Genomic DNA, 57,074 nt, shown 5'->3' with positions numbered 1-57,074 from the left:
GATCACGGTGGCGGTACGGGTAGCTTCCATGGCGCGCACTGTGCCGGGTCGCGGCCGGCGGCTTCTTGATCAGGATCAGTCCGGCGACGGGTCGTGCCCGGCGCAGCCAGCCCGGGCCACTCCAGCCTTGTCACGCGATCCGCGCCGCAGGCATAGTCGATCGGTGGCAGGGGGTGTCGGGAGCGAGCATGCGGGTCCGCCTTGAAGATGTAGCGCGTGCGACGGGCGTGTCGCCCAAGACCGTGTCCCGTGTGCTCAACGAGGAGCCGTCGGTCAAGGAATCCACCCGTCAGCGCGTGCTGGCCGCGATGGAGCAGATGAACTACCGGCCGAGCCCGGCGGCACGCGGCCTGGCCGGCAGCCGCTCGTTCTTGGTCGCAATGCTTTACGACAACAACGACAACCCGGCCTCCACCTACCTGGCCGAGATCCAGGACGGTGTGCTGGAGGCCTGCAACGCCAACCGCTACAGCATGATGGTCTGCCCGTTGCGCACGCGCGTGCAGGACTTCATCCGACGCGTCGACGCGCTGGTCGCCGACCACCACATCGACGGGGTGATCGTGACGCCACCGCTGACCGACAACGCGGCATTGCTGCGCCGGCTGAATGAACACGGTGTGCCGCACGCGAGCATCTCGCCGCTGCGCCGTGACGAGACCATCGGCGTCCGCATGGACGAACAGCAGGCGGCCAAGGCCATGGTCGGCGAGCTGGTGAGGCTCGGCCATCGTCGCATCGCGCACATCCTGGGCATTGCCGACCATGGCGCCAGCCGCTGGCGCCTGGCCGGCTACAAGGACGCGCTGGCCGAGGCCGGGCTGCCGTTCAACCCGGATTACGTGGTGCAAGGGCAGTTCACCTTCGGCTCCGGCGTGCTCGCCGCGCGCGAACTGTTCTCCCGGCCGATCCTGCCCACGGCCATCTTCGCCGCCAACGACGACATGGCTGCCGGCGTGATGTGGGCCGCCAACGAGCGGGGCCTGAAGGTGCCGCGCGACCTGTCCGTCTGCGGCTTCGACGACACGCCGCTGGCCACCCAGTTGTGGCCGCCGCTGACCACCGTGCGCCAGCCCAGCCGCGAGATGGGCAAGCTCGCCACCGAGCAGCTGATGGAAGTGCTGCGCGGCCGCGGCGAGGGCCTGCTGCTGCAGGTTCCTTTTACGCTGCAGATGCGCGAATCGACCGGCGCACCGCCGTCCGACGCGACCTGAGCGGCACCGACCTGTTCGGAATCGCCGGCGTGTTCGCGCGCCGCCGGCAGGTGCCCCGAGCCCCGTTCTGACGCCTTTTCGGCGCTCCGGGCCTGACTTCCGGCTGTGGAAGCGCGTGTTCCAGAAATGCTGCACTGCAATTTGACAGCGCTGTCATTTCTGCCAGTCTGCGCCCCCTGAGCGGCTCCGCGAGGGATGCCGCGCGCTTCGCAGCGAGGGGAGAAAGGCGTGCCCGCAACCGTCCGTCACCGGCGTTCCGTCCCGGCCATGCTGGCCCTCACCCTGTCCTGCCTGCCGCTCGCCGCGGCGATCGCCGGCCCGTCCGCCACCGCCGTGCACCCGGATCGCTGGCCCAGCGCGCACTGGCCGTTCCCGGCCGATCCGGCGCTCGAGTACAAGGTCGCCGGGCTGATGGCGAAGATGACGGTGGAGGAAAAGGTCGGCCAGCTGATCCAGGCCGACATCCTCAGCGCGACCCCCGAGGACGTGCGCAAGTACCACCTTGGCGCGATCCTGGCCGGCGGCAACTCCAAGCCCGGCGGTGCGCTGACCGCCGACGCGAAGCAGTGGCTGGCGCTGTCCGACGCGTTCTACCGCGCGGCGATGGACCGCCACGACGGTCGCCCTGCGATCCCGCTGCTGTTCGGCATCGACGCCGTGCACGGGCACAACAACACCGTCGGCGCCACGCTGTTTCCGCAGAACTCCGCGCTGGGCAACGCCCGCGATCCGGAACTGGTCCGGCAGATCGGCGCCGCCACCGCGGCCGAGGTGCGGGCCACCGGCATCAACTGGACCTTTGCGCCGACCATCGCGGTGCCGCAGGACGTGCGCTGGGGCCGCAGCTACGAGGGCTACTCGCAGGATCCGAAGCTGGTCGCCGAGTATTCGCGGGCGATGGTCGAGGGCCTGCAGGGCCAGGTCGGCACGCCGCAGTTCCTCGACGACGCCCACGTGATCGCCACCGCCAAGCACTTCCTCGGCGACGGCGGCACGAAGGACGGCAAGGACCAGGGCGACGCCGAGATCAGCGAGCAGCAGTTGATCGACGTGCACGCCGCCGGCTATCCCCCGGCGATCGACGCGGGCGTGCAGACGGTGATGGCCTCGTTCTCCAGCTGGAACGGCGTGAAGATGCACGGCAACAAGGCCCTGCTCACCGACGTGTTGAAGCAGCGCATGGACTTCCAGGGCCTGCTGGTCGGCGACTGGAACGCGCATGGCCAGATCCCTGGCTGCAGCAACACCGACTGCCCGATCGCCTACAACGCCGGCATGGACATGCTGATGGCGCCGGACAGCTGGAAGGGCCTCTACGAACACACGCTGGCCGAGGTGAAGTCCGGCACGATCCCGATGGCGCGGCTGGACGATGCGGTGGCGCGGATCCTGCGGGTGAAGTTCCGCGCCGGCCTGTTCACCGCCGGCCTGCCGTCGGCGCAGCCGCTGGCGCGCCATCCCGACCAGGTGGTCGGCAGCCCGGCGCACCGGGCGCTGGCCCGCCGCGCCGTGCGCGAATCGCTGGTGTTGCTGAAGAACAACGGCGGCCTGCTGCCGCTGGATCCGCGCAAGCGCATCCTGGTCGCGGGCGAGGGCGCCGACAACATCTCGCGCCAGTGCGGCGGCTGGACGCTGACCTGGCAGGGCACCGGCCTGAACAACAAGGACTTCCCCGGCGCGCAGTCGATCGGTGCCGGCATCGCCGACCAGGTGAAGGCGGCCGGCGGTCACGCCGAGATCGCCCCCGACGGCAGCTACACGCATAAGCCCGACGTGGCCGTGGTGGTGTTCGGCGAGGATCCCTATGCCGAATTCCAGGGCGACCTGCCGAACCTGCTCTACCGGCCCGGCGACGACCACGACCTGGAGCTGATCAGGCACCTGAAGGCCCAGGGCATCCCGGTGGTGGCGGTGTTCCTGAGCGGCCGGCCACTGTGGGTGAACCGCGAGATCAACGCCGCCGATGCCTTCGTCGCCGCGTGGCTGCCGGGCAGCGAGGGTGAGGGCGTGGCCGACGTGCTGCTGCGCACCCGCGACGGCCGCATCGCCCACGACTTCCACGGCCGCCTCGCCTACGCCTGGCCGCGCACCGCGCTGCCCGGGCAGGCCCCGCCGCAGTTCCCGCTCGGCTACGGCCTGCGCTACACCGATCACGCCACGCTGGGGCCGCTGCCGGAAGTGTCGGGCATCCACGGCGAGCAGGTGCCGGTGGGCAACTACCTGGAGCGCGGCAAGCCGGTGCACGGCTATGCGGCGAGCCTGGTCGGTGCCGATGGCGACCCGGTGCCCGCCAACGTTTCCGCCGCCAGCGCCGGCGACGGCAGCCTGCGGATGAGCGCGATCGACTTCCATGCGCAGGAGGACTCGCGCCGGCTGGCCTGGACCAGTGCGCGCGCCCGATTCACCGTGCAGGCCCGGTCACCGCTCGACCTCGACCGCCAGACCAATGGCGACGTGCTGCTGGTGGCCACGTTGCGCGTGGACGCGTTGCCCGGCGCCGACGCCTGGGTTGGACTCGGCTGTGGGCACGGTTGCCAGGGCCGCGTGCCGCTGGGCGCGGCGCTGGCCGCACTGCCGCAGGGGCGGTGGACGCGCGTGGGGGTGCCGCTGAAGTGCTTCCGTGCCGCGGGCGCGGACATGCACCACATCGACCGACCATTCGAGCTGGGAGCGGGCGCGGGAACGGCGCTCACCGTGTTCCGCGTGGCGCTGGGGACGGACGCCGATCAGGTGGTCCGATGTCCCCGCTAGGGACGGCATCGGCCCGATGTAGCGGCCGGGCTCGGGTTGCTTCGCAGCATGGCGAAGCTTCCCGGTAAGAAGGAAGAGGCATTTATTTATTGGATTCAGTGGCTTGTCGGGCAATCGGGATGTGCTGCCGCGCGTCAAGCTTCTGCACAAGAGCTCTTTTATCATCAGGTATGACAGCGCTGTCATTTCGGGGATAGAGGATCGCGCCGCGCCGAAGGCTGCGGCATCGAACCATCAGACCATCTGGAGGGGAAGTACATGAAGCTGCGCTACTCGGCGTTGTATGTCGCCATGACCCTGGTGCTCGCACCGGGAACCGTGCTGGCCGCCCCGCAGGACGCTTCGTCCGGCAAGGCGCCGGTGGAAAAGAAGATCAAGCAGCTGGATACCGTCGAGGTGAGCGCGACCAAGCGCGAGACGCCGCTGCAGAAAACCCCGGTGGCGGTCAGCGCGATCTCGGCCGACACGCTCGACAAAGAGCGGGTGATGACCGTGCAGGACCTGACCAAGCTGGTGCCGGGCCTGCAGGGTACCTCCGAGGGCGACCACGGCGTGGTCACCCTGACCCTGCGCGGCATCGGCAACGACAGCGCCAAGACCGAATATGCCGACCCCGAGGTCGCCACCTTCGTCGACGGCGTCTACACCCCGCGTGCCGAGGCGGCGGCCAGCCTGCTGCTGGACATGGACAGCGTGGAAGTGCTGCGCGGCCCGCAGGGTACGCTGTGGGGTCGCAACTCCACCGCCGGCGCGATCAGCTTCACCACGGCCAAGCCGGACATCGGCGGCGGCTTCTACGGCAACGGCAGCATCGAGGCCGGCAACTACAACCAGAGCGGCGTGCGTGCGGCGGTGAACCTGCCCATCAGCAGCACCTTCGCCATGCGCGTGGCCGCGGTGCACGAACAGCACGACGGCTACGTCGACTACCAGAACCCGATCGGGCAGATCCCGTCGGTCGACCAGCAGCGCGTGAACTACCTGGCCAGCGGCGGCGATCCGGCGGCGTTCCAGCCGATCAACCCGAACGACTTCGTGCACGGCGGCAAGAAGTACAACGCGCAGGACCAGTCGGCCGCCCGCGTGAGTGCGCGCTGGAAGCCGTCGGACAGCTTCCTGTGGGACATCTCGTACGAGTACTTCACCGACCGCGGCACGCCCAGCATGAACCTCATGCAGCAGCCGCGCCCCGGGCAGAAGTTCTGGTCGACCCTGGCCGACGTGGCGCCCTACCTGGACCGCACCTCCAAGGCGGTGCGCAGCCGCATGGACTGGAACATCACCGACGGCATGGAGCTGACCTACGTGGCCGGCTACAGCCGCTACTCCGGCAAGAGCGACTTCGACCAGGACGGCGGCGTCAACGTGCCGACCAGCTTCACCACCAACGGCGTGTACCAGGAAGACCGCACCAACTACTCCAACTACAAGAGCTACAGCCACGAGCTGGACCTGAAGTCGACCGGCGAGCAGACCATCGACTGGATCCTCGGCGCGTACTACGCCCACGAGAACAACAACATCCGCTTCGACATCCCGATCATGAACGGCACCCAGCAGGGCACCGTCAGCTGGCAGGGCTCGTTCATCCAGCCGGAGGAGCTGGTGGACTCCACCGCGGCCTTCGGCCAGGCAACCTGGCACATGAGCGATACTTGGCGCCTCACCGGCGGCGCGCGCTGGTCGCACGACAAGCGGCAGAACCGCGGCGGCATCAACTGGGGCTGGGGATACAACGCGGCGTATCCGCAGCTGCCGCTGTCGTCCTGGCAGAGTCCCGCCGACGCCGGCTTCAACATCAGCCAGCACAACGACGGCACCTACAGCAAGAGCAAGCCGACCTGGCTGGTGCGGGTCGATCACGACCTCGGCGCGACCGGGCTGGTCTACGCCAGCGTGTCCACCGGCTACAAGTCCGGAGGCCTCCAGGATGGCGGCGCGCAGTACAAGCCGGAGACGCTGACCAACTACGAGATCGGCACCAAGTTCTCCTTCCTCGACGGCCACCTGACCTGGAACAGCGCGGCCTACTACGAGGTGTTCAAGAACTACCAGCTGTCCGCGCCGGTGACCTATCCCGACGGCACGCACGGCCTGGGCTTCGCCAACGTCGGCGGCAAGACCAAGGTGGCCGGCTTCGAGTCCGAGCTGGCCTATTCGCAGGCCGACGATCGCGCCACCGTGGTGCTGTCGATCATCCCGGAGAAGAAGCTGGGCACCGAGCGCTACGCGGCCAGCAACGACTACTACGTGCCGACCGCCTGCCCGCCGGAGTCCACCATCAGCAACAACTGCATGGACATCACCGGCAACGACCTGCCGCATGCGCCGGACGTCTCGCTCACCGCGATCTACGAGCACGACTTCGTGCTCGGCAACGGTGGACGCTTGACCCCGCGCATCAGTTCGCAGTACCAGAGCGCGCAGTGGCTGAGCTGGTTCAACTTCGGCAACGGCGACAAGCAGAAGGCCTATGTGCGCACCGATCTGGCGCTGCGCTACACCGAGCCGGGCGACAAGTGGTACGTCAACGCCTACGTGCAGAACGTCACCGACGGCAAGGTCAAGAGCAGCGCCGCCGGCAGCACCCTGCTTGCCAACGGCACGGTGGCCTTCACCTCGCAGTACCTGCCGCCGCGGACCTACGGCGTGCAGCTCGGCTTCTGGTTCTGAGTTGTCGATGGCGGCGCGTCGTGAGCAGCGCGCCGCTCCCTTTTGCCGTTCCCCTGCCGGCATCACAGGTGCCGATGCCGGCTCCCTCCCCTTGAATGGCGCAACGGCCGGAGTTCCCCGCGGGACTCCGGCCTTTCTTTGCGATCGGGCAGGTCTCGGAGGACGATGGCACCGCAGCGGGTGAGGAGCCGGCGATGGCGCGGATCAACAAGGTGCTGGTGGTCGGCGGTGGCACGGCCGGATGGCTGGTGGCGTGCTACCTGGCGCGGGCGATGCGGTCGAGCGATCCGTCCGGCATCCAGGTGCATCTTGTCGAAGCGGAGAACATCGGCCTGCTCGGCGTGGGCGAGGCGACATTCCCCTCGATCCGCGGCACGCTGGCGGCGATCGGCCTGGACGAGCGCCACTTCCTCGACGGTGCGCACGCCACCTACAAGCAGGGCATCCACTATCGCCACTGGGTGCGCCCTCCGGGTACTCCGGGTCGCGACGCATTCTTCCATCCCTTCAACCAACCCAGCCAGCGCCCGGGCGGGCCGGAGCTGCTGCCGTACTGGCTGCTGGGCGAGGCGCCAGCGGAGCTGCCGTTCGCCGAGGCAGTGACCCTGCAGAGCCGGGTGGTCGAGGGCGGACGGGCACCGAAGCGGCCGCAGGATCCGGACTATCAGGGGCCGCTCAACCACGCCTTCCACTTCGACGCGGCCTGTTTCGCCCGGGTCCTCGCCGAGCACGGCACGCAGACACTCGGCGTGCACCGTCACGTCGCCACCGTGGAGCGCGCCGAACTCGACGAGCGCGGCGCGATCGCACGGCTGATCACCACCGAGCTCGGCCCGATGACCGCCGACCTCTATGTCGATTGCACCGGCCTGCGCAGCCATCTCGCCGGCGGCACCATGCAGTCGCCGTTCCTGAGTCGCGCCGACGTGCTGTTCGCCGATCGTGCGATGGCGATGCAGGTGCCGTACGACCGACCGGACGCGCCGATCCCCTCGTACACCATCGCCACCGCACACGAGGCCGGCTGGACCTGGGACATCGGCCTGCAGCAGCGCCGCGGCGTGGGCTACGTGTATTCCTCCCGCCACACCGACGATGCGCGCGCCGAGCAGGTGCTGCGCGGTTACCTCGGCAACGCAGCGGAAGGATTGACGCCGCTGCGTATCCGTTTCGAGACCGGCTATCGCCCCGAGCACTGGCGGCACAACTGCGTGGCAGTGGGGTTGGCCGGCGGCTTCGTCGAGCCGCTGGAGTCGACCGGTATCGCCCTGGTGGAACTGGGTGCCTACCTGTTGACCCACGCGCTGCCGGCCGATCTCGACGACCTGCCGCGGATCGCCCGCCACTACAACACGATGATGGTGGCCCGCTACGAGCGGATCATCGATTTCATCAAGCTGCACTACTGCCTCAGCCAGCGGCGCGATACGCCGTTCTGGCGCGACAACACCGCGCCCGGGAGCATCCCGCAGACGCTGCAGGACAAGCTCGCGCTGTGGCGGTATCGCCCGCCGCACCGGCTCGATTTCGTCGGCGACCTGGAGATGTTCCTGGTGGCGAGCTGGCAGTACGTGCTGTACGGCATGGAGTTCCGCACCGACCTCACCCCGATGCGCCGGAGCTACACCCAGGTGGCGGAGGCGCGGCAGGAGTTCGCCACGATCCAGCAGGTGGCGGCGCGCGCGCAGGACGACCTGCCCGATCACCGCGCCTTCGTCGAACGGATGGTGCGCGAGCACCGCGAGCGCGCCGGGCGGGCGCACGCGGCGGCCTGACCGGGCGTCCGCCGATTTCGCTTGCGCGGCGGGAAAACCGGCGTATAGTTACGCGTAACGTTACGCGTAACTATCGGTTCCAGGGGATTCCATCATGACCAACCGCAAGGCGCCCAGCGCCGGCGCCGCACGCCAGAAGGCGTTCCGCGAGCGCATGAGCGGGCTGGGCATGACCATCCCCCGCATCTACATGACCGAGGACGAGCAGGCGATGGTGCGCGAATTCCTGCGCCACGCCCGCGGCGAACACACCGAGCAGTTGCTGGCGGGGATGGACTTCGCCAGCGTGCACGAGAAGTGGAGCGCGCCGCGGTTGTGTGAGGCCCTCGCCGCGCATGCCGGCACACACGGCGAGCTGCGCGAGGTGCGTCTGGAAGGTCTGCCGCCGGCCATCGGGCTGTCGCTGGCGCGCTACGGCAAGTTGCCGGCGCGGCTGACGGTCGGCGACGAGGAGATTTTCGCGACGACGGTGCTGTGCACGAAGGGCGCGGTGAAAAGCGCCGCGCGCTTCAACGAAGCCTGTCTTCGCCTGGGTCCGACCCTGCCCCTGTCCAACGTGGGCCTGGTCGGTGACGACTACATCCTGTTCGGTCAGCTCTCGGCGCACGCGCCGCTGGCCAACATCGTCGAGGAGCTCGACGTGTTGGGCCGCAACGCGGTACGCGCGCACGAGGAGCTGGCTGCACTGATCCGCTGAATGGGTGATGCGATGCACGCCTGTCCCACCACGAACCGCCGCCATCACGGGCCGGCTCGCCATCTGACCCGGACACCGCGCGGCAGCGGATAAGCCGCCCCGTCCGTCGCACCACCCCACGCGCCGACACCGCGACGGAACCTCCGTCGTCGCGCCGACCTGCATGCGTTTTCGCCCACGCCTCGCAGCGTGACGGGAGCGGCTTGCCCGGTCGCCGTCGTCGGCGAGCTACACGGGAGAGGTCGCCACGCTTTACCGCGTTCATTCCGCCCGCGCACGCAGCGGGTCCACTGCAAAAAGGAATTGCCACCATGATCTGGCTCATCACCGCGGCTGCGGCCGTCGTCATCCTGGCGTTGCTGGTGTTCGCCTCCAACGTCATCGTCTACATCCCCAACGACCGCGTCGGCATCGTCGAGCGGCTGTGGGGCGCACCCTCGCTCACCGAAGGGCTGATCGCCCTGAAGGGCGAGGTGGGCTTCCAGCCGCAGGTGCTGCGCGGCGGCCTGCACTACTTCTTTCCGTTCCAGTACCGCGTGCACAAGGAGGAACTGGTCACCATCCCGCAGGGCGAGATCGGCTACGTATTCGCCCGCGACGGCAAGGATCTGGCCGACGGCCAGGCGCTGGGCCGCAGCGTGGACGGCGGCATCGTCGACGTCGCGGCGTTCCTGCGCGGCGGCGGACAGAAGGGCCCGCAGCGCACCATCCTGCGCGAGGGCACTTACGCGCTGAACCTGGCGCAGTTCGCCATCATCACCTTCAATCGCGTGCACGGCCTGCTGCTGTCGCGCGAGGAGGCCGACACCATCGCCAAGATGGGTGCGGTGCTGAACGAGCGTCGCGGCTTCTCGCCGGTGGTGATCGTCAGCGGCCAGGCCCGTGGCGGCACCGAGGACACCACCAACGACATGCTCGGCGTGGTCACCGTGCACGACGGCCCGGTGCTGCCGCCGGATGAGATCGTGGCGCCACGCGTCGGCCAGGACCCGACCAACGTGGCCACGTTCCACAACAACTTCCAGAACATCGACGCGTTCCTGCGCGCCGGCGGCAACCGCGGCCGCCAGCACCAGGTGCTGGTGGAGGGCACCTATTACATCAACCGGCTGTTCGCCACGGTGGACTTCATTCCCAAGACCGTGGTGCCGGTGGGCTCGGTCGGCGTGGTCGTGTCCTACATCGGCAAGACCGGTGCGGACCGCTCGGGCGACGGCTACTCGCACGGCGAGCTGGTCGACAACGACTGCCGCGGCGTGTGGAAGGAGCCGCTGCTGCCCGGCAAGTACGCCTTCAACACGTACGCCGGAAAGATCCAGCTGGTGCCGACCACCAACTTCATCCTCAAGTGGACCCCGGAGGTGACCAACCTGCACAAGTTCGACGAGAACCTGACCGAGGTCTCGCTGATCACCAAGGACGCGTTCGAGCCGCTGCTGCCGCTGTCGGTGGTGGTGCACATCGACTACCGCAAGGCACCGCTGGTGGTGCAGCGCTTCGGCGACATCAAGCGGCTGGTCGACCAGACGCTGGACCCGATGGTCAGCGCGTACTTCAAGAACATCGGCCAGACCAAGACGTTGATCCAGCTGATCCAGGACCGCGCGGCGATCCAGATGCTGGCCGGCGAGCAGATGAAGGAGCGTTTCGCCGCCTACAACCTGGAGCTGCAGGAAGTGCTGATCGGCACCCCGCACGGCAGCGCCGGCAACGCCTCGGGCGCGCGCATCGACACCATCCTCAACCAGTTGCGCGATCGCCAGGTGGCGATCGAGCAGGTCGCCACCTACGAGCTGCAGGAGCAGTCGGCGATGAAGGAGCGTTCGCTGCGCGAGGCCCGGGCCACCACCGATATCCAGGCGGAACTGACCAACTCGTCGATCCAGATCGCGATCAAGAAGAACGTCGGCGAGGCCGCCGTGGTGGAGGCCAACAAGCGCGCCGAGGTGATCGGCATCAACGCCGACGCCGAGCGCCGCCGGCTCACCGCCGAAGGCGACGGCAGGGCCTCGGCGATCGCCGCGGTCGGCAAGGCGGAAGCCTCGGCGATCCAGGCCAAGTCGCAGGCGCTCACCGGCGAAGGTGCGCGGCTGCAGCTGATCAACACGCTGGGCGCGCAGTTCGCCGAAGCGATCCGCGATGGCCAGATCGCCATCGTGCCGAAGATCGCGCTGGGCGGCGACGCCGGCGGCCAGGGCATCGGCTCGCTGATCCAGCTGGCCAGCTCGCTGCTGGCCGAACGGGCCGACGCGGGCCTGGCGGAGGACGCCCCGCGCGTCGCCGCCGACGGCAGCAACGCACCGACCGCGTAAGCGGTTCGCCACCCCCGCCTTCGGGACGAGGGCGGGGGTGGCGCCGGAGTTGACCGGCAAGGAAGCGCGGCAAGGAAGCGCGGCAAGGAAGCGCGGCAAGGAAGCGCGGCAAGGAAGCGCGGCAAGGAAGCGCGGCAAGGAAGCGCGGCAAGGAAGCGCGGCAAGGAAGCGCGGCAAGGAAGCGCGGCAAGGAAGCGCGGCAAGGAAGCGCGGCAAGGAAGCGCGGCAAGGAAGCCAAGAGCCCCGCCGGAAAGGCGGGGCTTTTTTCTTCAGTCGGGCGGCGACCCGTGGCGCTGCGCCGCGGCCCCCGCCGCGTTCACGACCAGATCGATGGTCAGCGCGAGCAGCAATGCCCCGGAGCCGACCAGGAACAGCTGTCCGTAGCGTCCACCGTCGTGAGCGAACAGGTAGGACATGCCGTAGGCGCCGGCGGCCTGCAGCAGGGCGAAGCCGGTGGTCGCCCGACTCCAGGCCGCCTTCTGCGCGGCATGGTCGTGCGGCAGCGCTTCGTGGATGCGGCCCAGCGCCAGCGGCACGATGCCGGGGGTGAAGGCCCCGACCACCACGCTGGAAATCACCAGCCACGCGGTGCCCGGAAGCAGTGCCGGCAAGGCCACCGCGATCGCTTCGATCAGATAGGCCAGGCGCAGCGCGCGGCCGAAGCCGATCCGGTCGGCGAGATGGCCGGTGAGCACCGGTCCGGCCAGCGCTCCGAGCCCGAACAGCACCCAATACGCCGAGCCGGTCTGCACGCCCAGTCCAAGGCCGCGCGCAACGAAGTCGACCAGAAAGATCATGTGCGGCACCAGCCCGGCGGCGTTCAAGGCATACCCCGCGTAGAGTGCGCGCAGCGACCATGCCTGACCCGGGACCCGCCGCTGCGACGCGGCCGGGTCGATATGGGGGGCGCGGTCGCCGGGCCAGCCGCGCCAGGCCAGTGCAGTGAGTGCCAGCGAGATCGCAGCCAGCCCCAGCCACGTCGCCACCAGTCCGTGGTGAAGCCACAGGGGCACCAGCGTGCCGGACGCGGCGATGCCGGCCCCCACGCCCATGAAGATCACTCCGCTGGCCAGCCCGCGCCGCGAAGGTGGCACGTGTGGCAACACCGCGGTTGCCGCCAGCACCATCAGGCCGCCGCCAGCGAGTCCGGAGGCGAATCGCCAGACGAAGAACCACCCGAACGACAGCGGCCACGCGCTGGCCAGCATCGCGACGGAGGCCAGCAGCATCATCGCGCGGACCACGACGCGTGCCGCCACAAGATTCGCCGCCGGTCGCGCCAGCACGGCACCCGCCAGGTAGCCGGCCAGGTTCGCGGCGCCGAGGTAGGCCGCGCTGGACGCGGCGAACCAGTGCGCTGCCACGATTGCCGGCAGCAGTGGCGTATAGGCGAAGCGGGCGATGCCGATGCCGACCAGGCTGGCGCAGAAACCCGCCAGCGTGGCCTGCCACGCCGTGACCGGGCTCGGCGCGGACGATGCGGCCAGCGCATCGCCACCTGCCGGAGCGGGCCGGTTCACGGCTTGCCTGCCGCCCGCCGGCGGCGGAACTCGAGCGCAGGCAGGCCGCCCCAACCCCAGTTCTCCGTCGGTACTTCGTCGATCACCACGAAGGTGGATTCCAGCGGCTTGTCGAGCACGTCCAGCATCAGCTGGCTGGCGCCGGCAATCAGGGCGGCCTTCTCTTCCTCGGTCATCGCGCTGCGACCCGGGGCGGTACCCTCGCGGGTGACCTGGATGTTGATGTACGGCATGACGGTGTCTCCTTTTGTGCGAAGGGAAAGGCGGGCCGGCGGCCCGCCTTCATCCGGCTCAGTGGCCGGCGCTCTGGCCACCGTCGACGTGCAGGATCTCGCCGGTGACGAAGCCGGCCGATTCCAGGTACAGCACGGCGTTCACCACGTCGGCGATCTCGCCCATCCGGCCGACCGGGTGCAGCGCGGCGAGGACGCCGTGCGTCTCGGGTCCGTGCATCGGTGTCTTGACCACGCCCGGCGATACGGCATTCACGCGCACGCCCCGCTTGGCGTATTCGATCGCCAGGGACTTGGTGGCAGCGTTGAGGCCGCCCTTGGTCAGCGAGGCGAGCACCGCCGGCACGCCGTCGATGGCGTGGTCGGTGAGGCTGGTGGTGATGCTCACCACGTGACCGCTGCCCTGCTTCTCCATCTCGGCGATGGCCAGCTGGGTGATGTGGAAGAAGCCGTCCAGGTTGACCGACAGGTTGGCCGCGTAGTCCTCCGCGGTGAACTCGGTGAACGGCTTGGCGCTGAAGATGCCGGCGTTGTTGACCAGCGAGTCGATGCGACCGAATTTCTGCAGCGCCTCGGCGACGATGCGTTCGGCCACGGCGCGATCGGCGATGTCGCCGGCCACGGTCAGCACGCCCGGATCGCTGGACGGCTTGATCGAGCGGGAGTTGGCGACCACGCGGTAGTTGCGGTCACGGAAGGCCTGGACCAGGCCGGCGCCGATGCCCTGCGAGGCACCGGTGACGATGGCGACTTTCTGCTGAGTGTTCATGGTGTGCGTCTCTCTTGAATGTGGAGGTCGGCTGGATGCCGATCGGGCCCTCGCCCGACGCCCCACAATCTAGACACGCACGGCCGGTTATCGAATACCCGTCAACCGGCAGACATTCTTCCGCGACGCGGTGGAATCGGCCGCGCCGGCGCCATCTCCAGATCCTTCGCGAGGCTGGCAAAGCGGGTGCGCAGGAGCGGCAGCGCGAAGTCGACGAAGGCGCGCACCTTGGGCACCGACAGCCGTCCATACGGCGCCACGAGATGCACCGGAATGCGCGGCGGTTCAGCGTCGGCGAGCACCACCTGCAGCTGCCCTTGCCGGATCTCGGTTGCCACGTGGTAGGAGAGCAGCCGCGTCACGCCGTGACCATCCACCGCCGACGCGATCGCCGCGCGCACGTTGTTCACCACCAGCCGCGGCGTGAAGGCGACGGCACGTGGCACCGAAGAACCTTCCAGCGGCGGAAAGCTCCACGACTCCGGCCCCATGTGCCGCATTGCGATGACCTGATGCTTGGCCAGGTCGGCCGGCTCGCCGATGCGAGGGTGCGCCGCCAGGTAGCGTGGCGCGGCGACGACGACGCGGCGAACCTCACCGACCGGCTGCGCCACCAGGGTGGAATCGGGCAGGCGGGTGATGCGCAGCGCCAGGTCCATGCCCTCGTCGATCAGGTTCACCGCGCGCTCCAGCAGGTGCAGCCGCACGCTGACCGTGGGAAAGGCGTCCATGTAGGCATCCACGATGGGACGCAGGATCTCCACGCCGGCGAACATGGTGGCGGTGATGGTGAGGGTGCCGTGGGGCACCGAGCGCTCCCCGGCTGCGCTGCGGTCGGCTTCCTCCAGCTCCATCAGCACCTTGCGGCAGGCCACCGCGTAACGCTCGCCGGCTTCGCTCAACTTCAGCGAACGGGTGGTCCGGTGCAGCAGCGGCACGCCCACGTGGGCCTCGAGAAAGGCCACGGCGCGACTCACCGCCGCGGGGGAACGGCCGGTGCGCCGGCTGGCACCGGCGAGACTGCCTTCATCCAGCGCGGCGACGAAGACCTTCATGGCATCGATGCGGTCCATGTGACGTGCTCCGCGGTCGGGTACGGAGCAAGTGTCCTACAACGACCTCGGCGACGCAGGCACGGCAGACCTGGCCGCTGCGCCGCGGCATGTGTCGGCGCGGCTGGGGATCAGAGTCCGACCAGCGGCTGCAGCTTGCGCGCGAACCAGCCCGGGAACCGCAGCGGTGCGTCCAGGGCGGCCACGCAGATGCACGGCACGCCGGGCGACGTCACCGGCTGGTGCTCGATGTCGCTATCCAGGTCGGCCATGTCGCCGGGACCGAAATGGCCGATCGCGTCGTCGTAGGCACCCTTGAGGATCTGGGTCAGCTCGCTGCCGCCGTGGCTGTGCACCGGCATGCTCTTGCCCGGGGCGATCTTCAGCATGATCAGGTTGTCGCCGGACGGCCGCGAGGATTTGATCATGTGCACACCCGGTGCGGTCCAGCGCCAGCGCAGGGCACGCCAGGAGGTGCCGAAATACGGATGCAGCGCCCGCGGCAGCAGGTCGGTACCGGCCACCCGCGAGGCCGCGTGATCATCGTCGCCGCCGAGCGTGCTGGCCGGGCGCGCCTGCGGCGTCGCATCGAGACGGGCGAGCATCGCCTCGCGCAGCTGCGCGAGCCGCCCCGGCTCGTCCGTGGGTTGGCGCTGGCTGAGCAGGACGCCGCCGATGCGCTCGGCCCCCGCCAGCTGCGCGCGGCAGTGCCCGCAGGCTTCCAGGTGCGTCGCCGCCACGGCGCGCATGCCGTCGGTGAGCGCGCCGGCGGCGTAACTGACCAGGGTGGCCTCGTCCAGGTGGTGGCGTGGAGTCATGCGGCACCTCCGCAGACTTCCACCTGCAGCTTCAGGAACGCCCGGCGCAGTCCGGACTTCACCGTGCCGAGGGGCATGCCGAGCTCCGCCGCGATCTCGCTGTGCGACTTGGCTTCGAAGTAGGACATCCGGATCAGCCGGGCCTGGGTCGCCGGCAGGCGCTCGATGCGGCGGGCCAGGTCCACGTGGTCGGCGTAGCTTTCCGCCCGGGAATACGGCTCGTCGGGCGGGTCCTCGGCCGGTTCGGCACCCTCGGGCAGCGCCACCCAGTAGCGCTCCTGCCTCAGGCGATCGATGTGCAGGTTGCGTGCGATACGGAACAGCCAGGTGGCCAGGCTGCCGCGGCCGGAATCGAACATGCCGGCACGCTGCCACAGCCGAAGCAGGGCCTCCTGCGCCAGCTCCTCGGCGACCGCCTCGGGCGACCCCTGCCCACGCAGATAGAGCCGCACCCGGGGGAAGAAGTGGTCGTAGATGCGCATGAAACTGTCGCGGTCGCCGCAACGGGAAACCGCCGCCATTTCGGCAGCCCAGTCCTCGGCGGTTTTCGGTTGCGGGTCGTTGGTCGACATGGCTCTCGCCGTTTCGAAGGGCGACAGGCTCCAGCGGTGGGTGTCGGGGGTCATGGTCGAACGGCAGTTTGGCTAGTCCGATCGTTTTACGGACACTGCCCGTTTTCGGATGCGACCGCCAGGGTAGGGCGATCCTGCCGGGCGGGTCCGCTGCAGCGCCGGTATCGTACCGGCCGACCCAATCCGGCCGTCAACGGAGGCCATGACCGGTGTCGCGCGGAATGTTGCGGCGCGGCAAGCGACCCGCCCGCCGGGCCATCGACATCGGAGCGTCGTGCTTTCGCGACTGCAGCAAGTGGGCGGCTTGCCTTATGTAGTATTATATGATTTCGTTCCTGCCGCCCCGCGCCGAGCGCGCCGACCCGCAAGCAGGTTCGACATGACACTTACCCTTCGTGCAACGGCTCTCTGGCTGGCCGCGCTGGCGCTGCCGACCGCCGCCGCGGCAGGCGACGCCAGCCGCGCCGCGTTCGGCAAGCTGCCGGACGGCAGCGCGGTCGAGGCGGTGACACTGCGCAACGATCACGGCGTCACCGCCCGGGTGATCACCCTGGGCGCCAGCCTGCAGTCGCTGACCCTGCCCGACCGGCACGGCAAGATGGCCGACGTGGTGCTCGGCTACCCCGAGGCATCCACCTACATCACCCAGCCGCAGTACTTCGGCGCCACCGTCGGCCGCTTCGCCAATCGCATCGCGAAAGGCCGGTTCACGCTGGACGGCAAGCACTACCAGCTGCCGATCAACGACGGCCCGAACTCGCTGCATGGCGGCACCAGGGGCTTCGACAAGGTGCTGTGGACGATCACCCGGGTGAGCAAGGGGCCGGCGCCGAGCGTCACGCTGCGCTACGTCAGCCCCAACGGCGACCAAGGTTACCCCGGCACGCTCACGGTGGATGCCACCTACACGCTCGACGACAGCAACCAGCTGACCATCGACTACCGCGCCACCACCGATGCGCCGACCATCGCCAACATCAGCAACCACACCTACTGGAACCTCGGCGGCGAAGGCTCGGGGAGTGTGCTGGACGATGTGCTGACGATCCCGGCCGACCACTTCACTCCGGTCGATGCCACGCTGATCCCGACCGGCGAGTTCCGCGCCGTGGCCGGCACCGACTACGACTTCCGCCAGGGCAAGCCGATCGGGCGGGACATCCGCGACGGCAAGGAGCCGCAACTTCTGCAGGGTCGCGGCTACGACATGAACTGGGTCATCAGCCGACACAAGGCCGACAAGGCACGGGTGGTGGCGCGCGTGGCCGACCCGCACAGCGGCCGCGTGCTGAGCCTGTATTCCGCGCAGCCGGGCCTGCAGTTCTACTCGGGCAACTTCCTCGACGGCACCAGCGTCGGCAAGTCCGGCCGCATCTATCGGCAGGGTGACGCCTTCGTGCTGGAGCCGCAGATCTTCCCGGATACCCCGAACCAGCCGGCCTTCGGTTCCGCCCGGCTCGATCCGGGCCAGACCTACGACAACCGCATCGTCTACCGCTTTTCGGTGGAAGGCGCCGCACACTGATCCGACGCCCGTGCGGTCGTCGCACGGGCCGTCCACACGTGGCCGGCCACGCTCGAGCTGCCGTCGGCCCCTCCGGGAGGTTCCATGAAACACACCGTGATCGGCTTGGCGTTCGCCGTGGCCGCGACGTTCGCCCTTGCCCCGGTGCACGCCGCCGACGGCGCCCGTTGGTCGAAGCAGCAGGCGGCGGCCTGGTATGCGAAGCAGGCCTGGCCGGTCGGCAGCAACTACCTGCCGGCCAATGCCATCAACGAGCTGGAGATGTGGCAGGCGGCCACCTTCGACCCGGCCCGCATCGACACCGAGCTGGGCTGGGCGCAGCAGATGGGCATGACCACCATGCGCGTGTTCCTGCACGACCTGCTGTGGAAGCAGGATGCGGCCGGCTTCAGGCAGCGCATCGACACCTTCCTGACGATCGCCGCGAAGCACCACATCAAGCCGATCTTCGTGCTGTTCGACTCGTGCTGGGATCCCGAGCCGAAGCTCGGCCCGCAGCACCCGCCGATCCCCGGCGTGCACAACTCCGGTTGGGTGCAGTCGCCGGGCGTGGCGATGGACGACCCGCGCCAGTACCCGCGCTTCGAAGCCTACGTGAAGGACATCGTCGGCCACTTCGCCAAGGACGACCGCGTCCTGGCCTGGGACGTGTGGAACGAGCCGGACAACCCGGGTGGCGGCAACTACGACGCCAAGGAGCCGAAGGACAAGTTCCAGCACGTGTCAGAACTGCTGCCGCAGGTGTTCGCCTGGGCACGCAGCGAACACCCGACCCAGCCGCTGACCAGCGGTGTGTGGCATGACGACGACTGGAGCCCCGGCGCCAGGCTCAACGCGATCGAAAAGACCCAGCTGGAGCAGTCGGACATCATCAGCTTCCACAACTACGGCTGGCCCGAGGAATTCGAGGCGCGCGTAAAGCAGCTCAAGGCCTGGGGCCGGCCGATGATCTGCACCGAATACATGGCGCGCGGGGCCGGCTCGACCATCGACACGATCCTGCCGATCGGCAAGAAGGACGACATCGGCATGGTCAACTGGGGGTTCGTCGACGGCAAGTCGCAGACCAGGTTCCCGTGGGACTCCTGGAAGCGTCCGTACACCTTCGAGCCGCCCACCATCTGGTTCCACGATCTGCTGCACCCGGACGGCAAGCCGTACCGGGCGCGCGAGATCCAGATCATCCATGCGCTCAGCGTGGCGCCGCGTGGCGTGGTGCCCGCCGGCTACTGAGCGAAAACTGTTGACACCCCCATTGAGCGCCCCGCCGGGCGCTCTTTTTTTGCCCGGGAAACACGACGCCGCAGCGCAGCATGACAAGCGGGACGTCCTGCGGCATTGTTGGTCTTATAGTAATACAAATAGCCAAATGTCCGATTATTATCTGCAGGGCATCGGACTGGATCACAGGGTTCAGAGAGACCACGCGAAGCCACACGCCGGCGGCTATTTCCCGGAGCGGTGGCCAGCCTTCCACGTCATCGCGCGCCAACGTCCAGGGAGTTCTTCAATGAAGCGTCAGATCCTCATCTCGTGCACCGTCACGTTGCTCGCCAGCGCCATCGGTGCCTGTCTCCATCCGGCCCATGCTGCCGAAGCGACCGGTGCAGCCCTGCAGACACCTGCGGCCACTCAGCAGCATGAGCAGCAGGAGGGCGTTACGACGGCCACGACCCCGGCCAAGGTCGAACACGGCGCCAAAAGGAAGCGGCAAGCCCCGGCCGAAGTGACCAACCTGACCGGTGTAACGGTCACGTCGCCGTTGCGGGCCTCGCTGGAGAGTGCACAGGAGATCAAGCGCGACTCCAAAATGGTGGTCGACTCGGTGGTCGCAGAAGACATCGGCAAGCTGCCGGACAACAGCGTGGCCGACGCGCTGCAGCGCGTGACCGGCGTGCAGGTGGCGCAGGGCTTCCAGGGCGAGACCAGCACCGTGGTAATCCGCGGCCTGCCGAATGCGGTCACCACCTACAATGGCCGCGAAATCATCAACTCTGGTGGCCGCCAGTTCGCCTTCCAGGACCTGCCGGCATCCGCGGTGAGCGGGCTGGATGTCTACAAGTCGACCGATGCGACCATGGTCACCGGCGGCATCGCCGGCACCGTCGACATCCGCACCTTCCGTCCGTTCGATTTCGACGGCCTGCGAATGGCCGGAACCGCGACCGAGACGCACCAGAAGTACGGTGGCAAGACCGACCCGACCGCCAGCTTCCTGATCAGCAACCGCTGGAGCACCGACGCCGGTGAATTCGGTGCGCTACTCAACGCGGGTATCACGACCATGCACTACGACTACAACGTGTCGTACGTGGATGACAATCTGACCCGGGTCGCCACCGATGGCGCCGGCAATGCGATAAGGGATGCCAACGGAAACCTGGTGGTGGCGCCCAACCAGTACGGCGCGAACTACAACGTCGGCTATCGCAAGCGGCCGGAAGCCAATTACGCGCTGCAGTGGCGTCCGAACGACAGCACCGAGATGTATTTGGAAGGCGTCTACACCTACAACTCGGATCACTACAACCAGACCTACTACTTCACTGGCCCGCAGAATGTGGTGGCGCCGTCCTCGTTTACCACCGGAGGCTCATGCTTCCCGGTCGGGCTGACCACCTCGCCGTACTATGGCCAGACCATCTGCCCGCTCACCAGCGCCAGCTATACCGGCAATTACTACGCTGCCACCAGTACCCAGGCGCGCAAGGAATGGGGCCACAACATGCAGAACGCCTGGGGCGTCAAGTGGCACGGCGATCGGCTGACCCTTTCCAGCGACCTGAGTCGTACTTCATCGAGCTGGGAAGTGGACAACTTTGTCATCGACACCTACCTCGATGCCTACAACCAGCCGCTAACCACCGATTACAGCGCGCCCAACTCCTGGGGTCTTGCCGGCAATCCGCAGAACAACCCGGCCAACTACTTCCTCAACGGCCTCTACCAGCAGTGGAACAACAACAAGGCCACCCAGACCGAGTGGCAAGGCAAGGGCAACTACGACATCAACGGCAATTTCCTCGAGTCGATCGATTTCGGTCTCCGCTACGCCAAGACCGATACCCAGGCCAGCGGCGCGTTCTATGACCAGGCGCCCCCCGGCGGGGCCTATCTGGCTGGCGGTGTACCCAATCCGCAGAACAACGTGCTGGCACTGTTCGGTTCTTCCTACTTCTGCCCGATCCCGACCGACAAGGCAGTTGCCGGCGGCGCACTCAGCGGCTGCTACAACTACCTCACCGCGAACGAGAACGCGCTGCGCAACTACTACGGCATGGCCGACGGCAAGCTGCCGGCGCAGCAGGGCCAATATTTCAACATCGGTGAAAAGAGCTACTCGGCCTATGCGCAGCTGAACTACGGCGGCGAGATGTTCGGTATGTCCTACGATGGCGTGGTCGGCAGCCGGCTGGAGAAGATCCAGCGCAATCTGAATGCCTACACCTTCGACAGCGCCGACAGCGTCTACTCCCCGATCGGCCTGAATACCAGCGACCGCAACTTCCTGCCCAACGCCACCTTCAACCTGCACTTCACCGACGACCTGCAGATGCGTCTGTCGGCCGGCAAAACCATCCAGTACCCCAGCTTTTCCAGCTTGAATCCGTCGCTCACCCTGAGCCCGGCTACCGCCAATACCATTGCGACTGGCGGCGGTGGCAACGCCTATCTGAAGCCGACCAAGTCGAACAGCTATGACGCCACGCTGGAGTGGTATTTCAGCAACGTCGGCTCGCTCACCGGCGGCGTGTTCTACCACGACATCACCGGCTACATCGAGAATTACTCGTTCGAGCAGAACATCAACGGCACCACCTACCTGATCTCCGGCCCGCAGAACTCCGGCAACGGCCATCTGGAGGGTGCCGAACTGGCGTACACACAGTTCTTCAGTGGCCTGCCTGGCGCCTGGAGCGGCTTGGGTGTGCAGGCGAACTACACCTACATCAATAGCGCACTGAAGACCCCGGCACCTGATGGCAATGGCTTCATCACGACCTCGTTCCAGAACGTGTCGAAGAACAACTACAACCTGGTGTTGATGTACGAGAAGTACGGCTTCTCCGCCCGCCTGGCCTACAACTACCGCAGCGCATACCCGGAGTTCTTCCTGGCAGCGTCGAGCGTGCTCGGCCATAACGCGCAGATGTACGATCACCCGTCGAACCAGCTCGACCTCTCGCTCAGCTATGACGTCAACAAGCACGTCAGCGTGGTGCTCAACGCCACCAACCTGACCGGCGCCAACTTTCACTCCTACGCGGGTGATATCAAGGCGCTGCCGCAGGACTTGCGCTATCAGGACCGCTCGGTCGGCCTGGGCGTGCGCCTGAAGCTGTAACGACGGACCACCCGCCGGACCGCCCCCTCGGGGCGGCCGGCAGGCCACGAACGGACAAGACGATGCCGCACAACCTGGCCGCTCGCGCAGCCCTGCTGGCCGCACTGGCGACTCCCGCGGTCGCCGCCGGCGGCACTGCGCCTACCTTCGGCAACCCGCTGTTCGCTGGCGGCGATCCCTGGGTCACCCGCGTCGATGGGGTGTACTACTACTCGGCGTCCAACTGCGGCGTGGCCGACCTGTGCATCAAGCGATCGCGCAGCCTGTCCGGTCTGGCCGATGCACCGTGGATCGGCGTGTGGAGCCACGCCAGCGACAGCGACCCGAACGCCCATGAGGTATGGGCGCCGGAACTGCATCACCTCGACGGACGCTGGTACATCTATTACGCCGCCGACGATGGCTCGAACGAACACCACCGCCTGTACGTACTGGTGGCGAACTCGCCCGAAGGTCCCTATCGGCCTGCCGCCACCGGCAGACCGTTCGGCGAGTTGCTAGAAAGCACCGGCCACTGGGCAATCGACCCAGACGTGTTCACCGCGGCGGATGGCAAGCGCTACCTGACCTGGTCGTGCACCGATCACGACGACTCCACCTTTCCGCAGCGGATCTGCCTGGCGGCGCTGCGCGACCCCGCACACGTCAGCAGTCGGACGGTGGCGCTGTCCGCGCCGACCGAGCCGTGGGAAACCCGCGGCAAGCCGATCCAGGAGGGGCCGGTCGGCTACACCCGCGACGGCCACAGCTACATCACCTATTCCGCTAGCGCCAGCTGGATTCCGGACGACTATGCGGTGGGCTTGCTGAGCCTTCAGCCCGGCCGCTCGCCATTGAGTGCGGCGTCCTGGACCAAGTCCGGGCCGATTTTCGATCGCCACGGCACGGTGTACGGCCCAGGTTCGGTGGTGTTCGTACCGTCACCGGACGGAACGCAGTGGTGGAACTTCTACCACGCGATCGAGCGGCTGGATTGCGACCCGGCCTACCACTGCCGCGACATACGCATGCAACCGATGCATTTCCAGGCCGATGGCGCACCCGTGCTTGGCGTGCCGGTGGATGCCGAAACGACCTTGCCGCGGCCATCGGGCGACGATCCGCACAGGCATGAACACTGATTCGCCGCCGGCAAGCAGCACCGGAACCTGGGCGGCGGGATGCGAGACGACATGACCGAGACAAATTCAAGCAGTCGCCGCCGCGCCACGCTGGCCATCCTGTTCGGTATCGCCCTGTCCAGTGGCATGGCGCATGCGCATGACGCCGGCAGTTGGCATACGGTCTGGGCAGCCGCCATGGTGCGTTCGCCGGTACCGGCCAGCGACGTGCGCCCAACAGCGATGACGGCGCCGCGGCTGCAAAGGCAGACGCTGCGGCAGATGGTGCTGTTGAGCGCCGGCGGCTCGCGCACCCGCATCCGCATTTCCAATACGTTCGGTACGCATCCACTGCACATCGACGCGGCCAGCGTGGGGCGGTCCGCAGCCGCCGACGTGACCGGACGCCTGGATCCTGCCAGCCTGCACGCCTTGCGCTTCAGCGGTCATGTCGACCTGGTGATACCGGCCGGTGCCGTGCGTTACAGCGATCCGCTCGATTTCCCGGTGCGCAGCGGGGAAAGCCTGGGCATCAGCATATACGTCGGCGGCACGGCAGTGCCCAGTACATGGCATGTCGATGCGTTGCGCACCAACCTGATTTCCGCCCCGGGCGACTACACCGGGAAGGCCGCCATGCCGGTGGCCACCACCACCGGCGCCACACTGTGGCTTTCAGGCGTGGAGGTGCAGGCGAAAGCACCCTTGCCGGTACTGGTGGCCCTGGGCGACTCCATCACCAACGGCTTCCGCTCCACTCTTGGCGCATCGCAGGGCTACCCCGAACAACTGGCGCGTCGCCTTCGCGCCCGGGGCGAGGCCTGCCATGTCGCGGTGGTAAATGCCGGTATCGACGGCAACGAAATATCTGACCGAGACGGCGGCTACGGCCCTGGCGAAGGCATGGCCACGCGCTTCGACCGCGATGTACTCGGCCAGCAAGGCGTGCGCTTCGTGCTGTTGCTTGGCGGTGTCAACGACATCGGCGAAACCACCATGGCCCTGCGTTCGCAGGGCAAGACGCTCGACGGCCAAGCCGTCGCAACCAATGTCATCGCCGCCGAGCAGCAGATCATCGGCAGGGCGCATGCCGCCGGCTTGCGTATCTTCGGGGCGACGATCCTGCCCTTCGAGGGAACCCGGGGCGCGTACTCGTCGGCGGGTGAGCGGGCGCGGAAGCAGGTGAACGATTGGATCCTCCACCGCGCGGACTTCGACGGTGTCGTTGATTTCGATGCGGCGCTGCGCGACCCCTCGCATCCCGCCCGTATGCGCCCCGATCTCGACAGCGGCGATCACATCCATCCGAACGACAAGGGCTATGCCTCGATGGCGGCAGCGGTACCTGCCATATGGCTCGGCTGCCCGCCCTGACCAGGGCGCTGGCGTGACCGGGCCGCGGACGCCGCCGCAGTCATCGCAGTCACGCTCGCCAGGCCAGCGATCCACGGCTGAGCGGCGCCACGGACAGCAACCCCCTCGATTCGGCCGCCCCGCGCGATAGCACGCCCCGGCCCGGGCTCTGTACAGGCTTCCTTCGCTGCTGCCCTGCCCTGGCTTGAACTACGGCGTCGCCGCCTTTGTTGCCGGTGCCGGCAGCGGCACTCCCTCTTTCGCCGGCACGCCGAAATCGGGCGTGCCGTCCTTGCGCCAGCGGAACGGCTGGATGTGCGGCGCGCGCTTCGCGGTGCACTTCATGCCGGGGCCGCTGTTGGCGTGATAGATGATCCAGTCCTGCCCGTCCGGTGCCTGGAAGAAGCCATTGTGGCCGGTGGCGTAGACGCCGTGCTTCACCGATTTGGCGAACACCGGCCGGGGCGACTTGTGCCAGGCCGCGGGGTCCATCGGGTCGGCGCCGGCCGCGGCGCTGAGCAGGCCCAGTGCATAGTCGTCCGACCAGCAGGCACTGCCCGAATAGGTGAGGAACAGCTTGCCGCTCGGTCCCTGGAGGAACTCCGGCCCCTCGAGGATCTTGCGGCCGCCCTGCATCTCCCACGTGTGGGTCGGGTGCGCGATGTCGACCTGCGGACCGGTCAGCGTCCACGGGTTGGCCATGCGCGAGATCACCAGGTCGCTGTGGTCGCCGACGTAGGGCGAGTAGACGAAATACAGCTGGTCCTTGAGCGCGAACACCGTGCCGTCGATGCCGGGACGCTCGGTGGCCAGCGCGCCCTTCGACACCCAGGTACCGGTGGTCGGGTCGGCAGCACCGTTCTCCAGCACATAGATGCGGCGATGCGCATCGTCATCGTGGCCGCGTACCGAGGCCGTGTAGTAGAGGTACCACTTGCCGGCGAGCCAGTGCAGCTCCGGTGCCCACAGTGCGAACGAGCCGGGGCCGTCGTGCGGCGGGGTCCACACCGTGATCGGCGGGGCCTCGGCCAGCCGGGCGAGGTCGCGGGTCTTGCGCAGGGCGATGCGGTCACCCTCGGTGTTCATGTAGTAGTACACGCCATCGCGCTGCACCACCCACGGGTCGGGCCCGGACGGGAGCAACGGGTTGGTGTAGGTCTCGCCGGCTGGCGGGGTTGTTGCCGCCCCCGCCGCCGGGGCCGCCAGCAGCGGCAGGGTGACGGCGAGCAGGCTCGCCAGCAGGCGTCGCACCGCCGTCACCCGCGCCATCAGCGGCCGATCTCGCGCAGTCGCTTGCCGGCCATCAGGTTGCGCTCGATTTCTTCCAGCGTGGCGCCCTTGGTTTCCGGCACCAGCCAGAACGTGAAGACGATAAACACTGCATTGAAGGCGGCATACAGCCAGAAGGTGCGCGCCTCGCCGATGCCGTTGAGCAGCGGCAGGAACGACCAGCCGACGATGGCGTTGGCCACCCAGTTGGTGAGGGTGGAGCAGCCGATGCCGAAGTCGCGCCCCTTCAGCGGCTGGATCTCCGAGCACAGCGTCCAGATCAGCGGGCCGGCCGACATCGCGAAGCCGACGATGAAGATCAGCAGCATGGCGACGGTGAAGAACTGCTCGGCATGGGTGTGGATGCCCAGGTGCATCATCGTGCCGACCACGCCCAGGCCGATCGTCATCACCACGAAACCGGCGTAGAGGATCGGCTTGCGGCCGAGCCTGTCGACGAAGGCGATGGCGATGAAGGTGGCCAGCACGTTGACCAGGCCGACGATGGCGGTGAACCACAGCTGCGACTCGGTGTTGTAGCCCATGCCCTCGAAGATGCGCGGGGCGTAGTACATCACCACGTTCATGCCGGTCAGCTGCTGCATCACCTGCAGCAGCACGCCCAGGCCCACCGAGCGGCGGAAATTGGCGTTCTGGAAGAACATGTGCACGCCGCGCTGCGGCACCTTGAGCTGTTCCTCGATGTCGCTCAGCTCCTTGTTGATCTCCACCGGGTTGCCGCGCAGCTTGAGCAACACCTGCTCGGCCTCGGCACGACGGCCGCGCATCATCAGCCAGCGCGGGCTGTACGGCAGGAAGAACACGCCGAGCAGGAACAGCGCGCCGGGGACCGCGATGATGCCGAGCATCCAGCGCCAGTTGCCCGAGTAGCTGAACGCCGTATCGGACAGGAAGGCGACCAGGATGCCGATGGTGATCATCAGCTGGTACAGCGAGATCATCGCGCCGCGGATCTGCTCCGGCGCGATCTCGGCCAGGTACAGCGGCGCGGTGAAGCTGGCCAGGCCGATCGCCACGCCGAGGATGAAGCGGCCGACGATCAGCACCTCCGGATTCCAGGCCATGCCGCAGAGGATCGAGCCGGCCACGAACAGCACCGCACCGAGGATCAGCGAGCGCTTGCGGCCGAGGTGGCCGGACAGCCAGCCGGCGACCATCGCGCCGACCGCAGCGCCGATCATCATGAAGCTGACGATCAGGCCGATGGTGGAATCGCTGACGGCGAATTCCTTCTGGATGAATTGCTGGGCGCCGGAGATCACACCGATATCCAGACCGAACATCAGGCCCGCAAGGGCGGCAAGGATACAGACGAAGATGGCAGTGGCCTTGGAATGACCGACGGCAGGTTGGGCAACGGAATTCATGGCGGGCTTCCTGCGGGAAGGGATGACACGTTGAGATTCAACCGGAGGCGGCAAGTGCCCCGGGGCGACCGGCAAAACGGGGTTCGCGCAGTCCCTGCGCGCCGACGCGCGAACGAAACAGGGCGCCGGCCCGGGGCTCGGCGATCAGCGTGGCGTCGGAGAGACCTTCGCGGGCACTGGTGACGTACAGCGTGTCCAGTTGCGCACCGCCGAAAGCCGCCCGGGTAGGTTGGCTTGCCGGAAGCGGCAGCACACGGAGCACTGCACCATCCGGCGTGTAGCAGACCACCCGGCCGCGTCCCCACTGCGCGCTCCACAGGTTGCCCTCGGCGTCCACGCAGGAGCCGTCGGGCTCGCCGGTGTCACCGTCGACGCGGGCGAACAGGCGCGGCGGACCCAATGTGTCGCCGTAGTCGCAGCAGTGGATCTGCCGGGTCAGCGAGTCGCAGAAGTACATGGTCCCGCCGTCGGGACTGAAGGCGATGGAGTTGCTGATCGCCACGCCGGGCAGGTCCAGCTTCTCCAGCGCCAGCGCCGCATCCAGTCGCCAGAAGCCACCGACCGCTTGCTTGGCGCCGGACGTCGGCTCATGCAGCGTGCCGAACACGAAGCGGCCCTGGCGGTCGCAGCCGCCGTCGTTGCTGCGCGTGGCCATGCCGGGCTCGACGGCGTGCAGCGGCTCGAGATGGCCGTCGTCCAGGCGGAAGAACGCCAGCCGCGAAGCGAGCGCCAGCAGCAGCCAGCCGTCGTCCTCGCACAATGCGAACGAGGCCAGCCGCTCGGGCATCGCCCAGGTCTGCAGGGTGTCGCTGTCGGGATGCCAGCGGTACAGCGTGGCCTGCGGGATGTCGGTCCAGAACAGCGACTGCGCGCGGTCGCACCAGACGATGCCCTCGCCCAGCGTGTTGCCGACATCCATCACCGGCTGCATCGCGGGCAGCAGCCGTACCCCGCTCATACCCATCCGCCGTCCACGATGAAATCCTGGCCGGTGCACATGCGGCTGTCGTCGGCGGCGAGGAACAGCGCCATGCGCGCCAGGTCGTCGGCCATCAGGTAGCCCGGCATGCACTGCACGCGGCGGATCTCGGCCTCGCCCTCGGCATCCAGCCACAGCGCGCGCTGCTTCTCGGTGATCACCCAGCCGGGGATCAGCCCGTTGATGCGGATGTGCTGCCGGCCCAGCTCGCGCGCCATGCCGTTGACGAAGCCGCGCACGGCCGCCTTGGCCATCGCGTACAGCGGGTAGCCGCCGTTCTTCTTCATCCAGCCGGTGGAGCCCAGGCAGATGATCGAGCCGCCGCCCAGCGCCTGCATGTCCGGCAGCACCGCCTGCGTGGCGAACACCTGGTGGCGCAGGTTCACCGCCACGTTGCGCTCGAAGCCGGCCACGTCGATCTCGGCCAGTGCGTGACGCACGTCGTTGGCGGCGTTGTTGACCAGCACCGTGATCGGCCCGATGTGCGTGCGTGCCGTGGCGACCGCAGCCTGCAGCGCGCCCACGTCGGTGAGGTCGCAGTGCAGGTAGACCGGTGCGTGCGGCACGTCGGCCAGGCCGGCCAGCACCTGTCGCGCGCCGGCGTCGTCGACATCGAGGAAGGCCACGCGCGCGCCCTGGCGGGCGAAATGTTCGACGAAGCCGGCGCCGATGCCACTGGCGCCGCCGGTGATCAGCACGCTGCGATCGACCAGGCTGGGATACGAAGCAAAGGAGGACATCAGGGGCTTCCGGAGGCGGAGGAGGGCGCGGCGTCGCGGCGCATCACCATTCGGCGACGCTGCCGTCGGCATGGCGCCACAGCGGATTGCGCCAGCGGTGGCCGACCTCGGCCCGCTCGGCCACGTAGGTCTCGTTCACCTCGATGCCCAGGCCGGGGCCGTCGGGAATGGTCACGTAGCCGTCCTCGTAGGCGAACACGCCGCGGTCGGTGACGTAGTCGAGCAGGTCGTTCGCTGCGTTGTAGTGGATGCCCAGGCTCTGCTCCTGGATGAAGGCGTTGTGGCACACGCCGTCCAGCTGCAGGTTCGCCGCCAGCGCGATCGGGCCCAGCGGGCAATGCAGTGCCAGCGCCACGTCGTAGGCTTCGGCCATCGCCGCGATCTTGCGCGTCTCGGTGATGCCGCCCGCGTGCGAGGGGTCGGGCTGGATGATGTCCACGCCGCCCATCTGCAGCACGCGCTTGAAGTCGTAGCGCGAGTACAGCCGCTCGCCCAGCGCGATCGGCGCCGGCGACAGCGAGGCCAGTTCCGGCAGGGCCTCGAGGTGGTCGGACAGCACCGGTTCCTCGATGAACATCAGTTTGTACGGCGCCAGCTCGCGCATCAGCACCTTGGCCATCGGCTTGTGCACGCGACCGTGGAAGTCCAGGCCCAGGCCGACCTCCGGACCCACCGCGTCGCGCACCGCCTGCACGTTCTCCAGCAGGCGGGTGACCTTGTCGTAGGTGTCGACGAAGTGCAGCTCTTCGGTGGCGTTCATCTTCACCGCGGTGAAGCCGCGCTCCACCGCCGCCCTGGCCGCGCGGGCGGTGTCGCCCGGGCGGTCGCCGCCGATCCACGAGTAGACGCGGATGCGGTCGCGCACGCGGCCGCCGAGCAGCTCGTGCACCGGCACGCCCAGCGCCTTGCCCTTGATGTCCCACAGCGCCTGGTCGATGCCCGCGATCGCGCTCATCAGGATCGGACCGCCGCGGTAGAAGCCGCCGCGGTACATCACGTTCCACAGGTCCTCGACCCGGCGCGGGTCCTGCCCGACCAGGTAATCCGACAGCTCGTCCACGGCCGCCGCCACGGTGTGCGCGCGCCCTTCGACGACCGGTTCGCCCCAGCCCACGACGCCGGCATCGGTCTCGATGCGCACGAAGCACCAGCGCGGTGGCACCAGGTACGTGGTGAGTCGGGTGATCTTCATGCGGCGCTTTCCTGGGGCGGTGTGGCAAGGGCGGCCCACGCGTCGGCAAACCGGCGGGCCCGTCGTTCGATTTCGGTAGCGTCGAGGCCCGGGGCGAACAGCGCCGAGCCGATGCCGAAGCCCTGCGCACCGGCGGCGACCCACGGCGCCATGGTGTCGGGCGCGATGCCTCCGACCGGCAGCACCGGCAGGTCCGGCGGCAGCACGGCGCGCCAGGCCTTGAGCACCTTCGGCGAGGCCTGCTCGGCGGGGAATAGCTTCAGTCCGTCGGCACCGGCGGCGATCGCGGCGAAGGCTTCGGTCGGCGTCGCCACGCCGGGCACGCAGACCAGTCCGCGGGCCTTGGCGGCGCGGATCACCACGGTGTCGGCATGCGGCATCACGATCAGCCGGCCACCGGCCGCGGCGACCTCGTCGACCTGCGCCGGCGTCATCACGGTGCCGGCGCCCACCAGGTAGCCGTCGCCCAGCGCATCGACCAGCCGGCGGATGCTGTCGTACGGCCGCGGCGAATTCAGCGGCACCTCGAGCACGCGGAACCCGGCGCTGGCCAGCGCCTGGCCAATGGCCACGGATTCCTCCGGCAGCAGGCCGCGCAGGATCGCCACCAGCGGCAGCGGGGTGAGCCAGGGGGTCAGCATGAGCGGGCCTCCTTCGGCACCACGACGAGAGGATCGGCCACCCGTCCGGCGGCGACAGCAAGCTGCCAGAGCCCTGCGGCGACGATGTCGGCCAACGGCTCGGCAAAGCAAAGATCGAAATGCACGGCGGCGGCGCGGTAGCGCGCACAGAGCGCTGCATCGCCGATCAGCTGGATCGGCGCGTCAGTACCGAAGCGGCCGCTGGCGAGCTGCGCGCGCAGCTCCTCGCCGAGCAGCAGGCCGGAGAGGTAATCCGGCACCGCGGACGGCGCCAGCGCGCCGTCGAGCATCAGCGCGCGGGCGGAGAACAGCCGCGACAGACCGCCGGCCGCACCGCTGTCGCGGGCGGCGATCACGCCACGCGCGAACGCCTCCGGATCCGCCGCGCCTTCGCCGATGCCGGCGCCGAGGATCGAGTGCCGGCGCAGCAGCGCGAACAGCTCGCCGGTCATCGCGGTGCTGAAATCGACCACGGCGCCGTCGCGCACGCTGGCCCACTTGCTGTGCGTCCCGGGCAGCACGAACGTCGCATGCGCCGCCAGCGACGGATCGCGGGCCAGCGCGCCGAACAGCTGGGTCTCCTCGCCGCGCATCACGTCCGGACCGCGCGGGTTGCGCAGGCCGGGCACCAGGTACAGCGCCCCACCGTCGCCGGCAGCAAACGGATGCAGCGCACGCCCCAGCGCGGCGGCGTCGGCCGGCAGGTCCAGGTACGGCACCTCGCACCAGCCGTTGCGGCTGCCGACCATGCCGCAGGCCAACCGCGGCAGTGCGGGCCAGCCGGCGGTGACGTCGGCCAGTGCGGCGTCGAAGCCGCCCTCCGGCAACTGGCGGATGCCCCACGGACGCGCTCGCACCTCGGCCACCGCGCCATCGGCATCGAGCCGGTAGGCGCGCAGGCTGCTGGTGCCCCAGTCGAGTCCGATCAGGCCCGCCATGCGCTCAGGCCTTCGCCTTGCGGTGGCGGCGGATGTTGCTGCGCGAGTCGGCCACCATCTTCTGCATCGCCTGACGGGCCACTTCGGGCTGCCGCCGGCGGATCGCCTCGTACACCTTCTGATGGTGCGGCAGCGAATACTTGAAATTGCTGGCGGTGCTCGCCGACAGCGCGAAGTAGGTGCCCAGCGCGGTCTCGATCACCGAGAACAGCGAGATCATCAGCTCGTTGTTGGTGGCGTGCAGCACCGCCTCGTGGAAGGCGAGGTCGGCCGAGGTCCATTCATCGAGGTTCCTGGCCGCGGCCATCGCCTCGTAGGCGGTTTCCACCGCGACCAGTTGTTCCGCCGTGCGCCGGCGCGCGGCGGCGGCGGCCGCCGCCGGCTCGATGATCTCGCGCATCTCCACCAGCTTCTCGACGAAGTCCTCGGTGGGCATCGACTCGCAGCGCCAGGCCAGCACGTCGGCGTCGAGCTGGTTCCAGTGGATCGTCTCGCGTACCCGGGTGCCGGTCTTCTGCCGCGATTCGATCAGACCCTTGGCCGAGAGCACCTTCATCGCCTCGCGCAGTGCCGTGCGGCTCATGCTCATGCGCTCGGCCAGCAGCTCCTCGCGCGGCAGGCTCTGGCCCGGTTTGATCTCGCCGCTGACGATCAGCCTGCCCAGCTCATGGATCACCTGGCCATGCAGATTGCGCGTGGCGATCGGCTTCACCATTGGCTGCCTCCTTGTCGGTTGTCGTGGGCCCTGGCGTAGCGGCGGGTGTCTGGACGGGTGACGATGGTCGCTCGGCACGATGTGCCGGAGGTCATCGTCTATTTGTAGTACTTTTACCTCATATCTTCGCGAATGGGTAGCGCCGGATCGAGCTTCGTCGCCCCGGATCACGATGGTCCGACGGGCTTGTGCGGCGCAAAAAAGCCAGACCACCGCCTCACCTCCGTCGAAGAGCCGAGGTCGACGCCATGTGTCGCGGGTGCACACGTTCCGACGGCAGCCGGCTTGTCGGTGCTGATGAAACCCATCGCGTGCAGCGCCCCCCTTCGCGCACCGCTGGCGGATGCCGGTGAGCCCGACGCCGCGGCCCATGACAGGGCCGCCATCCCCCTGGTGTCCGCCGCATTCTGTCATGGCCCACGGCACGCGCCCGTCCCTCGGCGCGGGCAGACCAATAATCGCAAGCGGGGCTGATCAATTTCGTAATGAAGCGCCTCTAGGGTGCCGGGACGTTTCCGCGTAGGTTGGTCGGGCGCGTCTCCGGAGGGTCCTTCGCCGCAAGGTCCGACGCCGGCCTGACGCTTGGCGGATCGGGGCGAACCCCCGGATTCCGGTGGACGTCGAAGCCGGGATCTTCCACGGCCTGCGTCCCGCGGACGCACCACTCCAGGAACGGGAACCCACCGCATGAGACGCTGGCTGAGAAGTGCACTGCTGTTGTCGACCCTGATCGCCGCTGTCGCTGCGGCCGGTGCGCAGGAAGTCGCCCCCACCCCGCCCATGGGCTGGAACAGCTGGGACGCCTACGGTTTCACCATCGACGAAGCGGGGTTCAAGGCCAATGTCTCGGAACTGGCCAAACTGCACGCCTACGGCTGGACCTATGCCGTGATCGACGAAGGCTGGTACATGGGCGATCCGCTCGGCGACAGCCTGCGCCATCGCGACTACGCCCTGGACGCGCACGGCCTGCTGGTGCCTTCGGCGAAGCGCTTCCCCTCCTCGGTCGACGGCCAGGGCTTCAAGGCGCTCGCCGACTGGGTGCATGCGCACGGCCTGAAGTTCGGCATCCATATCGTGCGCGGCATCCCCCGGCAGGCGGTGGACGCGAACCTGCCGATCGCCGGATCCCGCTTCCACGCACAGGACGCCGCCGATACGGCCGACACCTGCCCGTGGGACGACGGCGACTACGGTGTGCGCGACAACGCGGCAGGCCAGGCCTATTACGATTCGATGCTGGCGCTGTACGCCCATTGGGGTGTGGATTTCCTCAAGGTCGACTGCATCGCCGATCACCCCTACCGCATCAGCGAAATCCGCCAGATCGCGGCGGCGATCACGAAGACCGGGCGCCCCATCGTGCTCAGCCTGTCGCCCGGCCCCACCCAGCTTTCCCATGCCGCGGAGATCCGCCAGTACGGCCAGATGTGGCGCATCTCCAACGACGTGTGGGACGGCTGGACGTTCGTGCATGAGCATCCCGGCGATGATTTCCCCATGGGCGTGCGCAATATCTTCGATCGCCTGCCGCCATGGGCCGGTCAGGCCCGCGATGGCCGCTGGCCCGATGCCGACATGCTGCCGTTCGGCGAGCTCGCGCCGCATCCGGGGTGGGGCGAACCCCGTCATTCCCGCCTGACGCTGGACGAGGAGCGCACGCAACTGACCCTGCTCGCCATCGCGCGCTCGCCGCTGATCCTCGGCGCCAATCTGACCCGGCTGGACGATGCCACGCGCGCGTTGATCACCAACAAGGACGTCATCGCGGTCGATCAGCACAGCCACGACAATCATCCGCTCGAACACCTGCCGGCCGGCTTCGGACAGGTACGCGTGTGGGCGGCATCCGGCAAGGCCGGCGAACGCTACCTGGCCGTGTTCAACCTTGATGACAAGCCGCTGAGCCTGCAAGCGACTTGGCGTCAGTTGGGCCTGACTTCGGGCAAGCATGCGGCCCGCGAACTCTGGAGCGGCGATCGTCTGCCGACCTCCGACCACCTGCCGATCCGGCTGCCGGCGCACGGGTGCGCGCTGTACTCGGTCGAATAGGGTTGGCCAGGGATGTGGTGGCCCACCAACATTCGAATAGGTGGATAAGGAGCCTTATTTGAACGCGTTTCCTTTGGGGTTTTCGGCACTGTTGCCCCCAAAGTTGCCCCCTGCACTAGTACATTGGCGACGCCCTTTCGCCACATCTATCGCTACAGTCGGCCGAGTGCGGCAGCGCCGTGGAAGAGGGGGGCTGCTGGGCGTAGTCGAAGCTGATTAGCTCCGAAGCCGGCACTAGGGCTTTGTTCGCCGAATTGCTGCTGGCAGACCAGTCAAACCTTTATCCAACCCTTTAGGTTGGACGACGTTGTCCTGCCGGCTACATCTTTCGCGGTCTCGGACACTATCTGTTCTAGGCGTTCGATCTGTTGGTGCGTCAATTTTTCGACGGCAACGTTCATCGACTGTCTGACGGCCTTAGTTGATGAGACTTCGAATGGTGTGCTTCGAAGCTGTTCCGCTTGGTCATGTGCAAACATGTGGCACTCCTAGCTGTTCAGTCCGGCAGGGTAGTAGTGCTTACGGGCTACCCACTTGAAGCCGTTGTGCTTGGTGATCGCGGCCAGATCAATCGGCTTGGCGACGGTCGATGGGCCGGGCGAGAAGCGCACGTACCCACACGTAACCTCAATCAAGTAGTGGACCATGTCCACCGCGTCCTGTATCGGCATCGCTCCGTTGATCAGGGGCTCCATGCTGGCGAGCAAGGTTTGTGCCACTGACCGATCCACGCCAGCCTGCGTGAGTCGCTCTTCGATCTGTCTGGAGTAACCGAATAGGACGCGTTGAATCGGCTCTCGCTCACCCTCCCAGAGGCAATCCCAAGGGGCCTCTGGGGGCACCATCTTTTCAGCCTGCACCCCCTGAGGGGTGAGCAGCATCTTCCAGACCTCGGCGCTATCCGAGCCACTTGAGTATCCGCCGATTATGAAGCCGAGAGGGGCCGCATCCTCTCGGCCGCCTAGCTCGGGTTCATATAGTTCGTCAAAGTAGAACTTCCTGAAGCGATCCACCACCTGTTCGACAGTGAACCCGGTCGGATCTATCCGCCAGTTCGGATCGTCAGACTTCAGCCTGTCTCGAAGATCGTTCGCCAAGCTCGAGACCGAACGATTCTTTAGCATCGCGGCTCCGAACGTTAGCGCACCGACTGGCAGCCCTTTTACATGCATCAGCTTTTCGGTGTTCAGATACGTGTTGTGATACGTATTCGAGACGGAGAGAGTGGTTGCGCTATCAGCACCCATCACCAAGCCGTCCCCCACCTTCAAGGCGACCACTATCGTCACACCCCCTCCCCCAAGCTCCGCAAGTTGCGGATCGCTCCCTGACGTTGTCGGCAGAGGATAGGCTCCCTTGAGACGTCTTAGCAACGCGGGGGCGTGGAGGTTATGCGCCTCAATTTGAGCCCCGCGCATCGGTTCCGCCTGGACGTTCCGTGCCGGCTGGCTTACGCCTGGCAGCTTGGTCGGTTTGGGCCTGACGTGCGGGGCAGGGGCAGGTTAGGACGTGCCATGCTCCCTGAGTGCCGGGCCGCCTCGACGCGTCGTGTAGGGGGATGCCACGCGCCCCGTACAGCAGGCATGAAAAAGCCCGCCGGAGAGGGCTTGGATCGAGCATGTCGGGCTTTGCGCTAGTGAATGAATTTCGCCGCGGTGAACGCGAGAGACGCTAGGATCAGGGCCGTGGCGACAAACCACTTGATCAATGTCGACTCCATCGTCCGCATCTCAAGCTTGGTACACGCTGAGTCGAGCTTCGTCTCGATCGCGACCAAGCGCTCCCGCACTTGGACGATGGTCTCTTCAAGTTTTGCGACGCGCGCTTCCATGTTTCCATCATGGGGCGGGCCGCCATCTCCCGCAAGGGGTTGCTGGATATAGGATTGCGCCTGTTGTGCCCCGATACGGCGGTTAGCCAGCGTCACCTGATGCTCCCTGTTCGCGCGTCTCCGTTAGCCAGTCGAGCACCGACTGGGCTGCAACAAACCAAAGTGTGCCGCAATTTCTGCAAGTAAGCGTCAAGATGGGCGTGAAAAGGTCAACCTCGGCACGTTCCTCTGTCTTTGCAGTTGGAAGGCCTGAAACTGGTGCTTCGGTTGACGACAGGAGCGACCAAGAAACGTTGCCGCATCTCAAGCATGCGGCGTTTTTGAGCCCTTTTGCCCTGTGGAATGCGCCAAGTTGTTCGCTGGTGATGACAGGTATTTCTACCGAATCGACCATGCTTCCGTCCTTCAATGCGTTGCTCAGCTAGCCCAGTCAGTGACCGAGCAAACGCCGCCCGAGGTCTCAACAAATCGCATTGGATCCAACTTCCAGAGTCGTTCCTCTACGCGTCGATTTCGTCCCAACTGTAAGGAGCATAGTCGCAAACCGCGGCGGATGGGCCAAGTGCGGCGCGGCAGGAGCCTAAAGATGGTGACAGCGGAACGCTCCGCCAAAAACCTCCGATAGATGGCTCTGCTAGGCCATTCTTGCGAACTGACTACCCCCGAGTGTGCACGGCGTCCCATACGTGCGCGGGCCTAACCGCGCGCGCGTACTGGTATCGAAACCCCTAGGGCATAGCACATCGTTCTACTTTATTCCGGAAGCGTGGCCGCTCCGGCCAGAACTAGGCGGTCGATGACGCTGCTGAAGTCACCACCGGCGTACGGGAATGTTCGGGCGGAAATCGCTTCGATCGCTTGCCGGGAGGGGTAGTAGTCGATTCTTGGCATCGATCTACGCCGCGCGCGCTGCTGCTCCAGCTTGCGAGCCTTGCGCCACGCTCGCCAGTCCGCATGGTCACTTGCTGTCGTCACTAGCTGTCCAGGTTGCCAAGTCATCGGCGTGCTTCCTGTTCGCTGCACCATGCCGCGGCCTGCTGCTCTTGCCATCGATAGACCCAGCGTTTGCACGGCACAACGATCAGTTGGCAGTTGCCGAGGTTGAATCGTTCGATTCGGCCGCTGCGGTTGTTCCAGCCGGGCCTGCGCTGGGCAGCAAGCAAGGATGCTGCGATGAGGGTGGGCAAATCGTCGTTGTGACACATGGCAAATCACTCCGGAATGCAGGCAAGCAATCGGGTACCCCTTGGTATATCTCTTAGAAGGTCCCCTCTGAGCGGGTCAGACTCCCCCGCCTATCGGGTCGATGGCTGCTCATCCGGTCGCCGCTTTTCGCGGTTCTTCCCCGCTCAGCGGGTCAGACTTCCCCGCTGACAGGGGTGGGCAAAGTGCTGCTGGTGGCGTTTGCTTGAGGCGTGGTTGCTTCCACTTGCCCGAAGCTACCCGGGTCGGTGAAACATCCAGCCGCGATTTGGTCTCGTGGATCGCTATCCAGGTGAAGGCGTAGAGGTTAGGACCATGCAAGCCACCTTGCCGGGTTAGCTCAAGCATTCCGGCGTCAATCAGCTCCCTGATCGCATTGCTCAGCGTTCCCTTTGACTTCCAGCCTCGCTCCTTCATCCACGACCACGGAGCGGCCAAGTCGCCGTTGTTGAAGCCATTGAAGCGCGCGCCTATGTCCATCAGCAGCGCCTGCGCCTTTTTGCTCAACCCAAGGTAGTTCGGGCAGTTCAGTACAGCGGTTGGAATCCTGAAGAACGTGCCCGTTTCCTTCCGCCCCTTCAACCGATTGCGACGCCGGCCACTCATGCTTGCACCTCCTGGCGCTCTGAGGTGTGCGCTGTGCGTGGGCTTCCGCCAGCGGGGAATACCTCGGCTAGGGGTTGGGGGGTGCGCCCGCGTAGAGCGTCGCCTCCTGCGATCTTGGAGCCGGTAGCGGCCGCCCTCCATAGCTTGTTCCGGATGTCGCTGCTGCTTGCTTGGATCTCCGGCAAGGCCTCGGCCACGGTCGCGGCCAGTTGCCGGCCTACAGCGCGCACTAGAAGCGCATTCCCTCCCGGTTTGACTGCCTCACGGAGCAGCAGACAGACCCGTTCGCCCTTGAGGTGCTGGGCGCGTCGCCAGTTCGGTTCAAGCGGGCAAATGGGAGCGCTGCAACCGTCGAACTTGGGGCAGCGCATGGCTCCCTTTTCCGTGTCGGGAAATTCGGCCGGAGTCATGCTGCGTCCCTCTCGATCAGGGCGCGGATGTCTTCAACCCGCCATGCCGTGATGCGTGGGCCGAGTTTTACGGGCTTTGGGTAGTTGCCAGACCTGACGCCCGCCCAAAAAGTCGATTTGCTGACAGGAATGATTGCTGGGATGGCTGGTGCATTGCCAGTTGCAGGCTTGCCGATAACCTGCCAGATGCGCAGGTATCCGGTTTCGGGGAGTGAGTGCATCGTGGTGTTTCCCTGTGCATTGAAGGGCAGGGAAATTAGATGCCGGCCATCTATCATGCGTCAGAGGTCATAAACAGTCGACCGCTGCCATTCATACGGGGGTAGAAAACCGGCCCGGTCAGTCAATTACTACACTTCGCCTCCGCTGCTTCTTGGTCTCGCCGCGCATGAACTGCGCAACGTCTGCTTTAAACACGTTGTGCCACGGCAGAGCCAACGCGCAAGCACGAATGAATCTAGATTGCGCAGAGAACTTAGGCTCCCCTAGTCCGCAGTTCTCCCAGATATCCGCCAAGGCGTGAGCCAAGGCAAGCTCTGCACCGGCCTTGAGCGGCCGCCCCTTTCGGGAAGAGCGAACCTCTGAACTTGTTTTTGGATTCAACAGCCTCGCAATGCCCGCCTGTCGGGCTCGCTCCCAATCAAGCCTGCCAATGGCGCCTCGGGTGCCACCAAAAAGCCGCAAGTAAGCGAGGGCGTCTGAACCCTCCCACCGGTCCAAGACGTCAAACAAACCCGCCACAGCTTGGCTCAGCTCCTCAGACAGTTGGCGAACCTGGCTCGAAGTGGGCGCCGGAGTCCTTTTCAGTTGCTCGGTTAGGCACTCGGGGCTGACTGACACACCGAACGCGCGTACGAATGGCGTATCTCCGAGGACTGCCGTCATTGCGCTTGCTCTTTCCGATGCCAATGCAGCCTTGAATCGATCCGTCGCTTCTTCCAATGAATGGACAGGCACAGTCTCGGAGATGCTTACGCGATAGCGATTTTCGTGATCGAGCAGCGTTAGTTGAGCTTCAAACAAGTCGGGGCAACCACCACGCGCGATCTCGACAATGCGACAGAAGACAGTGAGCTCTTTTTCGCCTTGGCGCTCACCAAGAGGCTCATAGGTCCAGGAGCCTGCCGGCTCTAAGATAGGACCCTCATCGGAATATTTCTGGGCGTAATAGCGTGTCGTGCCTGAGGTTCCACGATTTTTCAACAACCAATGTTCGCGCAGCGCGGTCCACTCTTCGCTTTCCTCGTGCGAGACGCATCCCCTTAAACGGGTCGGAAAATACGGTGCCACGCGCACACCTCTGCGCCCTTCAAAAGGTGCCGCACCAGCCGGGGAAGGTGCCCGGCTTTCGGATGGCCGTCCTAGGCGCGGCGCAATCGAACGCTAATCTTCATCGAAAATCTGTGCGGAACCGTCGTTTTGCAAGTGCCTAGATTCCATCCAGTCAATTACGTGCATCGACCAGTTCCGGTTGCTGTTGTCGATGAACGCGCAAAGCATTTCTCCGATGATGTACAGCCCTGCAAGAAGCCATAGCCAATCTGCATGTGTGGAGAACAAGTAGACACATGCAGCCAGACCGCAGAACACAGCACGCCAAATTGCAACGCGCCAGGTATCCCGGTTGTAGTCGCGCTGAAGAGCCGCATAGACCTCTGCCTGCCCCCCATGTGCAAACAGGTTGACGTGCTTAAGATTTGCCACTGTCCCACCTCCGGGTGTCTGTCAGATTGTCCTGCGCTTGATCGACACGACGTTCCCGCCCGCCTTTAGGGAATCAAGATAGTTCGCCCATGCTTGCATCATCTTTGTGCGCTCAGCGAGGTGGGCAGTGCGGTTGTAGGCCCGCCCGTTGGGGTCGCGCACAGCGTGGGCGAGCTGATGCTCGATGTAGTCGGGGCGGAAGTGCAGCACTTCGTCCAGCACGGTGCGGGCCATCGCCCGGAAGCCGTGGCCGCTCATCGTCTCCCGATCAAAGCCCATGTAGCGCAGCGCGGCATTTACGGTGTTTTCGGACATGGGCCGCTGTGGGCTTCGCACGCCGGGGAACACGTACTGCCCTCGACCAGTCAGAAGCCGCAGCTCGCGCAGGATCTCGACCGCTTGGGTAGAGAGCGGGACTATGTGTGGAGTCTGGGTTTTGGTTGCCGTGTAGCGCCACTCAGCGGCGTCTAGGTCGATATCCGCCCATTGGGCAGTCCGAAGCTCCCCGGGGCGCACGAACGTCAGCGGGGCGAGCTTTAAGGCGGCTACCGTCACGGCTGAGCCGGTATAGGCGTCGATGGCCCGGAGCAGCTTCCCGATCTTGGCGGGGTCGGTGATGCTGGCGAAGTGCTTCGTCTTGGTCTGCTCAAGCGCGCCCACGAGATCAGCAGCCGGGTTCCTTTCCGCGCGATCCGTAGCGATGGCATACCGGAATACCTGACCGATGAAGCCGCGCGCGCGGTGGGCGGTCTCGGCTACACCGCGTTGCTCCAGCTTGCGCAGGGCTGACAGGATGACCGAGGCGGTCACATCGGCAATCGGGAGGTCCCGCAGGCTCGCGAGGTCCTTGTTAATCCAGCGGCGGGCACGCAGGGCGCTCTTTTCGCCCAGCCCCTCCTTTTCGCGCTTGGCGACGAACTCAAGGGCGATTGCGCCGAAGGTGTTAGCGGTGCGGTCTGCAAGGGAGGCCTTTTCCGCCTTGCGTTGCACGCTGGGGTCTACGCCAGCCGCCAGCAGCTTGCGGGCTTCGTCCCGCTTCGCGCGCGCGTCAGACAGGCCGGTGTCCGGGTAGGTGCCCAAGCTCAGGCGCTTTTCCTTGCCCCCATAGCGGTATTTGAGCCGCCACCACTTGCCCCCGGTCGGGGCCACTTCCAGATACAGGCCTCCGCCATCGAACAGACGCTGTGTCTTGTCGGTCGGCTTGGCCTTGCGAATGGCAACGTCTGCGAGGGGCATGGGGGCAACACCCTGGGGCCGGTAGGCCGTTGCCCCCGATCTTGCCCCCACTTGCCCCCGGATTTCAATGGGCGTCGTAGGACGCTATCGGACGGCGAAAGTCCGTAAAACATAGTTCTGTAGACACTTTCCGGACACCATAGGATGACGCTGCACTAGGATGTGGTGGGCCCACCAGGACTCGAACCTGGAACCAAGGGATTATGAGTCCCCTGCTCTAACCATTGAGCTATAGGCCCGCGGGTTGCGAAGTGTAGCGGCTCAGGCGGCCGGGGTGCTTGCGGCGGCGGCTCGCCGCTGGCGGCGCTGGTGGTGCAGCGCGTCCGTGCTCAGGATCGCGAGCGCGGCCCAGATGAGGATGAAGCCGGTCCAGCGCGACGGCGACATCGCCTCGTGGTTCACGCCCACGGCGATGGCGAACTGCAGCGACGGCGCCAGGTACTGCAGCATGCCGAGCAGGCTCAGCGGCAGGCGCCGCGCCGCGGCGGCGAAGAAGGTCAGCGGAGCGGCAGTGACGATGCCGGTGGAGGCGAGCAGCAGCGCGCTGTGCCAGCCGTTGGCCAGGAAGTGCGATTCGCCATGCGCATGCAGCCAGCGCAGCGCGAGCAGGGCGAACGGCGCCAGCAGCAGGGTTTCGACAGCCAGGCTGGTGACCGCGCCGGTGCGGCGGCCGGCGAAGCTTTTCATCAGGCCGTACAGGCCGAAGCTTCCCGCCAGCGCGAGCGCCAGCCACGGCGGGTGGCCGTAGCCGACGGCGATGACGGTGACCGCGCCGGTGGCGATCGCCATCGCGATCCACTGGGCCGGCCGCAGCCGTTCGCGCAGCACGAACACGCCGAGTAGCACGGTGAGCAGCGGGTTGATGAAATAGCCGAGCGAGGCCTGCAGCACCTCGCGCTGGTTGGCGGCGTACACGTAGACCAGCCAGTTCACCGCGATCAGCGCTGCTGCGGCACCGAGGAAGGCCATCTGCCGGCCGTGGCGCAGGGTTTCGCGCAACTCGCCGAGCGAGCGCCGGGCGGCGAGGATGCCCAGGCAGATCACCGCCGTCCACAGCGCCCGGTGCGCCACCACCTCCAGCGCGGAGGCGAATTCCAGCGCGATCAGGTACAGCGGCAGCACGCCCCAGATGCCGTAGCAGGCGATGCCGAACAGCAGGCCGCTGCGCATGGACGAATGGGCGTTGGAGGGGTTCGGGGCGTTCACGGTATTCCGGGAGCGGTGGGGAGCGTCGGAAAAAGAAACGCCCGCGACGAGCGGGCGTTTCCAGTGGTGCGTGGTGCGACCGGTCAGTCGAGGTCGAGGAACGAGCGCAGCTGCTCCGAACGGCTCGGATGACGCAGCTTGCGCAGGGCCTTGGCCTCGATCTGGCGGATGCGCTCGCGGGTGACGTCGAACTGCTTGCCGACCTCTTCCAGCGTGTGGTCGGTGTTCATGTCGATGCCGAAGCGCATGCGCAGCACCTTGGCCTCCCGCGGGGTGAGGCCGGCGAGTACGTCGCGCACGGTCTCCATCAGGCCGGTCTCGGTGGCCGAGTCGATCGGCGAGGACGCGTTGGAGTCCTCGATGAAGTCGCCCAGGTGGGAGTCCTCGTCGTCGCCGATCGGGGTCTCCATGGAGATCGGCTCCTTGGCGATCTTCAGCACCTTGCGGATCTTGTCCTCGGGCATGTCCATCTCCTTGGCCAGTTCCTCCGGCGTGGCCTCGCGGCCGAACTGCTGGAGCATCTGGCGGGAGATGCGGTTGAGCTTGTTGATCGTCTCGATCATGTGCACCGGGATGCGGATGGTGCGCGCCTGGTCGGCGATCGAGCGGGTGATCGCCTGGCGGATCCACCAGGTGGCGTAGGTCGAGAACTTGTAGCCGCGGCGGTATTCGAACTTGTCGACCGCCTTCATCAGGCCGATGTTGCCTTCCTGGATCAGGTCGAGGAACTGCAGGCCGCGGTTGGTGTACTTCTTGGCGATCGAGATCACCAGGCGCAGGTTCGCCTCGACCATTTCCTTCTTGGCGCGGCGCGCCTTGGCCTCGCCCACGCTCATCGCGCGGTTGATGTCCTTGATGTCGGTCAGCGGCAGGAACAGCTTGCGCTCGATCGCGGCGAGCTTCTCCTGCTCGGCGTCGATGGCTTCCTTGTGCGTCTTGACGTTCGGCGACCACTTCTGGCGCTTGCGGCTGAGCTCGGCCGCCCACTCGAGGTTGCCCTCGTTGCTGGGGAAGGTCTTGAGGAACTCGGCCTTGGGCATCTTCACCTGCTTGATGAAGATGTCCATCAGCACGCGCTCGTGGTGGCGGATGTCGCCCACCACTTCGCGCAGCTTGCGCACGAAGCTGTCGATCAGCGCGGACGGCAGCTTGAGCTTGAGGAACTCCTCGGCCATCTGGTCGCGCAGCTTGACGATTTTCTTGTCGGTGATGCTGGTGGCCTTGGGGGCCGCCTTCTGGAACTTGGCGTAGTAGTCGCGCAGCAGCTCCATGCGGCGCTTGACCTCCTCCGGATCCGGACCGCTGGCGACGGCGTCGTCGTCGTCCGACGAGGTGTCGCTGTCGTCGTCGTCCTCGTCGCCTTCGCTGTCGTCGTCGGTGGCGTTGGCCGCAGCCTCTTCGGCTTCCAGGCGCGCGGCGTCGGCGGCGGCTTCCAGATCGAGGAAGCCGGCGAGGATCTCGGACAGGCGGCGCTTGCCGTCCAGGTGCTGGTCGTACTCCTCCAGCAGCAGCTCGATGGTCAGCGGGAAGCTGGCCAGCGCGGTCTGCACCTGACCCAGACCTTCCTCGATGCGCTTGGCGATGGCGATCTCGCCCTCGCGGGTCAGCAGCTCGACCGTGCCCATCTCGCGCATGTACATGCGCACCGGGTCGGTGGTGCGGCCGACCTCGGCGTCCACGGCGGACAGCAGGGCCACGGCTTCTTCGGCGGCGGCCTCGTCGTCGTTGCCGCTGCCGGGCGCGTTGTCGGCCAGCGGATCGGCGTCCGGCGCGGCGTCGTGCACTTCGATGCCGACGCCCTTGAGCACCGCCATGATGTCTTCGATCTGCTCCGGGTCGACGATGTCGTCGGGCAGGTGGTCGTTGATCTCGGCATAGGTCAGGTAGCCCTGCTCCAGACCCTTGGAGATGAGCGCCTTGATTTCGGACTGTTGCTCGGGAGCTTTGCTATTCATACCTACCGCCGCGGATGCAGGAACCGGTCAGTATAGCGATGTGGCGCTTTTTTGACCAGTTTTCAAGGAAGAAAAAGAGGTGCCGTGGGCAGCAAGAATCGCGCCAGACAAGGCGATTGCGCGGGCCCACGGGGGTTCGGAGCCATCAGGTCTCCAGCCAGAAAGTGACCGGACCGTCGTTCACCAGGTGAACCTGCATATGGGCACCGAAGCGGCCGGTTTCCACCCCCGGATGCGCGGCACGGGCCAGCTCGACCAGGCGATCGAACCAGCGGCGGCCATGTTCGGGGGGCGCGGCGGTGGTGAAACTCGGGCGCATGCCCTTGCGGGTGTCGGCCGCCAGGGTGAACTGACTGACCAGCAGCAGGCCGCCACGGGTATCGGCGAGGGAGCGGTTCATGCGGCCGGCATCGTCGGCGAACACGCGGTAGCCGAGCAGGCGTTCGAGCATGCGCCGGGTCTGTGGCTCGCCGTCGGCGGGCTGGACGGCCACGAGGGCCAGCAGGCCCTGGCCGATGGCTCCGACGGTCTCGCCGTCGACACTCACATGCGCGCCGGCGACGCGCTGAATCAGGGCGATCATGCGTGGTTCCGGGAAAGGTCGGCGCAGCTTAGCGCGACCGTTCCGGTTCCGGCAGCGATGGCGGGACCTTCCACTACACTGGCCGGATGCGTGCGGACATCTACCTGCTCTACCTCCTGCTGCGCCTGCTGGCGCTGTTGCCGCTGCGGGCGCTGCATGGCGCCGGGGCCCTGATCGGGCGGCTGATGCTGTGGCGCGGGGCGCGTGCGGCGGACGTCACCGCGGTGAACCTCGCGGTGACCCGGCCGGGCCTGTCGGCCGAGGCCCGCCGCACGTTGCTGCGTGGCGCGATGGTCGAGGCCGGCAAGTCGGTCACCGAGATCATCAAGGTCTGGGGCAGTGGCGCGACGCGCGCGCTGGGGCTGGTGCGCGAGGTCCGCGGCGGCGAGCTGTTCGATGCCGCGCTGGCGGCGGGCAAGGGGGTGATCATCGCCGCGCCGCACCTGGGTTGCTGGGAGTTGCTGAACTACTGGCTGTGCAGCCGCACGCCGATGGCGATCCTGTACCGGCCGCCGCGGATCGCCGCGGTGGAGCAGCTCTTGCGCAAGGTGCGGGGCGCGCTCGCCCCGGAGCAGGTACGCGCGGAGGGTGCGGGGGTGCGCACGCTGTACAAGCGGCTCGCCGCCGGTGGTGCGGTCGGCATCCTTCCGGACCAGAAGCCGCGCGCCGGCGAGGGCCAGGTGGCACCGTTCTTCGGCCGCGACGCGTTGACCATGGTGCTGTTGCCACGCCTGGCAGCCCGCACCGGCGCGACCGTGCTGTTCGCCTTCGCCGAGCGCCTGCCGCGCGGAAAAGGCTTCCGCATCCATCTGCTGCCGGCGCCGGCCGGCCTGGACGATGCCGACCTGGGCGTGGCCTGCGCTGCGCTCAATCGCGGGGTGGAGGATTGCGTGGAGCGGGCGTTCACCCAGTACCAGTGGCAGTACAAGCGCTACTCGGCCGATGGGCTGATCAGCCCCTACGACGGCCCGGGTCGGATCGCGGTGGACTGAGCGGCTCAGTCGGCGGAGCGCTCGAGCCGGCGCAGGAACACGGTCATCTCCTTCCTTGCCTGCTCGTCGCCGCGTGCCTCGGCGGCGGCGATGCCACGTCGCCACGCTTGCGCGGCGGCATCGGTGTCGCCGGAATCCACGCAGGCCTTGCCCAGCAGCTTCCATGCGGCCGAATAGGCCGGGTCGAAGGCCGTGGCCCGTTCCAGTTCCGCGCGGGCCTCGGCGGCGTCGTTTGCGTCAAGCAGGGCGGCGCCGAGCGAAAAGCGCAGCAATGCCCCGTCGCGCGGGCCGCCGCACTGCGCGCGCAGGGCCTGGATGCGGGACGGGCTCACGGGCGCGCCGTGCCCGGATAGACGAGGGTGGGCGTGGCCGGTTCGGGCGGGAGCTGCCCGGCCTGCACGTCCGCCAGCGCCGGCGCCGACCAGATCACGATCCACGACGAGCGGAACGGCTGCACCAGCAGGGCGTAGCGGCGGTCCTCGTCGGTCAGCTTGCCGGGATGGGTCACGATCACCCCGTCCGGGTGGGCCTGGGCGAATGCGGCGACCTGCGCCGGCACGTGCATCTCGACGATCGGGCCGGTCAGCCGGGCGGCGAAGTGGAACTGCGCGTCGTATGAACCGAAGTAGCCGATCGCGCGGTGCTGAGCCTGCATCGAGGCCAGCAGCTGGTTCGACGGCGTCAGGTCGTATTTGTGCCAGGCGGTGAGCGTGAACAGCGTGTTGAGGGCCAGCGTGCCGACCAGGCCCGCCACGGCCAGTCGGCGCATTTCGCCGCGGCCGCGCAACAGCAGCAGTGCCCCCAGCAACAGGAACAGCGCGGAGAAGTAGCGGCTGTAGCCGACCGCCTCGTCGAGCCACTCCCCGTGCAGGTGGTCACCGGCGACCAGGCCGGGCAGCACGAACATGAATATCGCCAGCAGTGCACCACCCACGGCGAGCGGCCACGTGCCGAGCCAGGCGGTGGTGGCCAGTCGCGGATGGCGCTCGCGCAGCAGGGCCACGGCCCCGGCCAGCAGCAGGCAGGCGCCGCCCAGCTCGGGCAGCGGGTAGTACAGCTGCTTGCCGCTGACCAGCGAGAAAGTGATGAAGGCCGGCACCAGCCAGCTCAGCGCGAAGCGCACGCCGACCGGCAGCGGTCGGCGCAGCATCGCCAGCGCGGCGACCGCGCGCGGCCAGGCGCTGAGCGGGAACATCAGCACCGGCACGGCCAGCAGGTACCACCACACCGGCCGTGCATGGTTCTGCAGGTCTGCGGCCGGGGCCACGCCGTTGACCACCCGCCCCGCGGTCTGGGTGAAGAACAGCCGTTGACGGTAGGCCTCGCCACCGCTGAAGCCGGCCGGGATCGCCCAGGCCAGCAGCATCGCCAGGCCCAGCAGCACGCCCAGCGCGCCGAAGCCGTACCAGCGCGCGCGGTGCTGGCGGGCCCAGTCGCTCCAGAATGGACCGAGCAGCCACGGAAAGATCACGTGCAGCAGCATCACCGGCCCCTTGGTGAGCAGGCCGAAGCCGATGCACAGGCCGAACAGCCACCAGCGCGGCTCGGCGCGGCGGTCGGTCGGCAGCAGGCACAGCAGGGTGGCCAGTGCCCAGGTCGCCAGCAGCACGTCGTACATGATCTGCAGGCCGAACAGGAACGCGTAGCTCAGCGACAGCAGCATCCACGGCGTGGCGGAGGCCACCCACGGCCGGTCGGGGAACAGGCGCCGGGCGATCATCGATACCAGCACCAGCTCGGCACCGCCGAAGCCGACCTCGAGCACGCGCGGCCACACGTCGTTGACGCCGAACACGGCCCAGCCGGCGTGGATCATCCAGAACAGCAGGGGAGCCTTCTCGCTGTAGGGCGCCCCATTCATGTACGGCACCAGCCAGTGATGTCCGTGCCACATCTCCCAAGCCACCGCGAGCGTGCGGGTGGAGAACAGCGGCATCGGCCCGTGCGAGAAGATCGCCAGCAACGCGGCCGCGGTCCACAGTGGCAACCAGGGCCACAAGGCGCGCAGGTGTTCGGATCGACGGTAGGCGTTGGACGTCACGGTGTGGCTCGTCGGGGGATTCGGCCCCGCATTCTAGCTGCCGCGCGGCTGGCTGCCGGCTTAGCGGACGCGGGGCGGTCCCCAGTAGCCGATACGCCGGCGCAGCTTGAACTTGCGCCACAGGTTCATCGGCTTCGGCTTGCGGTTGCGGCCGCCCCCGGCGATGAAGGCGTCGATGGCATCCAGCACCCGCTCGCTGGAGCGCCCGTCACGGTAGGGATGGATGGCATCGGCATAGTCGCGGATCGCCTGCATCAGCTCCGGCGGCCGGGCCAGCGCGCGTTCGATCGCCGGCTCGAAATCCTCCGCCCGGTCGATGTCGATCAGCTGCGGACCGGGACGGCGGTTCCTGAAGGTGACCACGGGCTTGCCGGTGAGCAGGAATTCGTTGAGGGCGGAGGAGGTATCCGAGCACATCATGTCCACCTGGCCGAACAGGTCGAGGATGTTGTCGTCTTCGGCAAAGCGCAGGTGCTCGTTCTCCAGTGCCTTGTACTTGACGCGGGTTTCCGGGTTCATCTTCGGATGGAAGGTGACGATCCAGCGCCAGCGGCCGTCGCGCGACAGCCGCTTGACCTCTTCATACAGCGTCTCGGCGGCGCTCCAGGAGGGCGAGAAGGTCGAGTGGTAGAGGATCACCGGCGGCGTGCGCACCGGCGGCAGCGGGCCGGCGATCTCGCGCATGAACGGGTCGAGCTTGGGCCAGCCCGTCTCGGTCACGGCGAAGTGGCCGAGCTGGTCGGCCAGCGCCTGGAACTGCGCGGTGTCGCGCGGGCCGGTGGTGCAGTACAGGTCGAAGAAGCCGCGGATGTAGATGTGGCGCGGCTTGCCGGCATCGAAACCGTGGAACACCTCGACCTTCACGCCCGGGAAAAAGTGCGGCAGGTGGTTGCCTGGGGTGAGCACGGCGATCGGCTTCCAGCGACGCACCTCTTCCACGTTCAGCAGGCGCTCGCCATCGACCAGATCCTCCGCGCCGGGGCCGTCGAAGAACCACGCCGTCTCGTCGCCGCGGGCGCGGATCGCCGCCTGCAGCGGGCGCAGGATCGCCAGCGCGTAACGTTCGGAGCCGTAGAGGAGGTAGTGCTTGGGCATGGCGGGTCCGGCCGATGAATCAGGACGCGTAGCTTAAGGCGTGGCATCCTGCTTGCCGATCCGGGGGGCTCAGCGGTCGATACCGTGGCGCCTGAGCACCGCCTCGGCCTCGGCCACCGAAGCCGGGTTCTGGCGCATCTCGTAGTAGCGCATGCGCTTGTACAGCGCATAGCTGGCCGCGGTCTGCGCGATCAGGAAACCGCGCCAGCCGTCGAGCATGGCCAGCCGGAACACGTAGTCCTTGAGGAAGGCCAGCAGGTAGACAAACGGCGCCTGCCACATCCGCACCGGCTTGCCCTTCTCCAGCCAGTCGCGGCACTTCAGCTCGGCGTAGCGCAGCACCTTGAGCTGCTTGTGCGGCAGGGTCGGGTTGTTGGCGTGGTCGAACGGCGCGGTGAAGGTCGGCGCGCGACCCTCGAAGCGCAGCGACTCGTGCACCCGGGCGTCGGTCCAGCGGGCGCGGTCGCGGTGATAGATCCGGGCCAGCTTCTCGCCCACGCTCGGCCGGTACCAGCGCATCGGCCGGCCCATGTAGATGGTGCGCCGGCGCAGCCAGGCGGCCGGAGCGTCGCTGGCCATCAGGGCGGGGAGCTCGCGCTCCAGCTCCGCCACCAGTTCCGGCGAGAGCGACTCGTCGGCATCCAGCGCGAGGATCCAGTCGTGTGTGCACTGGGTGGTAGCGAAATTGCGCTGCGGTCCGAAACCCAGCCACTCCTGCTGCACCACGCGGGCGCCGTGGGCTCTTGCGATCGCGACCGTATCATCGTCGCTGCCGGAATCCACCACCAGCTTTTCCGCGGCGAACGGGATCGAGTCCAGGCAGCGGGCGATGGTATGCGCCTCGTTGTGGGTGATGACGACCAGGGTCAGGGGGAGGGTGCGCATGGCGGGATTCTACAGGGCGCCGGCCGGTTGCCCTCACTGAACCAGATATGTCCACCGGGTGCCTGTGGTCAACTCCGTGACTTTGGACACATGACAGAATTCCGTGATCGACAGGGGTGCTTCGGCCAGGACAGGCCTCCAAATCAAGGCGTTTCAATGAATCGAATTCTCGTCACTGGCGGCGCCGGTTTCCTCGGCTCGCATCTTTGCGACCGTCTGCTCGCCGCCGGGCACGACGTGCTCTGCGTCGACAACTTTTTTACCGGGACCAAGAAGAACGTCGCCCACCTGCTGGGGCGGCCGGATTTCGAGCTGATGCGCCATGACGTCACCTTTCCGCTCTACGTGGAGGTCGACCGCATCTTCAATCTCGCCTGTCCGGCCTCCCCGGTGCACTACCAGCACGATCCGGTACAGACCACCAAGACCTCGGTGCATGGCGCGATCAACATGCTGGGCCTGGCCAAGCGGCTGAGGGCGCGCATCCTGCAGGCTTCGACCAGCGAGGTGTACGGCGACCCGGAGATGCATCCGCAGCGCGAGGAGTACTGGGGACGGGTCAATCCGATCGGTTTCCGCAGCTGTTACGACGAGGGCAAGCGCTGCGCCGAGACGCTGTTCTTCGACTATCACCGCCAGCACGACCTGGACATCAAGGTGGTGCGCATCTTCAACACTTACGGCCCCCGCATGCATCCCAATGACGGGCGCGTGGTGAGCAATTTCATCGTGCAGGCGCTCAGGGGCGAGGACATCACCCTCTACGGTGACGGCAGGCAGACGCGCAGCTTCTGCTATGTCGATGACCTGGTCGAGGCGATGCTGCGGATGATGGACTCCCGGCGCGGGTTCACCGGGCCGGTGAACATCGGCAATCCGGTCGAGTTCACCATGATCGAGCTGGCCGAGCTGGTGCTGCGCCTGGTCGGCGGTGCGTCCCGTATCGTCCATCGCCCGCTGCCGGCGGACGATCCGCGGCAGCGCCAGCCGGACATCGCGCTGGCGCGCGAAGAGCTGGGGTGGCAGCCAAGGGTGGCGCTGGAGGATGGCCTGAAGGAGACGATCGCGTACTTCCGCCAGCTGTTTGCCGAGGGGCATGCCGCATGACTGCACCGGTGCGCTTCTCGGTCATCGTCACGAACTACAACTACGGCGCCTTCGTCTGCGAAGCAGTCGACAGCGTGCTGGCGCAGACACGCGCGCCGCACCAGTTGATCGTGGTGGACGATGGCTCCACCGACGGCTCCCCGGCCATGCTGGTCGAGCGCTATGGCGGGGATCCACGCGTGATCCTGCTGATGGGTGAAAACGGGGGGCAACTGGTGGCGTTCCAGCGCGGCCTCGCCCAGGCGAGCGGCGACGTGGTCTGCTTCCTCGACGCCGACGACTGTTGGCGCCCGGAGCACCTGGCGCGGCTGGGTGAGCTGTTCGATACGCGCAGGGACATCGACTTCGTGTTCACCGATATCGAGCTGTTCGACCAGCAGGTGGCCCGGATGCGCTACGCCGACCGCGCGGTGGACCTCGGCTTCACCGCGGTCAGCACCTACATGCTGACGCACTGGTACGGCGCGCCGACCTCGGCGATCGCGCTCCGGATCGACTGGGCTCGGCGGACCCTGGAGCTCCCGGCCAGCCTCTCTTCGTCCTGGCGCCTTTCCGCCGACAATTGCCTGGTGTTCGGCACCAGTATCCTGGGCGGACGCAAGTACTACCTGCCGACCGGTACCGTGCGCTATCGCATCCATGGCGCCAACGGCTGGTGGAGCCATCGCACCCCGGCGAACGAGTACCTCAACCGCTTCCGCTCGCGCGGCCTGATCGAGCACTATGCGCGCTCGGTCGGGTTGGACGCGCGCTGCGTCGAGTTCGCCAAACAGGAGTTCAAGACCAAGCCCGAACCGACCTCGCGCGAGGCCCGCCGCTATGCAGGACTGGTCCGGCTCCGACGGGGCAGCTGGCTGCGTCGCACCGAGCAATCGCTATCGATCCTCTGGTCAGCCTGGCGTCGTCGCGGCAAACTCCCCGTGGAGTTCAAAGGGTTGGGCTGATGCGCATCAGCGTCGCGGTGATCACCTACAACTGGCCGCAGGCGCTCGGCCTGGTGCTGCGCGCGCTGGCGCGGCAGACCGAGCTGCCCCACGAGGTCATCGTGACCGACGACGGCTCGCACGATGACACGCGGCAGTTGCTCGAACGGGTAGCCCGCGACTATCCGGTGCGGCTCGTGCACCTGTGGCAGCCCGACGATGGCGCACGGATGAGTCGTGCGCGCAATCGTGCCATTGCCGCAGCCCAGGGCGACTACTTGGTGCTGCTGGACGGCGACATGGTCGCGGAGCGACATTTCATTGCCGACCATCGTGCGTTTGCCCGCCCCGGGTGTTTCGTGCAGGGTTCGCGCGTATTGACCGACGAGGCGTTGACCCGCCGCATGATCTGCGGGGAGCTCGACCAGCCCGGATTCTTCGAGCGCGGCATCGAGCGGCGCCGCCACACCCTCCGCTTGCCGCTGGTCGCCCGCTTGTATGCCCGCCCGGGGCACAAGCAGCGCGGCATCAAGAGTTGCAACATGGGGTTCTGGCGCGACGACCTGCTGCGCGTCAACGGCTTCAATGAGGCCATGACCGGCTGGGGCCGGGAGGACACCGAACTGGCGATCCGCGCGTTCCATGCGGGCTTGTCGCGACGGGACGTGCGTTTCAGCGCACTCGCCACCCACCTCTATCACCCTACCCGCAAGTGCATCGTCGACAACCCGAACGACCGGGTGGTGGAGGACACGCGCGCAAGGAACCTGGTCCGTTGCGAGATGGGCGTGGCCGCCCACCTGCGGGAGTTCATTGCTCCGCCGGCTGATCTTCGTTCAGTGGGAGCGTCTGCCGGGGCGCCCATCCACGCCTGAGCGGATCGATCGGTCGCTTCGCGGGGGCGTGAGCCCGGCGTGATGCTTCCTGTTCGGCAAGCTTGGCAGGTGGCGGTTCCAGCAATGCGCGGGCTGCCGCCGCCCCCCATGCCAGCCATTTCATCGCGTGCCTGCGTTGCAGCACTACGGCGTACCCCAGGCACAGCGGCGCAGCGGCCAGCAGCGTCTTGGCCAGATAGCGGTAGCCCGCACCGCGGCCGCGGTACCTGCAGATCGCCAGGTGGCGGGAGCGCGCGTAGTGGAAGGCCTTGAACAGGCTGAGGGAGGCGCTCGGCGAGGACGATGCCCCGCCTGTATGAAGGGCCCTGGCCGCAGGCTCGATGAGGCATTCATATCCAGCCCGCCTCAGGCGCAGGCACAGGTCATCGTCCTCGTAATAGAGGAAGAATCGCTCGTCGAAGCCTCCGATCTGGTGGAACGCGCCGGTGCGTACCAGCAGGCAGCAACCGTTGAGCCACTGAGCGGAGCAGGTTCCATCCGGCGGCAGGTAAGCCTGCCGGGGCAGTTTTTCGTAAAAGGCAGGCCGGAAACTCTTCTGGGGGCGCCCGCTGGCGCGCCAGCTCTGTGGGGCGATCGCCCCCGCCGAGGGGTAGCGGTCCATACAGGCCATCAGCACTTCCATCGAGTCGGCCGGAAGGCTGCAATCGGGATTGAGCAGCAGGGCGAAGGGCGTGCGAACCTGCGCCATGGCCTCGTTGTTTGCCTTGCCGAAGCCGCCGTTGGTCTCCCGCTGCAATACGCGGGCATGCGGAAGCAACTGGCGCAGCGCCGCTGCCGTGCCGTCGGTGCTGCCGTTGTCGATGACGATGACCTGCGGAAAGGGCCGCAGACGTTCCGCCAGCGATTCAGCCAGCTCCCGGCTCTGGTACGTGACGCAGACCACCGTCACGCTGTCGTAGGTTCTTTCGTGCATCAGGCAAGCCGTCCGGGGCCTTGGTGGATTCTCCCTGCGCTACCAGCGGAATGCAGGACAGGAGAAGGATAAATACGTGTCGGTGGGTAAAGTCAGCCCAGAGACAATTCGCCATCCCCGCCACGAGATACACCAGGAGCGCGCTCGCATAGATATCACGTTGCGGCGGATCCAGGCGGGATATGTAGCGTGCGAGCGCGACGAGTAACAGCAGATAAACCAGCAGGCCGGCGCATCCCTGCTCGGCCACGATCAACAGCATCTCCTGGTGCGGGTGCCCCATCATGAACGCTTGCCGGTTGGGCATGTCGCGGGTCGCTTGCCGATACAGCGGCTCCCATTGGTGCAGGCCGTGCCCGAAAATGGGGGCAGAGGCGATCATTGGCAACGTACGGCGCCAGAGTTCGAGCCGGATCCCCGACGAAGTCGCCGTATGTTGCTGTTCATATGCGACGATTTCGTGATCGACGGACAGCACCAGGCGATCGCGCACGAGAGGTATGAACCAGAGCGCGGTAGCGGTGGCCGCGCCGAGGGTGAGCATGGCCGCCCGGGCCTTCAGCGGCGACCAGCGCCGAAGCAGCAGCCGCCAAGCCCAGTACGCGGCCACGGGCAAAAGGGTCAGATAGCTGGTGCGGCTTTCCAGCGCGAAGCAGACGTTGGCCACGGCCAGCACGGATACCAGTGCCAGGCCCCAGCGCGTGGTCCTCGACTGCGCGCGCGTCGCCGCAGCCAGTGCCATCGACGCGAAGATCAGGGTTGCCAGGCCCTGCTGGGTGTATTCCTTGAACACGGTGTTGCGCATGAACGGCTGGGTGGCGACCAGCGCGCGTTGGGGAATCCAGCCGAAGGCCATGCCCCAGGAAATCAGCACGGTCAGCGCCATGGCCGCCGCAAAGGCGACCAGCGCACGTCCCCGCCAGCGATCGTCGTCGAGCACCGAACCCAGGGCCAGGGGATACCAGCAGGCCCAGACGAAGGACCCGCCGAGCGGCAGCTTCGACGTCAGGTACCAGGTATGCAGGGCACTGAGGAAAAGCACCCCCCACCACACGAGGGCGCCGCGCACGACCGGATGACGCCAGGAGGCAAGCCACCGCCGGCCAGTGTCCGCACCGAGCAACGACAACAGGATGCACAGACCAAGCGCCACGTTGGTGCCGGGTTTGTTGACCGGTGCCATGAACAGGCTCGCCACGGCGCACCAGCGCGCAGCGATCAGGACCCCGTGACGCGCGTTGCCGAAGCGGGACAGCGGCTCAGTCCTCGCTGTTGTCGTCATCGTTTCCCGCTCCCCCGGGCGTGCAGCCACTCACCACAGCGTCGGCGCGGAACATCCACCATTCGCGACGGTTGGCGTGACCGACATAGGTGGCCTTGGTCTTTTGCACGCAGTCCCCCATTGCGGCGTCCAGGCTGAACAGCCAGCGATGGGCCGGGTCGGCCTTCAGCCAGTCCACGGCGTCGGAAAACTGTTGCGGCCATGGTTTGAGAAAGCCGAACTCGGTCACCGGGCCCTGGGCCATCAGCAGGTTCTGCTCTTTCCAGGCGACGAGCCCGATCGTGGCGTCGGGGCCAGCGATCGCGCGCGCCTTCTCCATCACCCCCAGCGCGGAACGGTCGGCATTGAGCAGCGGGTATCCCCACAGTCCGTAGACACTCCAGAGCAGGGCGGCGAACGCGGCCCACCCGAGCGGCGCGCGCCGCACGCGCGTAAGCGCGGCAATCAGCAGTCCGCCCGCACCCATCGCCAGGAACAGCCACCAGATCTTCGGGTCGAGGCTGTGCTCGATCTTCACCGACCACGCCGGATGCCGGATCAGCGCCAGTGCACCGGCAAGCGTCAGCGCGCCGGCCAAGCCCGCGGTTAGTGCGAACAGTGCACGGCAGACGCCGGAACGGCGCAGCAGCGCGGGAAGCATCGGCGCCATCGCCAGCGCGGCGATCGGCAGGGCCGGCAGGATGTAGACGTCGCGCTTGCCCGGGCTCAGCGAGAAGAACACCAGGATCAGCACGATCCAGCCCAGCGGCAGCAGGAAGCGCGCGTCGCGGCGCTTCAGGCGCCGCCACCAGGCCGGGATCGCCCACGGCAGCAGCAGCGAGAGCGGCAACCAGTCGGCGGCGATGATTCCCAGGAAAAAGCCGATCGAATGGATATGTCCGGGCGGTGTCGCATAACGGTGCACGGTCTGCCCGAACAGGATGTTCTGCACGTATTCGGCGTGCTGCGGATCGCCGTCCGCGTGCGCGACCAGCACCATCGGCACCACCCAACCCAGCACCGGCAGCAGGAAGGCGAGCGCCCCCAGGGCCCAGCGCCCGGCGCCCCCCTCGAACCGGGCAACGTGCCGCCAACTGCGGCTGCGTGCGAAGGCGAACGGCACCAGCATCAGCAGCGCGAGCACACCGACGCCCTTTGTCACGACACCGACGCCGGCAAAGAAGCAGCCGACCCAGAACCATCGCCACGCCGGGCCGAGCAGCAGGTGACGGAGCAGGCCGTAATTGGCCAGGGTCATCCAGCCGAGCAGCAGCGGGTCGATCTGCGCGTTGCGCATCTGATAGGTGAAATGGATCGTTACCAGCAGTGTCAGCGCGGCGAGCAGGCCACTGCGGTGGTTCCACAGCCGGCGCGCCAGGTCGTAGACCAGGGCCAGCGCCCCCATCGCCGAGAGCAGCGATGGCAGCAGGAAAGCGATGCGCCAGCTGCGGGTAAGGAAGTAGGCCAGCGCCTGCAGCCACATGAACACCGGCGGCTTGTCCGGGTACAGCTCGTGGCCGCGATGCGGGAACAGCCACTGACCATGCTCGACCATCCAGTGGGCGACCAGGGCGAAACGGGGCTCGTCGGACGGCCAGGGATCG

Annotated in this window: 50 protein-coding genes and 1 tRNA gene (2 of these 51 only partly in view); 16 read left to right on the top strand and 35 right to left on the bottom strand. The window is 67.1% G+C overall.

All coding sequences use genetic code 11. The features are described from left to right. Positions 1–30, bottom strand: the 5' end (the start) of a protein-coding gene (gene hemN / locus ATSB10_RS13570; protein WP_063673306.1) for an oxygen-independent coproporphyrinogen III oxidase. The gene continues 1,386 nt to the left of window position 1, outside the view; the window shows 30 of its 1,416 coding nt (coding positions 1–30); its start codon is at positions 28–30; the stop codon falls past the left edge of the window. Between the two features lie 158 nt (positions 31–188). Between hemN and ATSB10_RS13565 the strand changes: the two genes are divergently transcribed. The 6 genes from ATSB10_RS13565 to ATSB10_RS13540 all read left to right on the top strand — a co-directional run bounded on the left by ATSB10_RS13565 (position 189) and on the right by ATSB10_RS13540 (position 11,422). Beyond that, entirely contained in the window at positions 189–1,214 is a 1,026-nt protein-coding gene (locus tag ATSB10_RS13565) for a LacI family DNA-binding transcriptional regulator (protein ID WP_063673305.1), read from the top strand. A 267-nt stretch (positions 1,215–1,481) separates the two neighbouring features. Further along, entirely contained in the window at positions 1,482–3,965 is a 2,484-nt protein-coding gene (locus ATSB10_RS13560; RefSeq protein ID WP_063673304.1) for a glycoside hydrolase family 3 protein, read from the top strand. 258 nt (positions 3,966–4,223) lie between these two features. Further along, on the top strand, positions 4,224–6,638 hold the full coding sequence (locus tag ATSB10_RS13555) for a TonB-dependent receptor (protein WP_063673303.1): 2,415 nt from the start codon (positions 4,224–4,226) through the stop codon (positions 6,636–6,638). A 194-nt stretch (positions 6,639–6,832) separates the two neighbouring features. Continuing rightward, positions 6,833–8,413 carry a tryptophan halogenase family protein gene (locus ATSB10_RS13550; protein WP_063673302.1) on the top strand — a complete coding sequence of 527 codons (1,581 nt, stop codon included), beginning with the start codon at positions 6,833–6,835 and terminating at the stop codon, positions 8,411–8,413. Positions 8,414–8,507: 94 nt separating this feature from the next. Continuing rightward, positions 8,508–9,110 carry a DUF2170 family protein gene (locus tag ATSB10_RS19025; RefSeq protein ID WP_083966222.1) on the top strand — a complete coding sequence of 201 codons (603 nt, stop codon included), beginning with the start codon at positions 8,508–8,510 and terminating at the stop codon, positions 9,108–9,110. Positions 9,111–9,421: 311 nt separating this feature from the next. Further along, the gene (locus ATSB10_RS13540) at positions 9,422–11,422 is read left to right on the top strand and encodes an SPFH domain-containing protein (RefSeq protein ID WP_063673301.1); all 2,001 of its coding nucleotides are present in this window, start codon (positions 9,422–9,424) and stop codon (positions 11,420–11,422) included. Positions 11,423–11,691: 269 nt separating this feature from the next. Here ATSB10_RS13540 and ATSB10_RS13535 read toward each other — a convergent pair whose 3' ends face one another. The 6 genes from ATSB10_RS13535 to ATSB10_RS13510 form a co-directional block, all read right to left on the bottom strand. Further along, positions 11,692–12,942 carry a YbfB/YjiJ family MFS transporter gene (locus ATSB10_RS13535; RefSeq protein ID WP_205631055.1) on the bottom strand — a complete coding sequence of 417 codons (1,251 nt, stop codon included), beginning with the start codon at positions 12,940–12,942 and terminating at the stop codon, positions 11,692–11,694. Then, complete coding sequence (locus tag ATSB10_RS13530; RefSeq protein ID WP_017463956.1) at positions 12,939–13,175, bottom strand: tautomerase family protein; 237 nt, start codon at positions 13,173–13,175, stop codon at positions 12,939–12,941. The genes ATSB10_RS13535 and ATSB10_RS13530 overlap by 4 nt, the downstream gene beginning before the upstream one ends. 58 nt (positions 13,176–13,233) lie before the next feature. Beyond that, a complete protein-coding gene (locus ATSB10_RS13525; RefSeq protein WP_063673300.1) occupies positions 13,234–13,944 on the bottom strand; it encodes an SDR family NAD(P)-dependent oxidoreductase in 711 nt (236 codons plus the stop codon). 101 nt (positions 13,945–14,045) lie between these two features. After that, on the bottom strand, positions 14,046–15,017 hold the full coding sequence (locus ATSB10_RS13520; protein ID WP_063673299.1) for a LysR family transcriptional regulator: 972 nt from the start codon (positions 15,015–15,017) through the stop codon (positions 14,046–14,048). Between the two features lie 110 nt (positions 15,018–15,127). Continuing rightward, complete coding sequence (locus ATSB10_RS13515; protein ID WP_063673298.1) at positions 15,128–15,814, bottom strand: ChrR family anti-sigma-E factor; 687 nt, start codon at positions 15,812–15,814, stop codon at positions 15,128–15,130. Continuing rightward, positions 15,811–16,386, bottom strand: a complete 576-nt coding sequence (locus ATSB10_RS13510) for a sigma-70 family RNA polymerase sigma factor (RefSeq protein WP_425478128.1) — start codon at positions 16,384–16,386, stop codon at positions 15,811–15,813. Before ATSB10_RS13510 ends, ATSB10_RS13515 begins: the two co-directional genes overlap by 4 nt. A 379-nt stretch (positions 16,387–16,765) precedes the next feature. Here ATSB10_RS13510 and ATSB10_RS13505 point away from each other — a divergent pair, with 379 nt between their 5' ends. The 5 genes from ATSB10_RS13505 to ATSB10_RS13485 all read left to right on the top strand — a co-directional run bounded on the left by ATSB10_RS13505 (position 16,766) and on the right by ATSB10_RS13485 (position 24,730). Continuing rightward, a complete protein-coding gene (locus ATSB10_RS13505) occupies positions 16,766–17,911 on the top strand; it encodes an aldose epimerase family protein (protein ID WP_063673296.1) in 1,146 nt (381 codons plus the stop codon). Positions 17,912–17,995: 84 nt separating this feature from the next. Then, entirely contained in the window at positions 17,996–19,144 is a 1,149-nt protein-coding gene (locus tag ATSB10_RS13500) for a cellulase family glycosylhydrolase (RefSeq protein WP_063673295.1), read from the top strand. A 277-nt stretch (positions 19,145–19,421) separates the two neighbouring features. Then, positions 19,422–22,256 (top strand): TonB-dependent receptor, encoded by a 2,835-nt coding sequence (locus tag ATSB10_RS13495; protein WP_063673294.1) that lies wholly within the window; start codon positions 19,422–19,424, stop codon positions 22,254–22,256. Between the two features lie 62 nt (positions 22,257–22,318). After that, positions 22,319–23,377: a glycoside hydrolase family 43 protein gene (locus ATSB10_RS13490; RefSeq protein ID WP_063673293.1), complete on the top strand. Its 1,059-nt coding sequence runs from the start codon at positions 22,319–22,321 to the stop codon at positions 23,375–23,377. Positions 23,378–23,503: 126 nt separating this feature from the next. Further along, complete coding sequence (locus tag ATSB10_RS13485) at positions 23,504–24,730, top strand: SGNH/GDSL hydrolase family protein (protein WP_169816718.1); 1,227 nt, start codon at positions 23,504–23,506, stop codon at positions 24,728–24,730. 189 nt (positions 24,731–24,919) lie between these two features. Here ATSB10_RS13485 and ATSB10_RS13480 read toward each other — a convergent pair whose 3' ends face one another. Genes ATSB10_RS13480 through ATSB10_RS13445 form a run of 8 tightly spaced genes read right to left on the bottom strand, consistent with a single transcriptional unit; the run spans position 24,920 to position 32,571 of the window. Beyond that, the gene (locus ATSB10_RS13480) at positions 24,920–25,978 is read right to left on the bottom strand and encodes a glycoside hydrolase family 43 protein (RefSeq protein ID WP_083966220.1); all 1,059 of its coding nucleotides are present in this window, start codon (positions 25,976–25,978) and stop codon (positions 24,920–24,922) included. After that, positions 25,978–27,366: a sugar porter family MFS transporter gene (locus ATSB10_RS13475; protein WP_063673291.1), complete on the bottom strand. Its 1,389-nt coding sequence runs from the start codon at positions 27,364–27,366 to the stop codon at positions 25,978–25,980. The genes ATSB10_RS13480 and ATSB10_RS13475 overlap by 1 nt, the downstream gene beginning before the upstream one ends. A 37-nt stretch (positions 27,367–27,403) precedes the next feature. After that, on the bottom strand, positions 27,404–28,324 hold the full coding sequence (locus ATSB10_RS13470) for an SMP-30/gluconolactonase/LRE family protein (protein WP_083966219.1): 921 nt from the start codon (positions 28,322–28,324) through the stop codon (positions 27,404–27,406). After that, complete coding sequence (locus tag ATSB10_RS13465; RefSeq protein ID WP_063673289.1) at positions 28,321–29,085, bottom strand: SDR family NAD(P)-dependent oxidoreductase; 765 nt, start codon at positions 29,083–29,085, stop codon at positions 28,321–28,323. The genes ATSB10_RS13470 and ATSB10_RS13465 overlap by 4 nt, the downstream gene beginning before the upstream one ends. 43 nt (positions 29,086–29,128) lie before the next feature. After that, positions 29,129–30,277, bottom strand: coding sequence for a galactonate dehydratase (gene dgoD / locus ATSB10_RS13460; RefSeq protein ID WP_063673288.1), 1,149 nt, complete (start codon positions 30,275–30,277; stop codon positions 29,129–29,131). Next, complete coding sequence (locus tag ATSB10_RS13455) at positions 30,274–30,918, bottom strand: 2-dehydro-3-deoxy-6-phosphogalactonate aldolase (RefSeq protein ID WP_063673287.1); 645 nt, start codon at positions 30,916–30,918, stop codon at positions 30,274–30,276. The genes dgoD and ATSB10_RS13455 overlap by 4 nt, the downstream gene beginning before the upstream one ends. After that, a complete protein-coding gene (locus tag ATSB10_RS13450; RefSeq protein WP_425478204.1) occupies positions 30,912–31,847 on the bottom strand; it encodes a 2-dehydro-3-deoxygalactonokinase in 936 nt (311 codons plus the stop codon). Before ATSB10_RS13450 ends, ATSB10_RS13455 begins: the two co-directional genes overlap by 7 nt. Positions 31,848–31,860: 13 nt before the next feature. Further along, positions 31,861–32,571: a FadR/GntR family transcriptional regulator gene (locus ATSB10_RS13445; RefSeq protein ID WP_063673285.1), complete on the bottom strand. Its 711-nt coding sequence runs from the start codon at positions 32,569–32,571 to the stop codon at positions 31,861–31,863. Positions 32,572–33,258: 687 nt separating this feature from the next. Here ATSB10_RS13445 and ATSB10_RS13440 point away from each other — a divergent pair. Further along, positions 33,259–34,623, top strand: a complete 1,365-nt coding sequence (locus tag ATSB10_RS13440; RefSeq protein ID WP_063673284.1) for a glycoside hydrolase family 27 protein — start codon at positions 33,259–33,261, stop codon at positions 34,621–34,623. 488 nt (positions 34,624–35,111) lie between these two features. Here ATSB10_RS13440 and ATSB10_RS13435 read toward each other — a convergent pair whose 3' ends face one another. The 13 genes from ATSB10_RS13435 to dtd form a co-directional block, all read right to left on the bottom strand. Continuing rightward, complete coding sequence (locus ATSB10_RS13435) at positions 35,112–36,041, bottom strand: hypothetical protein (protein WP_157469250.1); 930 nt, start codon at positions 36,039–36,041, stop codon at positions 35,112–35,114. Positions 36,042–36,256: 215 nt separating this feature from the next. Further along, positions 36,257–36,550 carry a hypothetical protein gene (locus ATSB10_RS13430; protein ID WP_157469248.1) on the bottom strand — a complete coding sequence of 98 codons (294 nt, stop codon included), beginning with the start codon at positions 36,548–36,550 and terminating at the stop codon, positions 36,257–36,259. Further along, positions 36,537–36,848 (bottom strand): hypothetical protein, encoded by a 312-nt coding sequence (locus ATSB10_RS19405; protein WP_157469246.1) that lies wholly within the window; start codon positions 36,846–36,848, stop codon positions 36,537–36,539. Before ATSB10_RS19405 ends, ATSB10_RS13430 begins: the two co-directional genes overlap by 14 nt. 601 nt (positions 36,849–37,449) lie before the next feature. Continuing rightward, entirely contained in the window at positions 37,450–37,659 is a 210-nt protein-coding gene (locus ATSB10_RS19400; RefSeq protein WP_157469244.1) for a hypothetical protein, read from the bottom strand. A 109-nt stretch (positions 37,660–37,768) separates the two neighbouring features. Then, positions 37,769–38,263 (bottom strand): hypothetical protein, encoded by a 495-nt coding sequence (locus ATSB10_RS19020; RefSeq protein WP_205631054.1) that lies wholly within the window; start codon positions 38,261–38,263, stop codon positions 37,769–37,771. Between the two features lie 406 nt (positions 38,264–38,669). Next, complete coding sequence (locus ATSB10_RS19010) at positions 38,670–38,894, bottom strand: helix-turn-helix transcriptional regulator (RefSeq protein WP_083966218.1); 225 nt, start codon at positions 38,892–38,894, stop codon at positions 38,670–38,672. A 118-nt stretch (positions 38,895–39,012) separates the two neighbouring features. Next, a complete protein-coding gene (locus tag ATSB10_RS19395; protein ID WP_157469242.1) occupies positions 39,013–39,963 on the bottom strand; it encodes a hypothetical protein in 951 nt (316 codons plus the stop codon). A gap of 93 nt (positions 39,964–40,056) precedes the next feature. Next, positions 40,057–40,377 (bottom strand): hypothetical protein, encoded by a 321-nt coding sequence (locus tag ATSB10_RS19390; protein ID WP_157469240.1) that lies wholly within the window; start codon positions 40,375–40,377, stop codon positions 40,057–40,059. 21 nt (positions 40,378–40,398) lie between these two features. Continuing rightward, on the bottom strand, positions 40,399–41,613 hold the full coding sequence (locus tag ATSB10_RS13425; RefSeq protein WP_063673281.1) for a tyrosine-type recombinase/integrase: 1,215 nt from the start codon (positions 41,611–41,613) through the stop codon (positions 40,399–40,401). A gap of 163 nt (positions 41,614–41,776) precedes the next feature. Then, positions 41,777–41,852: transfer RNA gene (locus ATSB10_RS13420), tRNA-Ile, on the bottom strand. A 22-nt stretch (positions 41,853–41,874) separates the two neighbouring features. Further along, positions 41,875–42,819 (bottom strand): EamA family transporter RarD, encoded by a 945-nt coding sequence (rarD, locus tag ATSB10_RS13415; RefSeq protein ID WP_205631053.1) that lies wholly within the window; start codon positions 42,817–42,819, stop codon positions 41,875–41,877. Between the two features lie 83 nt (positions 42,820–42,902). After that, complete coding sequence (rpoD, locus tag ATSB10_RS13410; protein ID WP_063673279.1) at positions 42,903–44,774, bottom strand: RNA polymerase sigma factor RpoD; 1,872 nt, start codon at positions 44,772–44,774, stop codon at positions 42,903–42,905. Positions 44,775–44,919: 145 nt separating this feature from the next. Continuing rightward, the gene (gene dtd / locus ATSB10_RS13405) at positions 44,920–45,357 is read right to left on the bottom strand and encodes a D-aminoacyl-tRNA deacylase (protein WP_063673278.1); all 438 of its coding nucleotides are present in this window, start codon (positions 45,355–45,357) and stop codon (positions 44,920–44,922) included. A gap of 86 nt (positions 45,358–45,443) precedes the next feature. Between dtd and ATSB10_RS13400 the strand changes: the two genes are divergently transcribed. After that, positions 45,444–46,349, top strand: coding sequence for an LpxL/LpxP family acyltransferase (locus tag ATSB10_RS13400; protein WP_063673277.1), 906 nt, complete (start codon positions 45,444–45,446; stop codon positions 46,347–46,349). Positions 46,350–46,354: 5 nt separating this feature from the next. Here the strand turns inward: ATSB10_RS13400 and ATSB10_RS13395 are convergent, their stop codons facing one another. From ATSB10_RS13395 to ATSB10_RS13380, 4 genes are all read right to left on the bottom strand, one after another. After that, positions 46,355–46,681: a tetratricopeptide repeat protein gene (locus ATSB10_RS13395; RefSeq protein ID WP_063673276.1), complete on the bottom strand. Its 327-nt coding sequence runs from the start codon at positions 46,679–46,681 to the stop codon at positions 46,355–46,357. Then, the gene (locus tag ATSB10_RS13390; RefSeq protein WP_063673275.1) at positions 46,678–48,390 is read right to left on the bottom strand and encodes an ArnT family glycosyltransferase; all 1,713 of its coding nucleotides are present in this window, start codon (positions 48,388–48,390) and stop codon (positions 46,678–46,680) included. Before ATSB10_RS13390 ends, ATSB10_RS13395 begins: the two co-directional genes overlap by 4 nt. A gap of 60 nt (positions 48,391–48,450) precedes the next feature. After that, positions 48,451–49,485, bottom strand: a complete 1,035-nt coding sequence (locus tag ATSB10_RS13385; RefSeq protein WP_063673274.1) for a CDP-glycerol glycerophosphotransferase family protein — start codon at positions 49,483–49,485, stop codon at positions 48,451–48,453. A 69-nt stretch (positions 49,486–49,554) separates the two neighbouring features. Next, positions 49,555–50,370, bottom strand: coding sequence for a glycosyltransferase family 2 protein (locus ATSB10_RS13380; protein WP_063673273.1), 816 nt, complete (start codon positions 50,368–50,370; stop codon positions 49,555–49,557). A 156-nt stretch (positions 50,371–50,526) separates the two neighbouring features. On the opposite strand from ATSB10_RS13380, the gene ATSB10_RS13375 reads away from it, so the two are divergent. Genes ATSB10_RS13375 through ATSB10_RS13365 form a run of 3 tightly spaced genes read left to right on the top strand, consistent with a single transcriptional unit; the run spans position 50,527 to position 53,275 of the window. Beyond that, positions 50,527–51,477 carry a UDP-glucuronic acid decarboxylase family protein gene (locus tag ATSB10_RS13375; RefSeq protein ID WP_063673272.1) on the top strand — a complete coding sequence of 317 codons (951 nt, stop codon included), beginning with the start codon at positions 50,527–50,529 and terminating at the stop codon, positions 51,475–51,477. After that, positions 51,474–52,421, top strand: a complete 948-nt coding sequence (locus tag ATSB10_RS13370) for a glycosyltransferase family 2 protein (RefSeq protein ID WP_063673271.1) — start codon at positions 51,474–51,476, stop codon at positions 52,419–52,421. The genes ATSB10_RS13375 and ATSB10_RS13370 overlap by 4 nt, the downstream gene beginning before the upstream one ends. Continuing rightward, positions 52,421–53,275, top strand: coding sequence for a glycosyltransferase family 2 protein (locus tag ATSB10_RS13365; RefSeq protein ID WP_063673270.1), 855 nt, complete (start codon positions 52,421–52,423; stop codon positions 53,273–53,275). The genes ATSB10_RS13370 and ATSB10_RS13365 overlap by 1 nt, the downstream gene beginning before the upstream one ends. On the opposite strand, the gene ATSB10_RS13360 is transcribed toward ATSB10_RS13365, so the two are convergent. The 3 genes in view from ATSB10_RS13360 to ATSB10_RS13350 are tightly spaced (each overlapping or abutting the next) and all read right to left on the bottom strand, a layout consistent with a single transcriptional unit that may run on beyond the window. After that, entirely contained in the window at positions 53,211–54,209 is a 999-nt protein-coding gene (locus ATSB10_RS13360; RefSeq protein ID WP_083966217.1) for a glycosyltransferase family 2 protein, read from the bottom strand. The two genes, ATSB10_RS13365 and ATSB10_RS13360, sit on opposite strands and share 65 nt — an antisense overlap. Next, entirely contained in the window at positions 54,142–55,491 is a 1,350-nt protein-coding gene (locus ATSB10_RS13355; RefSeq protein ID WP_063673268.1) for an O-antigen ligase family protein, read from the bottom strand. The genes ATSB10_RS13360 and ATSB10_RS13355 overlap by 68 nt, the downstream gene beginning before the upstream one ends. Further along, a protein-coding gene (locus tag ATSB10_RS13350) for an ArnT family glycosyltransferase (RefSeq protein ID WP_063673267.1) crosses the window boundary here: on the bottom strand, positions 55,469–57,074 show its 3' portion. The gene runs 119 nt beyond the window's last position; 1,606 of the gene's 1,725 nt are visible here — the last part of the coding sequence; the start codon falls outside the window, past its right edge; its stop codon occupies positions 55,469–55,471. Before ATSB10_RS13350 ends, ATSB10_RS13355 begins: the two co-directional genes overlap by 23 nt.

The sequence above is a fragment of the Dyella thiooxydans genome (assembly GCF_001641285.1).
Classification (GTDB): Bacteria; Pseudomonadota; Gammaproteobacteria; order Xanthomonadales; family Rhodanobacteraceae; genus Dyella_A; species Dyella_A thiooxydans.
Note: the sequence above shows the minus strand (reverse complement) of the source record. Positions and strands in the feature narration are given on the sequence as shown.

Excerpts from the sequence above, each read along its gene's own strand:
- ATSB10_RS13565 (WP_063673305.1), top strand. The coding sequence starts at position 189 with ATGCGGGTCCGCCTTGAAGATGTAGCGCGTGCGACGGGCGTGTCGCCC.
- ATSB10_RS13560 (WP_063673304.1), top strand. The coding sequence starts at position 1,482 with ATGCTGGCCCTCACCCTGTCCTGCCTGCCGCTCGCCGCGGCGATCGCC.
- ATSB10_RS13555 (WP_063673303.1), top strand. The coding sequence starts at position 4,224 with ATGAAGCTGCGCTACTCGGCGTTGTATGTCGCCATGACCCTGGTGCTC.
- ATSB10_RS13550 (WP_063673302.1), top strand. The coding sequence starts at position 6,833 with ATGGCGCGGATCAACAAGGTGCTGGTGGTCGGCGGTGGCACGGCCGGA.
- ATSB10_RS19025 (WP_083966222.1), top strand. The coding sequence starts at position 8,508 with ATGACCAACCGCAAGGCGCCCAGCGCCGGCGCCGCACGCCAGAAGGCG.
- ATSB10_RS13540 (WP_063673301.1), top strand. The coding sequence starts at position 9,422 with ATGATCTGGCTCATCACCGCGGCTGCGGCCGTCGTCATCCTGGCGTTG.
- ATSB10_RS13530 (WP_017463956.1), bottom strand. The coding sequence starts at position 13,175 with ATGCCGTACATCAACATCCAGGTCACCCGCGAGGGTACCGCCCCGGGT.
- ATSB10_RS13525 (WP_063673300.1), bottom strand. The coding sequence starts at position 13,944 with ATGAACACTCAGCAGAAAGTCGCCATCGTCACCGGTGCCTCGCAGGGC.
- ATSB10_RS13520 (WP_063673299.1), bottom strand. The coding sequence starts at position 15,017 with ATGGACCGCATCGATGCCATGAAGGTCTTCGTCGCCGCGCTGGATGAA.
- ATSB10_RS13515 (WP_063673298.1), bottom strand. The coding sequence starts at position 15,814 with ATGACTCCACGCCACCACCTGGACGAGGCCACCCTGGTCAGTTACGCC.
- ATSB10_RS13510 (WP_425478128.1), bottom strand. The coding sequence starts at position 16,386 with ATGTCGACCAACGACCCGCAACCGAAAACCGCCGAGGACTGGGCTGCC.
- ATSB10_RS13505 (WP_063673296.1), top strand. The coding sequence starts at position 16,766 with ATGACACTTACCCTTCGTGCAACGGCTCTCTGGCTGGCCGCGCTGGCG.
- ATSB10_RS13500 (WP_063673295.1), top strand. The coding sequence starts at position 17,996 with ATGAAACACACCGTGATCGGCTTGGCGTTCGCCGTGGCCGCGACGTTC.
- ATSB10_RS13495 (WP_063673294.1), top strand. The coding sequence starts at position 19,422 with ATGAAGCGTCAGATCCTCATCTCGTGCACCGTCACGTTGCTCGCCAGC.
- ATSB10_RS13490 (WP_063673293.1), top strand. The coding sequence starts at position 22,319 with ATGCCGCACAACCTGGCCGCTCGCGCAGCCCTGCTGGCCGCACTGGCG.
- ATSB10_RS13485 (WP_169816718.1), top strand. The coding sequence starts at position 23,504 with ATGGCGCATGCGCATGACGCCGGCAGTTGGCATACGGTCTGGGCAGCC.
- ATSB10_RS13480 (WP_083966220.1), bottom strand. The coding sequence starts at position 25,978 with ATGGCGCGGGTGACGGCGGTGCGACGCCTGCTGGCGAGCCTGCTCGCC.
- ATSB10_RS13475 (WP_063673291.1), bottom strand. The coding sequence starts at position 27,366 with ATGAATTCCGTTGCCCAACCTGCCGTCGGTCATTCCAAGGCCACTGCC.
- ATSB10_RS13470 (WP_083966219.1), bottom strand. The coding sequence starts at position 28,324 with ATGAGCGGGGTACGGCTGCTGCCCGCGATGCAGCCGGTGATGGATGTC.
- ATSB10_RS13465 (WP_063673289.1), bottom strand. The coding sequence starts at position 29,085 with ATGTCCTCCTTTGCTTCGTATCCCAGCCTGGTCGATCGCAGCGTGCTG.
- dgoD (WP_063673288.1), bottom strand. The coding sequence starts at position 30,277 with ATGAAGATCACCCGACTCACCACGTACCTGGTGCCACCGCGCTGGTGC.
- ATSB10_RS13455 (WP_063673287.1), bottom strand. The coding sequence starts at position 30,918 with ATGCTGACCCCCTGGCTCACCCCGCTGCCGCTGGTGGCGATCCTGCGC.
- ATSB10_RS13445 (WP_063673285.1), bottom strand. The coding sequence starts at position 32,571 with ATGGTGAAGCCGATCGCCACGCGCAATCTGCATGGCCAGGTGATCCAT.
- ATSB10_RS13440 (WP_063673284.1), top strand. The coding sequence starts at position 33,259 with ATGAGACGCTGGCTGAGAAGTGCACTGCTGTTGTCGACCCTGATCGCC.
- ATSB10_RS13435 (WP_157469250.1), bottom strand. The coding sequence starts at position 36,041 with ATGCGCGGGGCTCAAATTGAGGCGCATAACCTCCACGCCCCCGCGTTG.
- ATSB10_RS19405 (WP_157469246.1), bottom strand. The coding sequence starts at position 36,848 with ATGGTCGATTCGGTAGAAATACCTGTCATCACCAGCGAACAACTTGGC.
- ATSB10_RS19400 (WP_157469244.1), bottom strand. The coding sequence starts at position 37,659 with ATGTGTCACAACGACGATTTGCCCACCCTCATCGCAGCATCCTTGCTT.
- ATSB10_RS19020 (WP_205631054.1), bottom strand. The coding sequence starts at position 38,263 with ATGAGTGGCCGGCGTCGCAATCGGTTGAAGGGGCGGAAGGAAACGGGC.
- ATSB10_RS19010 (WP_083966218.1), bottom strand. The coding sequence starts at position 38,894 with ATGCACTCACTCCCCGAAACCGGATACCTGCGCATCTGGCAGGTTATC.
- ATSB10_RS13425 (WP_063673281.1), bottom strand. The coding sequence starts at position 41,613 with ATGCCCCTCGCAGACGTTGCCATTCGCAAGGCCAAGCCGACCGACAAG.
- rpoD (WP_063673279.1), bottom strand. The coding sequence starts at position 44,774 with ATGAATAGCAAAGCTCCCGAGCAACAGTCCGAAATCAAGGCGCTCATC.
- dtd (WP_063673278.1), bottom strand. The coding sequence starts at position 45,357 with ATGATCGCCCTGATTCAGCGCGTCGCCGGCGCGCATGTGAGTGTCGAC.
- ATSB10_RS13400 (WP_063673277.1), top strand. The coding sequence starts at position 45,444 with ATGCGTGCGGACATCTACCTGCTCTACCTCCTGCTGCGCCTGCTGGCG.
- ATSB10_RS13385 (WP_063673274.1), bottom strand. The coding sequence starts at position 49,485 with ATGCCCAAGCACTACCTCCTCTACGGCTCCGAACGTTACGCGCTGGCG.
- ATSB10_RS13380 (WP_063673273.1), bottom strand. The coding sequence starts at position 50,370 with ATGCGCACCCTCCCCCTGACCCTGGTCGTCATCACCCACAACGAGGCG.
- ATSB10_RS13375 (WP_063673272.1), top strand. The coding sequence starts at position 50,527 with ATGAATCGAATTCTCGTCACTGGCGGCGCCGGTTTCCTCGGCTCGCAT.
- ATSB10_RS13370 (WP_063673271.1), top strand. The coding sequence starts at position 51,474 with ATGACTGCACCGGTGCGCTTCTCGGTCATCGTCACGAACTACAACTAC.
- ATSB10_RS13365 (WP_063673270.1), top strand. The coding sequence starts at position 52,421 with ATGCGCATCAGCGTCGCGGTGATCACCTACAACTGGCCGCAGGCGCTC.
- ATSB10_RS13360 (WP_083966217.1), bottom strand. The coding sequence starts at position 54,209 with ATGCACGAAAGAACCTACGACAGCGTGACGGTGGTCTGCGTCACGTAC.
- ATSB10_RS13355 (WP_063673268.1), bottom strand. The coding sequence starts at position 55,491 with ATGACGACAACAGCGAGGACTGAGCCGCTGTCCCGCTTCGGCAACGCG.